Genomic DNA, 57,671 nt, shown 5'->3' with positions numbered 1-57,671 from the left:
TCTTTACGTACTCCATCAGCACATCATACTTCGTAAACAGGAAATCGTGTACATTATAAGCACGCACACCAGTGATCACCGCATCCAGCTGTTTCAGCATAGCAGCGTTGATGTTGTTTTCTTTCAGCACCACCACATCATAGCCCATTTGCTCCAGGGCAGCCGGCACCTTATCGCCTGCTCCTTCAATATAACCGATACGTTTACCTACTGTCTTCAGGTCGATGTTCAGCACCTTCACGGCATCCTGGTAGAAATAATGGATGGGGGGAATATGATCATACAGAATGTTGGTTACATTTAGCCAAGCAGGCTGTTCTACTTTCCCGTTCTTCAATTCTACAAATGCCTGCACGTTGTCTTGCTCCAGGCCTTTCAGCATACCATTATTGATGGTAAAATTGTAAGGTTTGTTGAGCCCCTTTATGAGGGAGAAGTTGGTATCGTTTGTGATGGAGTTATCATACTTCAGCCGCTTGGATACTTTGGCTGTATAGTGATCAAATGTTTTGTTGGCTGTTACCCGAAGCATGATATTTTCCGAAGCCTTTTCATTCTTGCGGAAGATCACAATGCCGGGTTCAGTGCTCACTGTAGCAGGTGGTACTACGACCAGTGGGCGATACAGCTCGCCTTTTACCGGATCGGTGAATTTGAATTGTACCGGCTTGGTGAAGTTGAATGACTGTCCTTCCACCTTCACTTCAAAAGTAGCCAGGTAAGAAGGAATGCTTTCCGCACGACCGATAAAGGATTGTTCTTTCACTGTAAAAGAACCTTCTGTCATTTTATGTTCCAGCCAGTAAGGTTGTGTCACCGGCTTGGTAGTGAACACATAAATAGATTTGGCGAAGGTGGTGTTATTATTAGCAGCCAATGTTTTGTTGAAAGTAGAATCGAACACATCGAGGGTAAAACGTGTGAGCTGGATGTTGGCGCCCAGACGGTTGTTCAGCGTTGCTACTACCCGCATGGTATCACCTTGCACTACAAACTCGGAAGTAGCGTTCACTTCCATAAACAAACCACTGCAACGTTCAATCAGCTGCTGCACTTCCTGCAGCTTTTGTGTGCGCCAGTAACCTTCGGACAGGCTGCTGATCTCTTTGTAGAGGTTTACGAGTGCCGGTACAGAGCGTTCGGGGTTCGACAGGGAGTAGCTGTTCAGCAGCTCGTCGATCTTCGCTTCGATAGCAGCTCCTTTTTCTATTTTAGACCAGGACACGTTTACATCGTCCATGATATCGGTCTTAGCAGCGTCACCTTCTACCGGGGAGAAATATTCAAAGGCTACACCTCTGGCGGCAGGTACACCAAAGCCCTGGCTTTTGTGCTGGCTTCTGCTCTCGGCAGCTATTTCGCCATAGCTTTTACCTATTACAGCGTTATAGCCACCTACATCTATTTTCAATTGATCGTTGGAGGTAGTATTGTTGCCGCCGAAGTTGAACGTATTCCATATAATGCGTTTCACCTTCCAGGGTTTCACGCCCAGTTTAAATTGTTCGGGAAAAGCATTGGGATCGGCAGCAGCGCGGAAGGCTTCATGGGCAATCACGGCAGAGCCGGAATGGTGGCCATGGCCCGCACGGGCATCTTCGGGGAAACGGGTAATGATGACATCGGGTTGGAAACTGCGGATCACCCATACTGCATCGGACAGTATTTTGTCTTTGCCCCAGGTGGAGAGGGCCTCATCGGTGCTTTTGCTGAAACCGAAATCGAAAGCGCGGGAAAAGAATTGTTCGGAGCCATCGATACGGCGGGCTGCCAGCAGTTCCTGCGTGCGGATCAATCCCAGGTCGATGCCTTGCTCATCACCGATCAGGTTTTGACCACCATCGCCACGGGTCAGGGAAAGGTAACCGGTACGGTACAGCCTGTCTTTGGCCAAATAGGCCAGCAGACGGGTATTTTCGTCATCGGGGTGCGCGGCCATATAGAGCACGGAACCCAGTACTTTCAGTTTTTTGATCTGCAGGTAAATATCGGCGGCGGAATAGGCAGGCGGCGTTTGAGCTTTCAACAGCAACGCATTCAATAACAACAGTAAACACAAACCGCCATTTTTCGGGTAAAAAAATCTCATCATGTAAACAGGTTGGTTTTTACATCGGTCTGCCAAAGTAAGCAAAAGCGGGGCAGTAACCTGCCCCGTTGGTATATTTTAACGAATTCGAAATGCTAATCCGGAACTATTGTCCCACTAAAAACACAGCGTTGCAGAACAACAGCTTACCGCTTTCCCAGAAGTTCCTGAACAAGGGGTTGTCGGCCAGGTACACCACACTGCCCCTGCCGTAGTCCTGCACCCCGAATAAGACGCCGTCTTTCAGCTTTTCTTTCAGCTTTGAGCCCACAAAACCAGCTACCTGGTTATCTTTTTTAATGATACCCACGTTCCAGCTACCATCTTTGAAGAATTCGTAGATATTATCATCCTGCTTGAGGGTGTAGTAGAAGTTGTCGTAACCAAAGGCCAGCGGGTGCGAATTGTCCAGTTCCACCTTGTAGATAGAGCCGGGTATGAAGCCGGGCAGGAAATCGCGCTCGCGGTTCTCATACCGCTTCAACACGCTGTAATCATCTTTCTTGTCGTCTTTTTTATCATCCTTTTTGTCTTCTTTGATCTTGATGCCCCACTCGCCACGCGCCAGTTGGGCCACGGCACCTTCAAGCGCAATCAGCTTACCGCCATTGCTCACCCACTCTTTCAGGTTATCATTCTGCCCCTTATCACTCAGGAAAGAATAACGGCCTTCGGGCAGGATCAATACATCCGTTTCTTTCAATACATTTCCGCGCAGCTCATCCGACCATACTACATTGATCGGATAGCCCAGTTCTTTATCAAAGAAGTGCCACACTTCACCCATACCGAGTGAAGACACGCCATCTCCTGCTACCAGGGTAATTCTGGGCGCATGCAGCATGTGTACCTTGTTGGAGCCGAAGTCGAATCCTTTGTCAACAAAACCAGACTCCACTGCACTGAAGCTGATATCAGCTACTTTGGCTGCATCTGAAACGATGCTGTATAATTTATCGCCCAGCCCGGCATTGCTCGTGCGCAGGATCAGCAAGGTGCCTTTCTCATAATTCTGCCCATTGGCTGTAAAAGGTTGTTCGGCAAAACGCACTTTCACTTTTTTCTTCAACAGCTCGCTCAGGAAGCGGGCGCTGTTTACGCCATTCCAGCGAGCAGCATAGGCCAGCTTTGCCGCAGTTTGTGATGGCGCGGGAACAACGATGTCTTTAGAAGTAGCCGTTACATATGCATTGAGACCATAAGTGGTAAGACCATACACGAAAGGCATTGACCAGGCCGTAATATCATAGGTGGCTGAGTCTGAGAGTTTCGATGTACGCTCAAACAACACATCTACCAGGTTGGCATTGGGTTGGTTGGCATTGATCACGATATCGCCTGTCACTGATTTATAGCTTTCAGACTTACCGGTGAAATAGTTGAGCCCGGTAAAAGTAGCAGCATTAGCATAGCTCCAATCGATACTATTCCTGTTGAGGAGTTGCTTCAGGCGTGTCAGCCTGTCGCCGGCATCGGCTTTCACCAGCCAGGCTTTGAATTCACCGGGAGGGCTTGTACGTGCCTTGTCGTAATATTTTTTAAACTCCTGTACCAACTTGCCGGCATTTTGTGCACTCACTTCAATGGTGGCCATGCCAGTGGTGAAGTGGTGGTACAAACGATCCCACAGTGTGAGTGTATCGCCATCCGTATTGATCACGGCAGCACCGCCACGGCTGTGACCGCCTTGCTCATATGTCATACCGATAGCGCCTTTGTAAATGGGATAGGTATCGCCATAGCTGGGATAGAACAGGTCAAATCTTTCTTTGGTGAAGAACAGCCAGCCGTTCTCATCGAAATACTTAGCGTTGTTCTTACCGATCAACACCTGGAATTCGCGCTGCCAGGGTGATACCACTTCATGGAAGGGCTCTGCGGCAGGGGCAAAATAATAGGGATCATTATAACCTTGCTCGTGGAAGTCTACATGTATTTGCGGGAGCCACTGATTGTATTTGGCCAGGCGTTGTTGAGACTCTACCTGTGTTTGCCAGGCCCAGTCGCGGTTGAGGTCGAAATAATAGTGGTTAGCACGACCACCAGGCCAGGGCTCACTGTGCTCGCGAGTAAAGGGTTGCGCGTTAGCCGTAACACCTACCACGCTGTTGAACCAGTTTACATAGCGGTCGCGACCATCGGGGTTGATACAGGGGTCGATCACCACTACTGTATTCTTCAACCACTCTTTGGTCTTGGCATTGGCTGGATTCACCAGTTCATATAAAGTAAGCATGGCTGCTTCGGAAGAAGAGGTTTCATTGCCATGCACATTGTAGCTTAACCATACCAGGGCTGGGCCTTTCTCATCAGGTGCAGCCTTATCATTGGTCATGCCTGCCAGACGCAGGTTGTTGAGCCTGATCTGCTCCAGGCGGGAAAGGTTTTCGGGCAAAGCGATGAACGCTGTCAGCAAGGGACGGCCTTCATTGGTGCGGCCATACTCTTCGAGCTTCACCATATTGGAAGCGGTGGCAGCAATCTCTCTAAAATAATTTACCACATTGTAGTGGGGTGTGTAGCGGGAACCAATCTTGTATCCCAGGAATTGTTCGGGCGATTTCACCTGGGTATAACCAATCGTTGCAGCAAAGACTAAGAGCCATAAGGCCAGGACTTTCTTCATGATATGTCAGTATATAAGCCATGAAAATAAGGAAATTCGCGGAAGGTTGACTGGTTAACAGGTTGAATGGTTGATAGGGCTTTTACTTCGCAAGCAGATTTCTTGCCACAAAAAAAAGGCATCCCCGTGTGCGGGATGCCCCTGAGATTCCTCATGTGACTGTAATGTAGCGTGTACTTAACTTATTTTTTAGGGAGTGCCTTTTTGATCGTTTTAGTGAGCTCAAACACGTCGAGGTTGAGCCGGGCAAACAAAAAGCGGCCATTGAAACCAAACTGATTGGCGGTAAACAGGAAGCGTCCTCTGTTGGAGGCATCGCGGGAAGCATTGTAGCCGCCGGTAGTTTTATTGGCGCCGGTTGTAACGGGCGTAGCGTAATAAGCAGATGGATCATTGCGTGGATCGATGAAGATCCTATCGGGATAGACATCAAACAAATTGTTGGCGCCTACAGAGATGGCAATGCCGGGCGTTACTTTGTACGTCACTACCACATCAGTGCTCCACTTGGCATCGAAGGTTTGGTCGGTACCCAGGGCTACATCATTGAAATAAGCACCACTCACCGGATTCTTAGAATTGGGATCTAAGTTGTGTATATACTCTACTTTGCCGAAGCGCACTGTGCGCGCCAGGAAATTCCACTTGGGCAGGTCGTAGCTGAACGTGATGTTGATCTTGCTCTTGGGTTGGGCTACTTCGATGCGGGAACGTTGCTGACGATCGAACAAACCTGTGCTGAGGTCATTGGCCGGGTTGGCAGCCGGATTGCCCCAGCTGGGGTTTACTTTGGGATCATCGACCACAGAGTTCGTGTTCAAACCACCAACGACTGTATTCTCATTGAAATTGGCAGCCACCGATAAGCTGGCATTCCCCTTCCCTATCTTGAATCGTTCTGTCACCACTACATCGATACCTTTTGTTTCTGTATTGATGGCATTGGTCCAGAATTGCAGGGCATTCACTGAAGCAGGTACGCTGTGTTCTCTCATGATCGAATCAACAATTGTATTGCTGCGGCTGAATTGGGTAGACAGCACAATGCGGTCATCGATCTTGATAAAATATGCATCTACTGTGAACGTAAGATGGTTGCCTACCGTGCCCACCACACCGGCAGAAAAGCTGGTAGATGTCTCAGGTTTCAGTTCTTTAACACCAAAGGCATTCCGAACTACCGGGTTATAGTTGTTGGCAGTAAGCGCCTGCGAAGGCAATCCACCTACAAACTGTGTAGAAGTATTCTGGAAATAACGCTGGTGGAGTGAAGGTGCGCGGAAGCCGGTGCTCACAGAACCGCGTACGGCGATATTCCGGTTGATCTCATAGCGACCCGTGATCTTACCGCTGATGTTATCGTAGCTCACGCCAAACTCTTTATAGGTTTCATAGCGGGCAGCACCGCCCAGTGTAAATTTATTGCCTTGCAATTCGGCATCGACATACAAGGCATAAATATCTCGGTGGGCGTTGGTAGAATCGGAAGGCCTGAAACCCGGGAATACCTGTGCACCCGGTACTGCAGGACCGCCTGGTGGCGTATATACTACAGACGAGCCGGGATAGGAAGGCACCGGATCGGGTTGAAACCTTCTGCCACTCGTAGAAGTATCCTGCCAGGAATTCAATTCACCTTGTTCGATACGATATTTCTCATAGCGGTACTCACCGCCTACAGCAAAGTTGATCGTCTTACCAGCACCAATATCAAACTGCCGGTTGAGGTCAACGTTTACCGTGTTTTGCAGAAAGGATAGTTTACCTGCAAAAAACTCAGTTTGTACATCATCTGAAGCAGGCAATGAAGCGTTGCCGGTATTCTTGATATCGTACCGGATGGCATTACGGCCAATGGTATTGCTGATATCGAGCGCCCAGGCGCCCAGATCAGCTTTAACACCGGCTATGAGTGAAATGTCATCGATGGTGGTATGTATCTGGGGCAGAAAGCCATCGTAATAATAACGTTGTCCGTTGGCCAGTACCGGTTGCTGGCTCCATGAGTTGGGGTTGCGGCTGAAACCGCTGGCAGCACCGGTTCTATGAGACCGTCCTGCAGTAAGGTAAGCTTCTACTTTATCGCTGATCGGTAAACCCGCGTTTACGAAAGCACCAATATTATCGGAAGAGGAATTACCTGCTACTATATTGTGACGGTCGTATTTGCGCTGAGCCACCATTGCCCGGTCCTGGTCCATCAGCCAGCGATAGTAATCCGTGGGATGAACGCCCGGCGGAATAGCGGCGGCAGGAGGAAACGCGCCTGCATTACCATGATAAAACAAAGGAATGTTATCGAGGCCGCTGCGGTTGCTGCCATCACGTTTCAGCCATTGGCCACTGGCTGTGATATAGGCTCCATTCTTCCAGCCCATGCCGGCACTTATATCGATCTGCCGGTTGAGGCCATCGGTAATATTCACTCCTTCGCCATAGGGCATCGTGGTGATGTTCTCACCAACCAACCCAGAGATAGTAACTCCTCTGAAGCTTTTCTTCAGCACTACATTGATCACCCCGGCAATGGCATCTGACCCATATTGCGCCGCAGCACCATCGCGCAACACTTCAATGCGTTCGATGGCGGCAGCAGGGATTGCATTGAGGTCCGTACCTACAGAGCCCCGCCCTACCGTACCATTAATATTAACGAGTGCAGTGGTATGCCTGCGTTTGCCATTCACCAGCACTAAGGTTTGATCGGGGCCTAAGCCACGCAGACCGGCCGGGTCGATATGATCGGTACCATCGGAGATCGTTTGACGGGCCGATTGAAAAGAAGGCGCCACATGGGTTAGCAGCTGGGTAATATCAGTCTGGGCAAACTGTTTTATTTCCCGGGCGTTGATCACATCCACGGGGACCGTGGTGGTGAGCTTGCTGCGCGGCTGGCGTGAACGTGAACCGATGACCACCACGCTGCCGCTGAGGTCGGTGATCTCGTCTTTCAGGTCCACGTTTTGTTCGGCCGTGCTGCCGGCAGCTACCGTAACCTGGAAGCGCTGGGTGCCCTGGCCTACAAAACTGATAACGAGTGTGTGGGTACCGGGTGCTACGCGTAATGAATAATTGCCAGCTGCATCCGTGACCGTGCCACCCCGTTGGCCTTCAATAGCAACGGAAGCGCCACTGAGCGGATTGCCCTTGGCATCTTTAACAATTCCCTTAATAGTACCGGTGGTAATTTGAGCTGAAGAACATAGGAAGGTGAGTAACAGGAATGCAAGAACACTCACCCCGTAGATCGGGTAAATGAATTTTCTCATAAACTTGTGTCCAGTTTGGTTTAATGTGCGGCCCCGCGGCCTTGGCATTTTGATTATACGTAAGTTAAAATATTTTATTGAATTAGCTTTGGTAATTTTACGCCCCCAACCGAAAAAACGTTATATGAGGAAAAATATCACTTATATATTACTGGTAGCACTGTTCTTGCAGGCCTGTTCTGGCAACAAATCGATTGTTGGCAAGCAGGTCAACCCTTACCAATACACTATAAAGAAGAAAGTAACCGGTACACAGGGTGCCGTTGTTTCAGCTCATCCCCTCGCCAGTGAAGTGGGCCTTGCCATACTGAAAAAGGGCGGTAATGCTGTTGACGCAGCCATCGCTACCCAGCTTGCACTGGCGGTAGTATACCCTGCTGCCGGCAATATCGGCGGCGGCGGCTTTATGGTGGCCCACCTGTCCAACGGCAATAATGTAACGCTCGACTACCGCGAGAAAGCACCGGGCAATGCACACCGTGACATGTACCTCGATAAGGACGGCAACGCCATTACTTCTCTCAGTATCAATGGCCACCTGGCGGCCGGCGTGCCAGGTACAGTAGCGGGATTATTTGCTGCCGCCAAATATGGCAAGCTGCCTTTTAAAACACTCGTTCAGCCAGCCATCGACCTCGCTGAAAAGGGATACGTGATTACTGCCGACGAAGCCAGCGACCTTAATCGCAGCCGGGCATCGTTTGTCAAATACAACACTGTAACGCCCGCCTTTGTAAAAGAGACGCCCTGGAAAGCCGGCGACACCCTCGTGCAGAAAGACCTGGCCAATACCCTGAAGCGCATGCGCGATAAAGGACAGGCGGGGTTCTATGAAGGGGAAACTGCCCGCCTCATCGTGGAAGAGATGCAGCGTGGTAAAGGCATCATCAGTTATGATGACCTGAAAAGCTACACTGCCAAAGAAAGGCAACCTTCTACATTCGATTATAAAGGATACAGCGTTGTTACCATGCCTTTGCCCAGCAGTGGCGGCGTGTTGTTGCCCATGATGATGAAGATGATAGAAGACAAAGGGATTAAAAGCTATGGCTTCCAAACTGTGCAATCCGTGCAGTTGATGACGGAAGTAGAGCGCAGAGCGTATGCCGACAGGGCCAAGTTTCTTGGTGATGTGGACTTCTTTAAAGTGCCGGTGAAAACGCTCACCAGTGATGTGTATGCAAAAAACCGCATGAAGGATTACGATCCGTCCAAAGCGAGCACCAGTGCCGCTATACAAGCAGGCATCATTCCTGAAAGTGAAGAAACTACTCACCTCAGTACTTACGACAAAGATGGCAATGCAGTAGCTGTAACCACTACGCTCAATGGCGGCTATGGCAGCAAGACTGTTGTAGGTGGTGCAGGTTTCCTGCTGAATAATGAGATGGACGACTTCAGTGTAAAGCCCGGTGTGCCCAATATGTATGGCGCTGTTGGCGGCGATGCCAATGCCATCGTGCCCGGCAAACGTATGTTGAGTTCCATGACGCCTACGATCGTATTGAAGAATGGTAAGCCCTATCTCGTGATAGGTACGCCCGGCGGCACCACTATCACTACTTCTGTGTTCCAGACATTGGTTAATGTATTGGAGTTTGATATGAACGCCGATGATGCTGTGAACAAACCCAAATTTCACCACCAGTGGCTGCCTGACGAAATCGCCGTAGAAAGAGATTTCCCCCAGGCAATACGTGACCAGCTGAAGCAAATGGGTTATAAGATCACTGAGCGTGGCGCTATCGGCCGCACAGAAGTGATCCGCATCTTACCTGATGGCAGTTTTGAAGCTGTTGGCGATAAGCGGGGTGATGACCATGCAGCGGGGTATTGAGGAGCTTCAAGCTTTTAGCCATTAGCTGTTAGCTTTTTAGGTGTTGTTGCTAACAGCTAAACCCTAAGGGCTAACACCTTCTTTCATACCTTTACGTGAAATGAGTAGTATGTCCAACTACCTGGGAAAAGAATACCTTGTCAGTGTTATCAAACGCCTGCGTTATTACAAGACATTGGGTGAAAAGACTTTTGAGCAATTGCAGCATGATGAGGATTTTCTGTATCAGCCTAATGCCGCTTCCAACAGTATCGCCATTATTATACAACACCTGCACGGCAATATGCTGAGCCGCTGGACCAACTTCCTAACCGAAGATGGTGAAAAGGAATGGCGCAAACGGGATGAAGAGTTTGGAGTCATTCAATATACACGAGCACAACTTATAGATATGTGGTCAGCAGGATGGGCCTGCTTTCTTGGAGCGCTTGAATCATTAACAGAAGAAGACCTCTTAAAGACTATTACCATCCGCCGGGAACCGCTCATCGTTATCGATGCCATCAACCGGCAACTGGCCCATTACCCTTATCATGTTGGACAAATTGTATACATCGGCCGCATGATCAAAGACCAGGACTGGAAAAGTCTTTCTATAGAACCCGGCAAATCAGCTGAATACAATGCCAGTGATGGCATAAAAGATCCAGCGAATATCAAATGACCCAATGCCGATTTACCATTAACGGAAATAAATTTACCTGCAAGGAAACTTTCATCATATTTAATAGGGCTGATCTGTAACTGTTTCCTTTTAGCATAATTATTTTTCCTGATTGGGGATTACACAGAATGACAAAAGTCATAGTATTGCACGGCATTAATTACATTACTATGACAAATCCGCTACCTGTACATGAGAACGCTTATCCAATATGCAACTCCTATGTCTTGTGAGTTTGACATATACCGGAAAGGCGATAACCTGCTAAAGCAAAATCGCCGGGCAGTGGACAGACCTGGCCATCGCGGTACTATTTTCGAACTGTCTTCCCCCGATGGGATCAACTTCGGATATTACAACGTTCAATCATCAGAACCTGGAAAGGTTGTTATCAAGAACAAGCATCCTTTCATCCAGCTCAGTTATACGCTCAGCGGTCTGAAGACCTATGAGATCAACAACAGCAAGCGTAATCATACTGCCTTCAAATTCAAGAAGCAGGAGTACAATTATGTATTTCTGCCCAAGGAGGAGATCCATCTTCAGTGGGAACCCAATGAAAGGCTGGAGATATTTGAGCTGGGCATCAGCCCGGAGCTGATGATGAAAGCGCTGCCCGAAGACCATCCCTTCTTCGATGTGCTGCAAAAGAACATAGCGGATAACAAGCCCGCGCTGATGAGTGGTTCCAACCTCTTTATCCAGGCAAAAAGCAGTGGTATCTTATATGATATGTTGCAATGCCCGCTGGAAGGGAGGTACAAACAACTCTACATCCGTAGCAAGGTGGGTGAGCTGCTGGCGCTGGAGTTGGAAGCATTTGAACAAAGAACCAACGTGCTGAACGCCGGCAGACATCCCAAATTAAAACCGGCGGACATAGAGCGGATGCACCAGGTAAGAGAGATCATCATCTCTAATATACAAAGCCCCTGTTCACTGATCGATCTTGCCCACCAGGTGGGCACCAATGATGCGTATCTCAAAAGGCATTTTAAAGAAGTGTTCGGGACCACGGTATTCGGCTACCTGAATGAAGTGAAAATGAAAGAGGCCGAGAGCCTGCTGCTGGCCGGAAAATCTGTTTCTGAAGTAGCCTTCCTTACGGGATATCAACATATCTCTCATTTCACAAGGGCCTTTAAAAAGCACTTCGGGGTAGCTCCCAAAACCCTGAAACGATAAAGCAGTACACCCTTCAGCTTGTCGAAGGGCTACCGCATGAGCTTACTTGCTTCCAACGAAATTATATGCTACGCCTGCCATAAAAACCCGTCCGGGTTGAGAGGGAACTTTGGGGTCAACGAAATTCAGCAGATTTTCCGCATTAAAGCGCAGAGAAAGACGGCGGTTAAAGCATTTCTTTTCTATACCGGCGTTCAACAGGTAATAACCTTTTACAAATATATCGAAGCGGTCCATATAGCCGTTGTTGTTCTTGTCGCTGAAAGGATACTTGCCCCGGAAGTTTACCCGCACGTTGCCACTAAGCCCCCAGGGCTTGTAGGTATAAAATACCCGTGCGTTGAACATATGCCTGGACCGGTTTTCTATACCCCAGTAATCTTTGGAGGAAGGATTGTAGTTCACATAACCTGTATTGGGATCAAAAAGGGGACTATAATATTTACCACCTTCCACGATCGCATCTTCTACCGTTTTGTCTTTAGCGATCAGGTACTGGTACCCGCCGCTGATAGCAAGATCATTGATGGGGCTATAATTCAATGATAACTCTACACCCTTGTAGTAAGCCTTTGCATTGTTGCGGTAGGAATAGATAACGCGGCTATTGATATCGGTACCGATCAGGACGCTGTTGATCTGGTTGGTGATATCATGATAGAACACACTTCCTTCGGCCTTGATCGTTTTATTGGGTGATTCCCAAACGAGGCTGACGTTGTAAGACTTGCTCAACTCGGCCAATAAATTCCTGCCTTTGATCTCGTTATAAACCGGCTCCAGTTCATACTTGCTGATCTGTCCGGCTGCCAGCATCTGGTTGATAATATCACGCAGAATAGCACTGCCGGCGATCATATAGTTATAAGCCGGGTTATAAAACACCTGATACAGCTTGCGGGTATCAGGTGCTTTAAATCCTGTTCCATAGCTGGCTTTCAAACTCAACGATGGAAGGACTTTGTATTGCACTGCCATACTGGGATCGAAGCGCCATCCATAATCTACAATATGATCATAGCGCAGACCCAGTGTTAGTTCCATCTTAGGCATCACTTTCCAGTTGGCCTGTGAAAAGCCGAAATAAGACCTGATATCTTTCGACGTGGGTAGAATAGTACGGTCCGTACTTTCATGGGTGCCCCCTACTCCACCAACAACATATAGCTGTTTATTCAGTGCATATGAAAACTGCTGCTCCAGGCGATGCAGTGTTTGTCCAAACTTGTTTTGACTGACGCTGTCTCCCTGCGTAAGTGCAACGCTCATATCGGCCACATAACGTGTAAAGTAATACCGCGTCATGGTACGCCACTGATCATTAAAGCGGTGATCGAAAGTGGCGGAAGCATTTATGTCCTGTTCGTCCAGCTCATCTTCGGTAATATAGCTGGCGCCATAATCTTTGGTCATGAAGCTTCGACGTAATCCAAAACGACCGCTTACCGATAGCAGGTTCCTGTCGTCGAACTTGTAACGGAATCTTCCCTGGGCCGCATAATTGTCGTAAGGTGGCGCTGTAGTACCCTTGATCGTTCCCTGACTGGTATTGAAACCACCCGTGTGGTAATAATTCGTATTGAGCGACAAGCTGCCTTTCTTATTGAGTACAGGTGTTTCTCCATCTGCGATCAGGTCAATTGTTTCATTGCTGCCATAGCTTGCAGAGATCATTCCCTGTGCCTGGTGCACCTCATGACGGGTAATTACATTGATGGTACCGCCCAATGCATCGCCGCCATAGATATTGGAAGCGGCTCCTTTGGTGATCTCGATACGCTCGATGTTGGAAACGCTGATACGCGAAAGATCGAAGTTGCCATTGTTGCGCCCCACCATTGGCTGGCCATCGATCAGCACCATGATGTACTCACCGCCAAAGCCCTGCATCTGTACGCCTACCGAGCGAGAACCTCCTCCGATGTCATTTACAATGGCCATACCTGTTTGCTCTTTCAACACTTCATCGAGGCGACGGCTGCCCATCAGCTCGATCGTGCGGCGCTCGATAATGGTAACCGGCATAATGCTGTTCTCGACCTTTACCAGGGTCTCGGCATTGGCATTTGCACGCCGTGCGCCGGTAACGCTCACGTTTTCCAAAGCATGATAACTGACCTCCAGGCGCACATCTTTTGTGTAGGTGGCGCCGGATACAGTAAATGTATCAGTATAGTCCTTATACCCGATCATGTGTACGTGAAGGATCACCCGGCCTGAAGCGATCGATGCAAAACGGTATTTACCATGTGCATCACTGGTGATTACCTTGCCTGAAGACTGGATGGTGATCACTGCACCGGCCAACGCTTTCTGATCGGTACTTGTTATTGTTCCCTGTAACGTAGTTTGTTGGGCCTGTAAGATAGATCCACTAATCATCAACAGTACAAGGGCTATATAGAATTTCATCTGTTTGTATTAATAGGTTGACTAAGGTGAGCCACCCCTGGAGGGCGACCCACCTTTTAGTCTTTTGTCTTTACATTACGGCTGCCGTCTTCCTGGATAAAATAGCGGAAGGTGAAATAAGGGGAAGGCCAGTTGAGATCGGTCACCACTTCCGGGGCGCCTTTGTACATGCTGATCAATTGCAGCTTGCCATACCGGTAACTGCTGGCGCCGGTTACCGGATCGATGCGTTGAAGGCGCAGGTAAAAAGCCCGGTAAGGAAAGGGCTGCGCAATATGTGTGGTACTACTGTATTCATACCAGGCATTCACTCCCTTGCCATATTCCGATGCGTATCCTATTTGCATATTTTCCGGCGGCACCGCATCGAATACCGCATCAGGAGGTGCTTCGTTCATAAACTCGTAGCCATACTCATACATTACCACGGAGGTCTTCGTCAAAGGGCCTCCATAACCGGGATTGTTTTTATAGCCGGCATTGTTAAGCCAGATGACGCTGTTGAAATTATCGGTGAAGGCAATATCCCAGGAGGCGTCTTTCAGGTAGCGGGCCGAGTCGGCCGCATCACGGATAAACTGCTGCCGGCCATCGCTGAAGCGGAACAGGAACATGCTGTATTGACCGGTTTCTTTACCGCTCTTGCTGTACTGCACCTGGATGAAATTGGTGTTATCGCGGTAGTTGGCATCATTCACCATCAGTACCCAGGCTTTTCCATTGTATTGATAAACACGCTGGTTGTCGTTATCGCGATAAGCCCAGTTTACTTCCGGATTGGGCGGGGCCGATTGAACAAATCCCCGCCAGTTGATAAATATGCTATCGTTGGCAGCAGTTCCTTTATCTCCGTCAATATCCATCTGGTACCACACACCACTGCGGAAAATGTATTGGTGATTATCTGCGGTATTGGAATAAGCTTCGTTCTCCCGGGCGCCGACAGGATGTGTACCTGCATTGTTCAGCCATACGACGTTACCTTCTGTATTAACGTCGACACCCCGCGCAGCATTGATCATCTCCTTGCCCCAGGGCACGAAACGAATGGAATCGGTCCATGAAGCACTGTAATAGCGCTGCCGCAGATACGTGTCGCCTGCTTCATAATTATCTTCCCATCCATCGGAGGCAAGGGTATCACCCGGCAGGTTGTATATCACCTTGCTATGGCTGTCTTCATAGTTCACCATATTATCTTCCAGCTTATAGCAGGAAGACAACCATAGGGCTGCTCCTGCTATAAGCCAGTAAACGGATCGATTGCTACGCATCATCATTTGCTTTCTCTATTGCCTAATTAGAAACTCCGCTGAATATGAGGTTATCAAAACGGTTCGAGCCAAAAGGATCGGAATCCATCGTATTGCCATCAACAGTTATCCTGATGTACACATTGGCAGCATTGTTGAGCGCCGTGACCGCACTGAAATCCAGTTGCTGCAACGACCAGTCAAGCACGTTCATGCCGGTGATCGTTTTGAAATCTGTAAAGCTGGCACCATTGGTACTGTATGATATCTTGTAGGTAGTGAAACTCGTAGGCTCTCCGCGCGTAGCAAAGTTTACTTTCAAATTTCTGATACCAGTGGTGGACACTTTGAATACCATTCCCTTCGTGTTGGCGGAGGGGCCAGCCATGACTATAGAGCCATTGGGAAACGCCACCGGGCTCGGTCTGTCATCGCCCAGAATGTTGCCGGAGTAGGAAACAACATTAGTACCGATGGTGAGGTTGTCGGAGCCATTGGTGCCATCGAAGTACAGTGTACCAGTGCCTACGTCTGCTGTTATTTGTTTAACGGTTGGCTGCACGCCACCTCCCAGTGCATCGAAATGCCAGGCAGCAATTTTAACGGGGGTTAGTGCACCTATGTACAACTTGTCGGTAGCGCTCGGGTTGAAAAATCCAGTACTTGTAGATGGTACACCATTAGCATTGTACTTTGGATAATACACAACGGTATTACCGATATAATAATCAGCGTAATTCTGTGCATTGTCGGGCATCTTGAATTTCAGGGTATTGCCTACCTGCTCGATATCGGTGATCTGTAATTGTGCCGTAGAATTCGTCGCAGGAGGTTTGATCAGATTCAAAACGATCCGGGACACTTTTCCTCTGTACCAGTTGTATACAGCGCCATTGAGACCATCATCGACTTTAATGGTCACCACATCACCGGGATAATATTTTGCAGGACGGTTTTCCAGTGAGAGATAAGTGCCCAGTATAAGCGGCGCGCCGATCCACCCGGAGCCTGCATTGATGGTTTGCTTGCCAACCACCAGCTTGAAATTGTGCCGGCCGGTATCCATCGCAGCAGTATAAACAGGTAATCCAGCTGACAGTGTCACTGAATTGATAAGATCACGCCGCAACGTCATATCAAATTCAAAACCATCTTTCACGCGCTGCGCATACAGCCTGATAGCAGATGTGTCTCCGCCCGTCAGGAAGTATTGCCCGGTGATCCGCATCAAAGTCGTGCCCGACCATTGCAGAAAATCTGCATTGGCGATACTGGTAACAATGGGAGGCGCTTGCCCCAATACAAATTTCAACTGGTATTTGCGTGTGGTACCATCTTCGGCAGTAACTGTATAAACAGGCGATGAGGCCGGAGAAACAGCCGTACCCGACGCGGGGGAAATGGTAGCTCTTTCGGACACGATGATGGAAGGCGTAATGCTTTCCGGCAACTTTGCTGAAGCATCCCAATAAACGAATACAGTGTCTTTGATAATAACACCTTTGATGGTGTCATTCGCATAGCCTTTCAGCGCAAAACGTTCGATATTGTTGTAAGGGTATTTAGTATACTCTTTGTCTTTTTTACAGGAGATGACAAACAGTGCTGCGCATACAGCGATTGTCATGAACAAAAAAGTATGGGTCCTGAGCTTTTGCATATAGTAATCTAAAAGGGTGAGTAATGTGATTTATTTCGGAAGGACGTAGAGCGTGGAAGCAAGTCCCAGCAGGTTGTTGTTGCCCCAGCCGGTCCAATCTTCAAAATCGAAATAGAACTCTGTACCAGCATAATAGATGATGTAGCCGGTGTCGATAGAAACGCCATTGCTTTGATTGCCCTGGTAAGTGCCGACAGGAATATTTTCCGGGAAGATCACCCACACTTCAGAACGCGTATTCTTAACTACCTTCAGCTCGATGGGCGTATCCATCATGCTTTCCGGTAATGTTGCCGGGCGGGCAAGCAGCTTTGACTTATTGAACTTCATGTACACGCGTTTAAGTCCTGCATTTACGCCATTGTAAGGATCATGCGTATTACCGGTCTTCACAGCAAACTTAACAGTGTCTCCCACATGCAAGGTTGATTGTATAGTAGACAGGCTGCCGAAATAAGGCTTCCGCAGGATAAGGCGTATAGCAGGAAGATCGGCCGTACGTCCTTGTTGTTCCATACGTATATCGTAATAGCCGGTATCAGCTTCAATGGAGGTTTGCACCAAAGCAGTATAATAACCGGCCGCATCGGTGGATACGCTGAGCGTCTTGAGCAGGTCATTCACTACCCTTCCCGATTTTCTGTGCGTAGCGGTGAATTTGATATTGGTACTGGTAGATTCGAAATTGCCCATGATATAGACTTGCCCGCCCAATACCTTATCGATGGAGGAAACATCATCTATCTTTTTGTTGGTGTAATCATACAGATAACCCGCCACCAGTTTGGGTGCATAGGGTTGCAGGCCGATGATAAGCTTGTATTTCCGAACAGATGCATCATCACCCAATACGCGGTAAGTATAATCCTTTGTGGTTACTGGTACTGGCTCCACGCCTCCATCCAGGTTGATCTTGTTACCGGCGGCATCGATCAGGCTGGCGCCTTCTTCCAGCGTTATTTCCGGAACGAGGTGGTCGATGCCGGAGTAATAAGGCAGATACACCGTAATGGTGCTATCGATATTGTCAACCGCACCTTGTAAAGTATTGGCGCCATTGGTGACTGAATACGTAAGTATCCTGTTTTTGGAGACTTTCTCCAGCGGTATGATCTCGGTCTTCTTACAGGCCGTAAATCCTACGGCCACAAAAGTCATCGATACCGTAAAAAATTGTAAGTATTTATTTATCTGCATGGTTGGGTAGATTTTACAATGAATTATTTGACGGGCATCTTGGGGAACGCATTGACACCAATGATCCTGGAGAGATAGACAGCATTGCCGTACCCATCCTTGAAGTACAGGACAAAGCTGTTGGGCGCACGGTCAACTGGATAATCCGGCAGCTTGAACTTGATCGTGCTATCAGTTTGGGTAAGCGCCGGTGCTTCAAAGGAATAATTCTCAATCACCAGTTTAGAGAACTTCTTTGCATACCACTTCACCACGTTGCCATTGTGCTCATCCGCTATGCGCATGGTAATGCTATCACCTGCTGCCACTGCAACGCCCGCATCCTTGAAGGATACTTTCAACAGATCGGTGTAGCTGATATCGGGAATGCGGATCGTAACTGCCTTCGTATCAGAAACGCGGTTGCCGATCTTCACCCATACTTTATGGGCTCCTGTGTCGAGCAAAGGGGTGTACGTGGGCAGGTTGGCCGTGATGTTGGTCATGGTGAGTTTTGTTGGATCGATCGGCAGGTCAAACTCAAAACCGTCTTTAAGCCGTTGGGCATACACACGTACGTCGGCAGCAGTACCTGCCAGGAAATATTCACCGCTGATCGTTACCGTAGTGCCAGATATAAAATGGAGGTTGGCCGGATTGATTGATGATATCTTAGGTACCGGATAATTGATCACCGGCTTCAGGCGATAGGTTTGGGTAGTACCATCTTCAGCAGTAACTGTATAAACCGTGTTGACATTGAAAGCTACTTCGGCGCCGGAAGCAGGAGAAATCGTAGCATCGGGCGACACCACGATCACCGGGCGGATGGTGGCAGGCAGTGTTGTTTCTGCTGCCCAATACACCACAATATTTCCCTCATTGATCACTGCGTTTATTGTATCGCCGGCATAACTTTTCAATGAAAAAGTTTCAATCTGCTTATATGGTTTCTTCTCCTGTTCATACTCCGTCTTTTTACAGGAAGGCAGCAGGGAAAACATACCCGTCATCAGCACTACTGCTGTTATCAGTAATCTCTTTATCGTATTCATTACTTATTGATTGTTTGAAGGGAAGGTTTATGGTTTGGGGTTGATTGTAAACAGGCGTCCGGTGGTGGCCAGCATATTGTTCTTGCCCCAACCTGTTTCATTGTTGAAGTCGAAATAGAAACCGATGCCCGGGAAGTCGAGTGAGAAGGCGTATATGTAGGAGCCAACAGCGCCGGCGGGCACATCCGGGAAGATAGCTTTCACTTCTGTACGGGAGCTGCTGACGACCCTCATCTCCAGTTCTTTTCCAAAGAGATCATTGGGGAAGGTAGCGGGATAAGCGCCGCCGAAATTGAAGCCTGACTTCACAAATTTCATATATATGCGCTCCAGCCCCAGGAGGACACCATTTTGGGTATTGTTGGTATTGAGCCCGATGACGGAGAATGTAACGGTATCGCCGGCAGCATAGGCAGCAGTGGACTTAATATTGGTGAACTTGGGTTTCTGGTATACCAGGTGCATGGGAGGCAACTGTGCCTTGCGGCCCTGGTGTTTTATTTCCACATCGTAATACCCACTATCAGCATAGGCCGAAATGTCGACCATCATTGTATAATAATTTGAACCGGGGGTTACCTCATAAGTCTTCAACACATCGGTATAGACCTTTTTGGAAACGCGGTGCGTAAGTGTAAATTTTGCCCCTGCGCTGGTAGAACCGAAGTTGCCATAGATGGGCATTCTGCCATATACAGACTTGTCGATGCCGGTAACATAATTGATGATAGAACCACCTGGTGTGGTAAACAGGTAACCTGCCTTCAACGTATCAGGATGTGGTGCAATCTCGATGACAAGTGTGTACCGGCGTTTTACACTGTCCCTTCCCATTACCTGGTACAAATAACCGGTAGTATCTAATGGAACAGGCAGAATACCTCCGTCGAGGTTGATCACATTATTAGCTGCATCGAGCAGTTTGGCATCTTTGTCTATTTTGATGGTGGGCACCAGCACATCTACTCCTACATAATATGGAACATAGAGCTTGATCGTATTGCTGATATTGTCGATAGCGCCCAGGAGCGTGTCGCCGGCATAGGTCATCTTATATTCAAGGATCGTATTGTTGGAGGCACGTTCATAAGGGACGAGTTCCGTTTTCGTACACGACAGTGCAGTCGCGAAAAAACATATTACCAGTAAGACCTGATAAAAACGGGAAAGGGTCGCAGGTTGCTTCATAGCGTTTATTATAGAATTATAGCTTTATAGTTAGTTTAGAACGGTTGACCATGAATCCGAAGCGGCGTTCATCTGCTTTCACCACTACATACCGGAAACTGTAGGCCGGCATTTTAATATTCTTACCTCTGCGCATCTCCATCGGGTCCAGGATGCCGCCGTACATGCTTTGTGTCTCCATCTTGGCATAATTGCCTTTGGCTGTTTTGATAATGATAGTGCGTGGCCGTAGGGGATGTACGTTCTTAAAAGTTTCTACAGTACGCTGGGAAAGACAATACATCATGTGTTGATAGGCGTTTACTTCCGCCTGTATAGCAGGATCAGGGTTATCGATATCTTTCATCTTATCGGGCCTCAAAAAGTTGCCAAAGAAAGTATATACCACATGCCCCAGCGGAAGACCAAAAGCGCCCTGGTCATCCAGCCCTGTTGAGCCTGGATATTGAAACTTACTGTCGTCGGGAATCTGTGTCACATCATCAAAAGCAGCATCCAGCACTACCAGGCCACCAATGGCCGATGTGCCGTAGCCAAATCCGGCGCGGCTTCCGTTGTTGCCGGAGATCGTGCTGCGGTACATGCCGCTGAATGAAATATCCCAGCGGTCGGTGCTGCGGTATCCAATACCGATAGAGCTGAATCGTTCAAGGCTGAAGAACATAGGATCATCAGCATCCAGTGGTTCATGACCTGCGGGGAGATGGGCGCCCAGATCCAATACCTGTATCTCGCGGTTGAAAACGGAATCGCTCGGTGGAACATCGGCTTCCCAATCCGATCCGTTAAGGTCATAGACCTTGCCGCATGAACTACCTAACAGTATGATCGTAATTGCCCAGATGATAATCCTGTATGTCATAATTGCAATCCTAAAATTGGATGTGCAAAGGTTGATGGAATGGTTGACCATACAGGGAGAACGTCTTACCCCATACGGAATAATTGTAGGAAATACATATATTAAAGTTTCGGCGAACGATTGTACAAAACAACGATGCCTGTATAGGCGTGTTCGTTCTATACAGGCATTGTGGTGGAGAATAATAATGTAATGTAAAAGCTGTGCTACTTTTTTACAGCAAAGAAGAAGAGCGCCAGCCAGAACAATCCTTTTACGAGGAAAAAGAGGAAGCCCCAAAAGCCGAGCCGCTTTATCCAGGCCATCATCCGTTTATTTCTTTCATTGCTGGTTTTCATATAATATCTTTTCAGACTATTTATTCGCTGATAACCTGGTAAGTCCTGAAGTCACTGCTCATGGGCGCCGCTTTTCCTTCTGCTTTCGCTTTGGCAAGGTCTTCAAAGCCACGTTTATGTCCCTGACGGAAAGCATCCGACTTTGTCCAGTCCTTAAAAGCGGTTTCGGTTTCCCAATAGCTCACGATCAGGTAATCGCCGCCATCCTGCAAGGGACGCAATACGTGCATATTGATAAAGCCGGGCATCTTGTCGATGGCATGGGCCCGGGAGGCAAAAAGTTCTTCGAAACGCGGGCGGTATTCTGCCGAACAGGAGATATAATTAACTGCTACAAAGTGTTTGTCCATGGGTGTAAATTTTATAGGGCGAAAATAGGATTGTCACAAAACTGTCACAGCGCCTTGACGGAGAAGTTTTTACCTCAAACGGAGTTTTCGGGGGGCGCCGGATGGTGCTGGTGGGTTATCCCCAATTCGGTGTTAATCCGCTCCTAAAGCTGATATTTATCAACCACTCGTCAATTCATTGGTACTGAATTTGCTCAACAAGGGGGATTACCTAATTTTACACCCGAATTACGCAGGCCCTGAGAAAGTTTTGGAAAATATCCCGGACCGTGCTGCTGGTACTGATCGCTCTGATCTTACTGGCCTGGCTGGCCGTCCAAACAACTCCCGTCCAAAACTGGCTGGTACACCAGGTTACCAAACGTCTCTCTAAGGATCTCAAGACTACCGTTCAGATCAAACATGTTGATTTTGCGTTATTCAACAAAATGGTGCTGGAAGGCACGCTTATCAAGGACCACCAGCAGGACACGCTCCTCTATGCTGGCGCCATCAAGGTAAATATCACTGACTGGTTCTTCTTCAAAGACAAAATAGAGCTTAAATACATTGGCCTCGAGGATGCCGTGATCCATTTGCAGCGGCAGGATTCCATCTGGAACTATCGTTTCCTGTCTGACTATTTCAGCGGTCCCAAGGACACTACGGCTAAAAAGGGCAGCATCAATCTCGATCTAAAGAAAGTAGAGTTTGATAATGTATCTGTGCTGCAGCGTGATGGCTGGCGCGGCGAGGACATGACCATGCAGTTCGCCAATCTCGACATCGATGCAGAAAAGCTGGACATGCAGCAGCGGCAGATCAGGATCAATACGCTCAATATCGACCAACCACTGTTTGCCTTGTACAACTACGAAGGCAAGCGCCCTGATTCGCTGCGCCCCAAATACAAGGAAGAAACTTTTGTGAATGATCCCAAGAACCTACGCTGGAATCCCGGCAACTGGGACATCCTCATCAATGAGGTAGTACTGAAAAAAGGAACCTTTAAAAGTGACAGGCAATCTGATGATGCGTTGGTAGCGCATTTCGATGCCAGCCATATCAACTTCAATGATATCAATGCCAACTTCAAACAGGTAACGTTCAAGCAGGACTCTATTACACTGAGCATGCACCTTACCACGAAGGAACGCAGCGGGCTGGTTGTAAAGCGGCTCGATGCCAGTGTATTGATGCATCCCGAGGCTATGGAGTTTCATGCACTGAATTTGCAAACCAACCGCAGCCGCCTGAACAACTACTTCGCCATGCACTACGATACGTTCGATGACATGGGCGATTTTGTTTCCAAGGTGCGTATGGAAGGAGACTTCGATGATGCAGAGCTCGACAGTGATGATATTGCTTTCTTTGCGCCTGCGCTTCAGGACTGGAAAAAGAAGATACGTATCAGCGGAAAGATCAAAGGGCCTGTAGATAACCTCACCGCGCGCAAACTGATCATCGAGGCCGGAAAGAATACCTACCTCAATGGAAACATCAGTATCAAAGGTCTGCCAGATATCGACAATACTTTCATCGACTTCGTGGCCAATGATTTCAGGACCACCTATCCTGATGCTATTACTATTGTTCCGCAATTAAAGACTGTTCAGCAACCAAGGATCGATAAACTGGAGTACCTGCAGTTCAGGGGCAACTTCACCGGCTTCATTAATGACTTCGTTACTTATGGTACCATCCACACCAATCTTGGAACTATCGTGAGTGACCTCAATATGAAGTTCCCGGAAAAAGGGGCGCCTACTTACTCCGGTAAATTAAGGACTGACAGTTTTCACCTGGGTCCTTTTGTGGATGTGGCGCAGATCGGCAAGATCAGTTTCAATGGCGGCATTTATGGTATTGGCATGAAGGCCAACAGCCTCAACGCAAAACTGGACGGGGTGATCAAGTCGCTGGAGGTAAGCGGTTATAACTATCAAAACATTACTGTAAAAGGAACTGTGGCCAAGCGGCTCTTCAATGGAGAGCTGACATCGGATGATCCCAATCTGCAGTTCCAAATGATCGGACTTGTAGACCTCAGCAAGGATATACCGCAGTTCAATTTCGACGCCAACATTACCAAAGCTGATCTGAAAATGATCCGGTTAATGAAAGACAGCGTGGAAGTAGCCGGCAAGTTCCGTTTCAACTTCAGTGGTGACAATATCGATAACTTCTTCGGTACAGCCCGGGTATATGAAGCGTCTGTATTCAAGAAAGGGAAACGTATCTCTTTCGATTCGCTGAACGTGGAATCCAAGACCATGGGCACCAACAAAGTGATCACCGTGCTCAGTAATGAGTTTGATGCGGCACTCGTAGGTCAGTTCTCTATCCGCGACCTGCCTATCGCCTTCCGTACCTTCCTGCATAAATACTATCCCAGTTACATTGGTGAAGGACGCAGGCCCATCCAGTCGGATGAGAACTTCAGCTTTGTGGTTACCACCAAGAAAGTAGATGAGTATCTCGACTTCTTCGATAAGAACCTGAATGGTTTCAACTATAGTACTGTTACGGGCCGTATCAACACCAAGGAGAACCTGCTCGACCTGAATGTGGAGGTACCGCAGTTCAGTTATAAGAACGTAGCTTTCTACAACGTGGTGTTGAAGGGAACGGGTAACCTCGACAGCCTGAAGCTGGAGAATTCCATTGCAGATGTATACATCAACGACAGTCTGCACTTCCCTGGTTCTACTATCAACATCAGCTCGGCCAACGACGTATCGGATATTACGCTTAAGACAAGCGCCAGCCAAACGCTCAACTCTGCCAATGTAGTGGCGCGTGTGCAAACCATGCCTAAAGGGGTTCGCATCGTATTTAATGAATCGCATTTCGATGTAAATGGGAAGAACTGGGTGATCGACAAAAACGGAGAGCTGGTATTGAGTGAAGAGCTCGTTACTGCCGATGGCGTTAAAATATACAGTGGTGACCAAGAGATCCTCGTGACCACGCAGCCTTCGGATATTGGCAATACCAATGATATCAAGGTAGACCTGAAAAAGATCAATATTGGCGACTTCGCACCTTATATCACCAAGGCTACGCGCCTGGAAGGATTGTTGAATGCCACTGTGGACATCATGAATCCTTTTGGCAAGATACAGGTAGATATGGCGGGAGAGGCTGAACAGTTCAGGTTTGAAAATGACTCGCTGGGTAAGATCCAGCTCAATGCCAACTACAACCAGCGCACCGGCGCAGTAAACTTTGCGGCATTGTCCGATAACAAGGATTATGTATTTGATGTGAAGGGGATATACAATCTGATCGATAGTACGAACAGCAAAGTACCGCTGGACGTTACGGGCAACTTCAAGGATACCAAGATCGACATCCTCGAAAAATACCTGTCGGGCGTATTCAAAGATATTACCGGTTTCGCTACGGGTCAGCTCAGGATCACCGGACCTACCGACAAATTACAATATCTCGGAAAAGTGCAGTTGCGCAACGGCACCTTGCGTGTCAACTACACCAACGTGCTGTACAAGATACCGTCTGCCTCCTTCGACTTTAAAGAGGACCATATCAATTTTGGTTCGTTTGCCATCAAAGATGAATATGGTAATACAGGCACCGTCAGCCGCGGTATATTGAAGCACCAAGGGTTCGATGACCTGGATTTTGATTTTGCCATGAACACCAACAAGCTGCTGGTGCTGGCAACCAATAACACTGGAAAGGACCCTTTCTTTGGAACTGTATTCGCCAAGGTAAACATGACCCTGAAGGACAGGCTGGAGGATATGAAGATGGATATCAGGGGTGAGCCGGCAGATAGTTCCAAGCTCTATATCCGTTCTGGTGGTTCACAACAAAGCGGGGAAACTGATTATATCCGATGGAAAGTGTATGGACGCGAAATGCAAAAGGTGAGCTCTTTCAATGAAAGCAACCTTTCTGTAACGCTCGATGTGACTGCCAATAACTACATCAACATGTATGTGATATTGGATGAGCTGACCGGTGACGTGATCCAGGCCGTAGGGCATGGCAACCTTAAGATGAAGGCCGCCAGCGATGGTGACTTCTCCATCACCGGCCGTTATGATATCGACAGGGGTAATTATAATTTCAACTTTCAGTCGCTGCTGCGCAAGCCGTTTACGCTGCGTCCCAATGCTGGCAACTACATTCAATGGCAAGGTGATCCGTATGGTGCTACGATAAAGATCGACGCAGAATATGAGGCGGATAACGTACGTTTCAGCGACCTCGGGCTTGATGCTTTTTCCCTGCAATCAGGCACCAGTTCCAACAGTAGCAGTATCAACAACAACGTACGTAAATACCGTGGCAGGGTGATTGTGGTAGCGACGCTGAAAGATCAGCTTATGAAGCCCAAGATCAGCTTCCAGATAGAACTGCCCCAGGGTAGTGCCCTGAAAAACGATGCTGATGCATTGGCCATCTTACAGCGTATCCAAAACGATGAGAACGAACTGAACAAGCAGGTAGCTTTCCTCATTGTATTCAACAGCTTTGGTCCACTGTCTACTTCCAGCAACCAGGGAGCATTGGCCAATATTGCATTTGAGGGTGTGGTGATCAACAGCATCTCCGGCGTATTGTCTAATGCGCTTAGCCGTCAGTTTTCCAATATCTTCCAGACCATCTTCAATGATAAAAGTATCAAGGTCAACTTCAATGCGCAGATATACAGCGGCTCTAATTTTATCGATAATGCGAACCAGAACAGGCTGAACATCGATCGTACCAACCTGAACTTCAACATCGGTAAGAGCTTCCTGAATGAGCGGCTTACGTTCACTTTCGGCAGCGCGCTCGACTTTGGGCTGAGTTCTCAGCAGGTACAGGCTACCCAGAATCTGCAGTTCCTGCCGGACATTACCGCCGAATGGAAAATGAGGGCGGATGGTAAAGTGGTATTGACTTTCTTCTACCGCGATTCTTATAATTATATGAGTGGTGTGGGCGCCCGCCAGAACCGCTCCGGCGCCAGTATCAGTTACCGCCACGACTTCGAGCGGCTGGGCGATATCTTCCGCAATGAACGCAGAAGAAGGGAAAAGGCTGAACAAAGGCAGAAAGAAAAAGACTCTACCAGCGTATCTGCATCCGATAGCACGAGGAATGATACTGTAGGGAATAAATAATAGCAGTTAGCTATTAGCTTTTAGCCATTAGCCAAAAGCTAATAGCGCATTCTTATCCTTTCAAAATCTCGTGACCTAATTTATCTCTCTTCGTAGTAAGGTACTTTTCATTGTGGGGGTTGGGACAGATCTCAATGGGTACTGCTTCCACGATCTCCAAACCATAGCCCAGCAGGCCAGCCCGTTTCTTAGGATTGTTGCTCATCAGGCGCAGTTTGGTAATATCCAGTGCCCGGAGTATCTGGGCGCCGATACCATAGTCGCGCTTATCCATGGGGAAGCCAAGGTGCAGGTTTGCTTCAACGGTATCGTATCCGTTCTCCTGCAGCTTGTAGGCTTTCAGTTTATTCACCAGCCCAATGCCTCTGCCTTCCTGGTTCATATATATAATAGCGCCTTTGCCTTCTTTCTCTACCATCTCCATTGCTGTGTGGAGCTGATCGCCACAATCGCAACGCATGGAACCGAGGATATCGCCGGTAAAGCAGGAAGAGTGTACTCTTACCAGTACCGGCTCATCGTGTCTCCACTCTCCTTTTACAAGGGCCAGGTGTTCTAAACCTGTCATCTTTTCGCGGAAGGCAATGAGCTTGAAATGTCCCCATTGTGTAGGCATGTCCACGCGCACGATCTCTTCGATCAGGCTATCCTGCTTCAGGCGGTATTCGATGAGGTCTTTTATGGAAATGATCTTAAGATCAAACTTCTTAGCGATCTCCTGCAGTTCGGGCAGGCGGGCCATAGAACCGTCTTCGTTCATAATCTCCACCAGCACGCCTGCGGGTTCGAAACCTGCCAGTTGGGCCAGGTCAACCGTTGCTTCTGTGTGTCCTGCACGACGCAATACGCCACCAGCCTTGGCACGTAAAGGGAAGATGTGGCCCGGGCGGCCCAGGTCTTCGGGTTTGGTATCCGGATTGATCAGGGCCTGAATGGTCTTGGCCCGGTCGTGGGCAGAAATACCGGTTGTGCAGCCATGTCCCAGCAAATCGATCGATACGGTGAAAGCTGTTTCATGAAGGGCGGTATTATTATTAACCATCAATCCCAATTGCAATTCTTCGCAACGGGTTTCCGGAATTGGAGCACAGATGAGGCCACGGCCATGTTTGCTCATAAAGTTGATCACCTCGGGGGTCACATTACGGGCTGCAGTCACAAAATCGCCTTCATTTTCACGGTCTTCATCATCGACCACAATGATCATTTTCCCGTTTTTGATATCCTCAATCGCACTTTCTATAGTATCGAGCATGGAGTAAATTTGAGCAAAGTTACTAAATAAGGGTACAAATTTCAAGTTACGTATGCCGGAAGCATTGCCTGTAAACAATTGATTAACAAATAGTTTAAGAGATTATTCAGCCAATAAGTGAAATCGTGTAATCTCAGCCATCGCCGGCAGGCATAACTGTTTGTAACTGATTAGTATAACGCCATTCAGGAGGAAAAGGTTGCCGGGCGGCGGTATCGTGTATTATACCTGTATGAACGTGCAGCACTTTTCCTACAGGCTTTGCCTGTATAATGGCTTTGCCCCCTTGCTACTTTCCTGTGAATAACCTGTGCACCCAATTTTAACTTTTCCTTTTATTTTCTGTTACATTTGTCGCATCGCCCTAAAAACCTGAATCCTCCCTTGAAACTCTCCACCAGACCGACCAACAGGCTTTTATCAGACAGCAACCCTTAGCATTTCAGACCCTATCTGTATCGATGAACAACGAAACTGTTAACCCAAGGGGTTAAGGCTTTTTCGCATGCCAGCAGTTCGTTGTATCCAACATTGGAAATCAAACATGCATATATGAGTAAATCTATGATTGCCTTGCTGTTGTTACTGGCCATAGGAATCAGTACGAACGTGGTAGCGCAGGTTACCACCAGTAGTATGACGGGCGTTATTAAAACAGATAAGGGAGAACCTCTGGTTGGCGCTACCATCACCTTAAAGCATGAACCCACGGGTTCCGTATTCACCGTTTTGACCCGGACAGGCGGCCGTTTCGATGTCGCCAATATTCCTCCCGGCGGTCCTTATTCCGTCAAAGTTTCTTATGTAGGCTATTCCGAGTTCACAAGAGGAGATATCAATATTCCTTTGGGTGAAAAATTCGACTTGCAGGCCACTCTTGCAGGCGCCGGCGCCGAACTGACAGCCGTAACGATCAGCGCGGGCCGCAGAAGCACCACGGTGAAAACAGGTGCCTCTACCAACATCAGCAACAGGCTGGTACAGAACCTGCCCAATATTTCCCGCAGCTTAACTAACCTCACCCGTCTTACACCACAAAGTAATGGGAACAGCTTTGCCGGCATGAACAACCGGTATAATAATATAACCATCGATGGCTCCCTGTTCAATAACAACTTCGGCCGCAGCGGCGATGGCATGGTGCCCGGTGGCGCCACCTCCGCCATCTCTATCGATGCGTTGGATCAGATACAGGTGAACATTGCCCCTTATGATGTGCGCCAATCGGGATTCGTAGGCGGCGGCATCAATGCCGTAACGCGCAGGGGTACCAATAATTGGTATGGCACCGTATATGGTTATTACCGGGATCAAAGCTTCAATGGAAAAAAAGTAAAAGGTCAAACTGTTGCCAACGACGACAGGTCGACCAAGATCTTTGGCGCGAGCATCGGCGGCCCGATCATTAAAGACAAGCTGTTCTTCTTTCTGAACTATGAACAGGAAAAGAGAACGCAGCCCGGCCAAACATTCGTAGCCAAAAACAGCGCTGCTGATGCAGGCCCCAACGTAACGGGCGTATTGAAAAGTGACCTCGACAATTTAAGGCAATATCTTATTACCACTTATAAATATGATCCGGGTGAATACCAAGGTTATGGATTCGAAACAGAGAATAAGAAATTCCTGGGCCGTGTAGACTGGAACATTACTTCCAAGCACCGTTTAACGCTGCGTTATACGCAGTCGGAAACAGATGATGACGATCAGATCAATGCTTCCAGTACCGCCTCCCCTATTCCCCGTATCGGTGGTAATAGCCGCAGGGGCGGCCGTGCTACCGGCGGTATGGCTTACACCGGTTCCAACTTCAAGAATAATGTAGTGGTAAAATCAGGTGTGGTAGAACTGAACTCCAACTTCAGCACCAAGGTCACCAATCAGTTGATCGGTTCTTACACCGACAACCAGTTGAAACGTGATCCAAACAGTACCGCCTCTTTTGTAGATATCATGCGCGATGCTGATAATGTGTACATATCATTTGGTACCGATCTGTTCTCGTACCTAAATAACATCAGTGATAAAGCACTGAATATCGCCGATAACGTTACGCTCAATCTCGGGCAACATACTGTAACGCTTGGCGCCAGCTACGATAACATGCAATTTGCCAACTCTTTCACCAGTGGCGCAGGCCCGAGTTACTACCGTTATTCATCGCTGGCATCTTTCCTCGCCAACCAGGCCCCTACTTTCTTTTCGGTGGCTTATGATCCTACTAACCGACTGGGCATCAAAGTTCCGGAAGCAAAGTTTGCACAGCTGGGCATCTATGCGCAGGATGTGTGGGCACCTTCTGAAAAGTTCAAGCTTACTTATGGCTTGCGTGTTGACCTGCCTTTCTATCCTTATAAGCCTGACAGAAACCCGGCATTGGAAGCCATTACCTTTAAAGATGAGAATGGCAACAATGAGAACTTCGACGTAAGCAAGTGGCCTAAACAACGACCCCTGTTCTCTCCCCGTGTAGGATTCACTTATGATCCGGAAGGCGACAAGTCGATCATCATACGTGGTGGAACCGGCTTATTCACCGGCCGTATTCCTTTCATCTGGCTCGTAAACCAGGTGGGTGATAATGGTGTGATCCGCGGTCAGTTCAACGCAAGCGCCGCACAGTTGGCCAACATCCGTTATAATATAGACCGCACTGCTTATATTCCTGCGCAAGCCGATATTCCACCGGTAGGCACCAGCATTCCTTCTGGCCGTCCTTCTTACAGTGCAGTTGATAAGGATTTCAAATTGCCACAGGTGTGGAGGAGCAATCTGGCAATGGATAAACGCTTTGCCGGTAATTATGTGTTCACGCTCGAAGCGATCTACACCAAACAGGTCAACAATGCTTATTTCCGTAATGCCAACCTCGGTGCGCAGAACGGAACACTCGGAGGCGCTGCTGATAAAAGGCCTTATTATAATCTACGCCTGAACGACAACATCGGTCAGATGATCGTACTGGACAACACCAGCAAAGGTTACAGTTTCGCGTTTACAGCACAGTTACAGAAGTCCTTCTCACAAAACTGGGAAGCTGGTATCGCGTATACTTACACGCTCGCAGAAGAAGTAGCCATCGGCAGCAGTGACCAAAGTGCCAGCGGTTTCAATACCAATAACATCATCTTCAATCCTAACAAACCTGATCAGGGACCATCCAACTATGCGGTGCCGCATCGCGTAGTGGCTAACCTGTCTAAACGTTTCAATTACTGGGGTGGCAGAACTGCTACTACCATTGGTATGTTCTACAGCGGACAACCGCAGGAAAGATATACTTACCGGTATGGCTCTGACATTAACGGAGATGGTCAGTCTAATGATGTGCTCTACATACCCAAAGATCCTTCCGAGATACAATTCGTAGAGGGCTTTAAGGTGGGCACCAATACCTATACTGCCAAACAACAAAGTGATGCCTTCTTTGCTTATATCGAAAACGACCGGTACCTGCGCAAGCATAAAGGCCAGTACATGGAAAAGTATGGCGCCTTGCTTCCCTGGTCGCATAGCCTCGACGTTAGGGTGATGCAGGACTTCACTTTGCGTACCGGCGAAAGAAAGCATACGCTGCAGGTGAGCCTGGATATCATCAATGCGCTCAACCTGATCAATTCCGAGTGGGGATATCGCTACCAGTACACTTTCGGGACTTTCCAGGATATGGGCGTATTGGGGCTACCTACATCGGGTGCGAGCTCCAACAATACCGGCAACGAGGCTTTCAACAGGGCCAATCCCAAGTTCACTTTCAACCCTGCCAATTCAAAAGGTTTCCAACCCAACTACTCTACCGCCAGCACGTGGGGACTACAATTGGGTCTTCGTTATATCTTTAATTGATTGTAAATAATAGCAATACACCACACAGGTGGGTTGCCCTTGATGGGCGGCTCACCTTTTTTATGCAATAATTATTTTTTGATTTACGTGCAGCAATTAAGATTCATCCATTGCCTGTGGAAAGCGTGACGCCATGCGGACTGCATGGCATCACCACATGGAGCAATTCAGGGTAACTGGGTAGTGTTCGATTCTTAATAGACTGTGTAAAAAACTAATAGCACAGGGTTCGAACAGTCTGTTTTTTTAGGCTACTTTTGCCGCACGCTGATGCATACTATAGCCCCTTGAGAACTCTCCAAAACGGTTCTTGCTACGATGAAATATTCGGGCTTCTTTGCCATGAAACATGATGTGTATTATTACAGCAAATTAATTATTTGATAATACATTGTTGCCTTTACAGCAACAGGGATCATTGTTTCTTTGACACCAGAAATTAAACATGCATATATGAGAAGATCACTCACTCTATTTTTTCTTGTCCTTATCGGACCCCTTGCCTTATGGGCTCAATCAAATTCCCCTGTAACCGGCCGCCTGGTAGATGCTGATACCAAAGAAGCTATTGCCGGCGCTTCTCTCTCAGTTACAGCGGGTTCTAAAAAGCTTAATCTTATTTCGGCTATTGATGGCCGCTTCACTTTCGTAATCACTGAAAAAGCTACGCTTGTTATCAGTTCTGTTGGCTACCTCGCTAAAACTGTAGAGGTAGAACCAGGCGCCAGCCTTGGCGAGATCAGCATGCCTTCCAGCCAGGTAGCGATGAAAGAAGTAATCGTAACCGGTAACATTGCGATCGACCGGAAAACGCCTGTAGCTGTTTCTACTATCCGCGCTGCAGCCATCGAAGAAAGGATCGGCAACAAAGAGTTTCCTGAGATATTAAGAACAATGCCAGGCACTTACATCACCAAATCTGGTGGTGGTTTCGGTGACTCCCGTATCAACGTGCGCGGATTTGCTCAAACCAACGTAGCTGTAATGATCAACGGCGTACCCGTAAACGACATGGAGAACGGCGCTGTTTACTGGAGCAACTGGGCTGGTCTTTCCGATATCGCCAGCAGTGTTCAGGTTCAACGTGGTTTGGGTGCTTCCAAACTCTCTATCGGTGCAGTAGGTGGTAACATCAACATCGTTACCAAGGCTACAGAAATGGAGAAAGGTGGACAGGCCGGCGTTACTATTGGTAACGATGGCTACCAGAAATATACTTTTGGTTACAACACCGGCAAAAACGAAAAGACCGGACTGGCGCTGTCAGTGCTCGCTTCTTATACCGCAGGTCATGGTTATGTAGCAGGTACTGCCTTCCAGGGCTGGAACTACTTCGCCACCTTAGGTTGGGAGATCAACGACAAACACACCATTACGCTGACTGCGACTGGTGCTCCTCAATGGCATAACCAAAGAAGTGCCGGTATCTCTTACGCTACCTTCTATGGTAACCCCAACGATGCAACTACCGTTGTTCGCGGCGCCAAATACAACGATTCCTGGGGCTATTACCACAGAGAAGAGTTTAGCTGGAGCAAAAACTTCTACCACAAGCCTGTAGCCAATCTGAACTACTACTGGAAAATAGATAACCGTACTGATCTTAGTGCAGTATTGTATGCTTCACTTGGCCGTGGTGGTGGCACCGGCAATATTGGTTCTATTCCCAACGGTTCTGGTTCATATACTGGTTTCACAGTACCTAAAGATGCTAATGGTCTGATCCGTTTCGATGATATCGAAAGATGGAATACAGGTGTTGCTCAGTATCCTCAGATCGGTACAACACCTTTCAACCCCAAATGGCCTACTGCAGGTCAGTATCAAGGTCAATACGTAGCTGACTTGTCTGGCAATGGTATCATCCGCCGTTCATCCATGAACGAGCACAACTGGTATGGCGCTATTGTCAATGTTACACGCGACATCAACTCTGCTATCTCATTTAATGCCGGCCTGGATCTGCGTTATTACAAAGGCCTTCACTACAGGAGAATTGAAGACCCGCTGGGAACAGCTGCTTATTTTGAGAACAAAGACCTGAACAATCCTAATAAATATGTATCGCCTTATGACGCCGATGGCACCATCGATTATAACAATGACGGTCTTGTAAAACAAGTTGGTGGTTATGTATCTGCGGAGTACAACAAAGACAAATGGAGTGTATTCGCAGCTGGTTCATTGTCAAACACTAACTACCAACGTATCGATCACTTCCTGTACGACAAAAAGACGAACCCGATCTGGGAGTCTGACAAGAAGAACTTTACTGGTTTCATCGCAAAGGGTGGTGCTAACTACCGTATCACGGATCAGCACAACGTTTTTGCCAACGTTGGTTACTTTGAAAGGGCGCCTTTCTTCAATACCGTTTGGCCCAACAACAACAACGTAGATATTACCAAGAATATCACGAACGAAAAGATCTTCAGCACAGAGCTGGGATATGGCTTCAGGTCTAAAATATTCAGCGCCAACGTGAACCTGTACAGAACAGAATGGAAGGATAAGAACTTTATCCGCAACTTCCCTGATCCAGTATCAGGTCAAACTTTCCGCGCCAACATCGCCGGTATGGTAGCCTTGCACCAGGGTATCGAGATAGAAACTACCGTTCGTCCTGTGAGCAAACTGGAAATCCAGGGTATGCTGTCTCTGGGTGACTGGAAATGGAAAAAGGATGTAACTACCGATGTATACAATGACAACAACGACAAGATCGGTACTGTTACCTTGTATACCAAAGACCTGAAAGTAGGTGACGCGGCTCAAACTACTGCTAACCTGAGCGCTACTTATGAGATCTTTAAAGGTCTGAGGATAAGGGCTTCTTATTTCTATGCTGATAATCTTTACGCCAACTTTACTCCTGAGAGCAGGTCAGATGCCACTCAGTCTGGCATACAGCCCTGGAAGCTGCCTTCTTATGGTTTGCTGGATGGTATGCTTTCTTATACTGTAAAGGTTAATGGTAAGAAGGTTACTTTCCGTCTGAACGTAGACAACATTTTCGATAAAGAATATATCGCAGAATCAACAGGTGATGTAAAATATATTCCTCAAGGCCAAACTGGCTATAATGCAAAAGACTTCGTTATTGGTGACAAAGGCTCTGGTTTGAACAACCGTGTTTATCCCGGTTTCGGTACAACCTGGACACTGGGCGCCAAAGTGAACTTCTAAAGATTGATGATTGTATCTAATGCAAAGAGGCTGTCTCGCAAGAGGCGGCCTCTTTCCGTTTTATCAGGTGGGGGTACCCGCTATTATTTCTGCCCAAAATGTATTATTATAGCGGCAGTAATTTAAAACCCAACCATGAAACCACCCTTTAAACCCGGTATTGCAGTATTTCTATTGATCGCGTTATTTACCAATATTCATTGTGAGAATGGCAACAAAGACGTTGTAGAGAACAGCATCATAAAGATCATTACGCCTGACCATCTGCTAACTGAAAAAGCCATTATAGAGCCACGCACCTACAAGTACGAGACTTATGCAGCACCTTTTAAAGCAGCTGCCCTCAAAAATATATCTGAAATGAGGTTCCTTTCCCGGAAAGGGGATATTAAAGGCCTGGGCTTCAGCATAACGATTTACAATTATGCCAATAACCGCTCCGCAGCAGATAAGTTCAAGGAATTGGCTACCGTCAAAACCACCGGTGATGAGGGTGGAATTTTCAGCAAAGACTATGATTATGTTGTAAAGCACGAGAACTTATTGATCAGGCTCGATGCCGGATGCCGATACTCCGAAGCATCGTGGGCTGCGTTGAAAGCACAATTTTTAACGACTATCAAGACGCCTCAGGGTGAAACAATAGAATGTTTTTGTGGAGGTAATTGTAAGTAATAAATATTAGGGTACAAGTACGCCCCTTCCGAAGCCAGGCTTGCGCCAGCTGAGTTATTGACTATGAATTAATTAGACTCCTACAGTATTAGAAAGCAGTAATTGAAACACAGTTCCCGTTTTAGTGAAGTGCGCCTTTAATATGGCGTTGACATAAAGCATCCATTCATCATCCCTTCAGGAAACCGGGAGTAGCCTTTCCGGGGCACAAGTACGCCTCGCTCGGATCCTGGCTGTATACTTACGCCAGTTAATAGAGTAGCCCGGCATGACCAGGATCGGAAAGCCTTTGAGGCGTTTTCGGGCAATCCGGACAATTCGGACAATTTGGCCTAAAATGGCCTATACCTGTTGCCCGGGTTGATGAATATAATTAAATTCAGGTATATAATCTAGTTCCCATGGCAAAACAAATAGCCGGACTCTGTTTCCTTGAAGGCACCTTCGATGATATTACCTTCTATAAAATGGACGGGCAATACTATGCCCGCGTTAAAAGTTCCCTTTCCTCCGAAAGAGTAAAAAAGAGTGCCGAGTTTAGAAAGACGATGGCTCATGCAGAATTGTTGGTTCGCGCTTCCAAAATCGGCTCACAAATATATAAGTCGCTGCCACCCGGCTGGCGACAATTTTGGATGTACCGCAGCTTTACTGGCGAAGCTTTTACTTTATTAGAGAAGAATGCCTACAACGACGAAGAAGTAAAACAGCTTTTGTGGACATGTTATGTTGAATACTGGGAGCAAAGCAAGGTTGTTGATCCTGATAATCTTATCTGGCAGCCCAAGCTTAAGAAGATAAGAAAGCGAAGAAAGTACAGCGATGAATCTATACAGCGTCTGTTGAAACGCAAAGGCAAAGATGGCAAACCTAAATGGAGAGACCCGGAGGAGGAAGAGCGGAAACGGCAGCACAAAGCGATGAATGATGCGTGTTATAAAAGGACGATGGAGAAGCAACGGCTGGAAGAAGAAAAGCTGCGAGTTGCGCAGAGCAATATTGAACATTGGGCTAAAGCCCAAGAAGGTGATGTTTCTTACCCCGGCCCTAAAGGGCCGGGCAATTCGAATGCGGCACGTTTACTTCGGAGGGCCAAAGGCCCTGGAATAGAGCTGCGAGGCTACAAGCCTCGCAGAGCTACGCTTCGCAGAGCGTTGTATTCGCCCTGTGCCGCTCCTATTGTAAAGATGTACCTTGATAAATCATTTCCTACTCTTCGCCGCGGCCGCGCCAGCCCCATTTCAGGAATACGGGCAGGGCCTTGGCCCAAGTGGGAACATCGTGCTTGCCTTTGGGCAATTGGAGGTAGTACATATCTTTTCCGTCCTTGTACCCCTTTTGCAACAGCTCGCGCATAAGGTCGATGGTATCGTCGATGGAGTCGATGACGCCATTCTTGTTGCGGTCTTCTGTTTCATCGAGCATACCGCACTGGAAAAAGAACTTTTGTCCGGGGTGATGGCTTCCTTCGCGCACCTGGCGGTGCATCATACGGTGTTTGTCGCCGTTGTAGTCTTTAGCGTCCTTGTCTTTGGAACGCCACCACAACGAGCCTGAGAAGATGCCTACTTTGGAGAACACGCCGGGATGATTCCATACTGCATCGATGGCACTCAACCCGCCGAGTGAAAAGCCGGCAAAAGCAGTTTCCTTAAAGGAAGAAACTTTATAGTGGCTATAAATAAATGGCAGTAATTCTTCGAGAATGAATCGCTGATAAGCGGGGCCTTTGGTGCCACGACCCTTGAAGTCGGGGCCTATCAGCATACCATATTCATTAAGACGGTCTTCACCGCAATGAATACCTGCTATTAAAAGCGGGGTTACCTGGTTAGTTTCCGACAGGTAGCTGATCATTTTATCAAATCCCATCGCTTCAAGATCCTGCCCATCGTTTACCAGCAACAGACTAATCTCTTCTGGTCGGGCGGTTGGGGTCGGCAGATAAAAATTTACAGTTACGGTTCGGTCCAGGAATTCAGATGGCAATGCTACGGTCTCTACCATGGTGCCGGTACTAATCTCAATGTGCATATTCCGGCAAAAGTAGGGAAAATCGGGAATTTGGTATTTCCCTTTCATTCAGATATATTTGGTTACCACTCTCCAGTCTACATTTATCATAAAACTATTATACAGATGAAAAAGATAGGTATTCTCTTCGGGAAGGAAAGATCGTTCCCGATGGCCTTTGTGGAAAGGATCAACAGTAAGGGGGTGAATGGTGTGGTAGCCGAGCCGGTGCGGATCGACAAAGTGGTGCAAGGTGCTGCAGATGAATACGCTGTCATCGTGGACCGTATCTCCCAGGACGTGCCTTTTTACCGAGCTTACCTGAAGGATGCAGCCATCAGTGGAACGGCTGTGATCAATAATCCGTTCTGGTGGAGCGCCGATGAAAAGTTCTTTAATAACTGTCTGGCTGTGAAGATAGGTGTGCCCGTTCCCAAAACGGTAATTCTGCCTTCTTACGAATTGCCCACTGATACTACCGATCAATCGTTCAGCAACCTCGCCTACCCGCTCGACTGGGAAGGCATTTTCAACTATGTAGGTTTCCCTGCTTATATGAAACCTTTTGCCGGTGGCGGCTGGAAGAACGTTTACAAGCTGCATGACCTGGATGACTTCTTCAGCAAACACAAGGAAACGGAGCAACTGGTGATGTTGCTGCAGGAAGAGATCATTTTCGAAGAATATTATCGCTGTTATTGTATTGGTGGCAAGCATGTTCGCATCATGCCGTATGAGCCGCGCAATCCACATCATCTGCGCTATACCAGTGATTTCCGTCCTTCGCCTGAGAGGCTGCAACAGATGGAAGAGATCGTGTTGCGCATCAACCAGTATCTTGGCTATGATTTCAATACTGTAGAGCTGGCCATACGTGATGGTATTCCTTATGCCATCGACTTCTGCAACCCGGCGCCTGATGCCGACCTGCAAAGTGTGGGTGAAGACAATTTCAACTGGGTGATTGAAACGGCTGCCAACTATGCCATCGAGCGTGCACTGGCGCAGGAACCCAACCGCGACAACCTTACATGGGGTGAATATGTTAGACATAGCATTGATCGCCGTCCACTGGTGGAAGCAGTAGTGGAAGCGAGGTTTTAGAGCCGGCAATCGGCAGTCGACAATCGGCAATAATGCGTCGGGCGTTTAGCGTCATGAGTTTTTTTGTACACCATATCCATTTAAAAATTTCAAATTTTCTATCGATTGATGTCAAATACGAATTACAAGCAATTTACACTGGGTATTGAAGAGGAGTACATGGTACTGGACCCTAATTCCCGCGAGTTGAAGAGTCACGAGCAACGCATTGTTACGGAAGGGCAAAAAGTGATCAAAGACAAGGTAAAGGCCGAGATGCATCAGGCTGTAGTGGAAGTGGGCACGGATATATGCCAGAATGTAGATGAAGCTTTTAACGATGTAGCCACTTTACGTAAAACCATTTCCAGCATTGCTCAAAGCCTGGGTTATGCCATGGGGGCTGCAGGTACGCATCCTTTCAGCCATTGGGAAAGTCAGCTCATTACTGATCACGTTCGTTATAATGAGATCGTGAATGAGTTGCAGGAAGCGGCGCGCAGCAACCTCATCTTTGGTTTGCACGTGCATGTTGGCATGGAGAGTCGTGAAATGGCTAATCATATTGCCAATAGCACGCGCTACTTTTTGCCGCACATTTATGCGCTCAGCACCAATTCTCCTTTCTGGGAGGGTCGTCAAACGGGTTACAAATCATTCCGCACTAAAGTTTTCGATAAATTCCCACGTACCGGCATTCCCGAAACCTTCGATTCTATCGAGGCGTATGACAATTATATCAAGCTGCTGGTAAAAACGAATTGTATCGATAATGCTAAAAAAATATGGTGGGACCTGCGGGTGCATCCTTTCTTCAATACGGTAGAGTTCCGTATCTGCGATGTGCCTATGACCGTGCCGGAAACCATTGCTATTGCTGCGCTCTTTCAGGGGGTATGTGCCAAGATATATAAGCTGCGCAACCAGAATCTTAACTTCATTCAGTATTCACGTGCGCTGATCAATGAAAATAAGTGGCGCGCCAGCCGTTATGGTATCGATGGCCGTCTTATCGATTTTGGTAAAGAGGAAGAAGTAAATGCGCGGGTGCTCATTTATGAGTTGCTTGACTTCATCGATGATGTGGTTGATCCGTTGGGCAGCCGTCATGCAGTGAATTATGTGGCCCGCATGATGGAAGAGGGTACCGGCGCCGACAGGCAATTAAAGGTTTACGAGCAAACGCAAAGTCTCAGCAACGTGGTTGATTATATTCAAAGTCAGTTTCTTCACGGCGTATAATACTTAATCGGGGTGCCACCTTCTTTTGCTTCGATAGCGAAAAGATGTCACCCCGATTCATATTCGGTTGCCAGTAATTATTTTTTTCCGTCTACTTCTTTAATAAACTTAATTACTCCTTCCATAAACACTTTTTGATCGTCCCACATGGAGAGGTGGCTTCCATTGGGACAATAGAGGTATGCCCCTTTTTGCACTTGTGTGCTCATCCACTTCATGTGTTCGGGGTCCATCGTATCGTGTTTTGCTCCTACTGTAAGCGTGGGTACTTTAATGGAGGGCAGGTCTGCTTTTCGGTCCCAGTTGGCAAGACGGCCACCAATACCAAATTCAGATGGCCCCTGCATCAGTGTATAGATGGTTCCGTTGGCATGTTTGAAGCTGCGGTTCACCGGCTCCGGCCATTCGGGCAGACGGCAGATATGCTGGCTATAGAAATGCTTCATGAGCAACTCCATGTATTTGGGGTCCTGGAATGCCTGGCGGGCTTCCAATTGCCGGATGGTGTCCAGCACTTTGGGGTCCATCGTTTTAGCCAATACATCTGCGGCATATTTTCCGTAGTCCGGACAACTGGCCATCATGTTGCAAATGATGAGGCCTTTCAGGTTGTCCTGGTATTTTAATGCATACTCCATGGCCAGGATGCCTCCCCAGGAATTGCCCAGCAGGAAGAAATTATTTTTATCTAACCCCAGGGCTTTGCGTACCTGTTCTACTTCTTCTACAAAACGAGCGGTGGTCCACAGGCTGCTGTCGGTGGGTTGATCGGAATAATATGACCCCAATTGGTCGTATTCATAGAACTCTATGCCTGCTTCGGGGAAGAAGCTTTCAAAGCTCTCCATGTACTCATGCGTCATGGCCGGGCCGCCATGTAGCAGCAACACCTTGATTGATGGATTGTTACCAAATCGCTTGGTCCACACTTTAAAGGTGCCAATGGGTGTATTGACAGGTATCATTTTAATACCGGCTACACGCACACCGGTGTCACTTACATAGAGGTAATCATTTACGGGTGACTGGGTAGATTGGTGGCCTGAGCAGGCACCAACGATCATAACCCATACCAATATCCCGTACAGATAGCAGTTACGCATGTTGAAAGCATTTAATTGATTATACGATTGTGCTAAAGTACAGACTGGAGCAGGATTTTAGCTATTAAAAAAATGATCGCTGCTATAACTGTGTTAAAAAAATAGTAAATTGAGTGTAGTAACACATGAGAGTCTTCTATTACTGAACCAAAACTTTATGCCTTGAGAAATTCTACTCTAAGTGCTGTGTTAGCAGCCTTATGCCTATGCATGACCCTGGTGGCTACCGCCCAAAAGCAACACCGCCCGCCTGCTCCCGAGCAAATTCACCGATGCGGCACCATGGAAATGCTCAACAAGATCGTCCGTGAAGACCCTTCTATTGTAGAGCGGTGGCGGGAAGAGGGTCAAAAGCAATACCAGGCTTATCTCCAACGCAAGGAAGAACAGAGCGGCTTACGCATACTGCCCGGCGACATTGTAATTCCTGTTGTATTTCACCTTGTGGGTGCTGCCAGCGCAGTGAATGTGATTCCCGACCGGGATATGTATGAGCACCTGGAAATATTGAACCGTGACTTTGCTGGTGAAAAAGCGGAATTTTATAAGGCTCATGGTGTATTTGCTCCTGAGTTTATATCAGCCATCGCCAATATACCTGTTCGTTTTGTGCTTGCACGTCGCACGCCCACCGGGACTGCTACAAATGGCATCGAGCGCCGCATCACCACCAAGACGTTCACGCAAAACAATATCAATGAATTAAAGAGTACTTCACTTGGGGGCCTCGACCCGTGGGACGTGACCAAGTACCTGAATATCTGGTGTGCCACTTTCACCGATAACCTGCTGGGTATCGCTACTTTTCCTTTTACCAATTCAGCTGCCATCGGCCCACAAGGAGTAGCTATCCACTTGATAACACTCGGCGCTAATCCCTGCCGCAACTTTTCGCCGCTGTACAATGAAGGTGCTACGCTGTCGCATGAGGTGGGGCATTATTTTTACCTGTGGCATACGTTTGGCGATAATGCTGCCTGCAACAACCTCGATTTCAGGATACAAAGTGGCTGGCCATTGACGGACGCCGCCTCCAATGATGATACGCCTCCTGAGAAAGCGATTGAAGAGACTATGTTTGGGAACGTGAGTGGCCTGTATTCCGATGGCTGTGCTCCTTCGCCACCGGGCATGATGTACATGAACTTCATGAATTATTTCGATGACCGCTCCATGTTTTTCTTTACCAAGGGACAAAAGGAACGGGTGACCGCAACTATCGATATGTACCGGGCAAGCTTAAAAACGTCTGATGCCTTTACGCCGCCTGCTCCTGTTACAGATGCCTTCCTTGTGAGCATGACGCCGATGGGCAAGTGCGATACCAGAAGCCCTATAGTGGATAATACGCCCATCAAGGTAACAGTACGCAACTATGGTTCTACTGTCCTTACTTCCGTTGCCGTGTCTGTACAGATTGACATAGGCGCTCCTGTAACTACAACTTTCCCTATCAGCCTTGATCCGCTGCGCGATACCACGCTCAGCGTGGGTTCCATTACAGGGGCAAGGGGTAGCCATACCGTGACAGTGTATACTTCAGCGCCTAATGCGGCTACTGATAATTACCTGCATAATGATACCATCATCTCGCGTGTGAGTATTCGCACCAATGTGCTGACTGCTCCTTTCGCTGAGAACTTCGATGGCCCGTTCTTTCCACCACGTTTAACAGCTGCCAGTGACCTGTGGTATGTAAATAACCCTACCGGCACCAATACCTGGACGCTCAGTGACCTAAACTTTTTCACCACTGGCGCCGTAGCTGCTGCCAACTATTCGTATAATGAACCCGGGCAACTCGACGAACTTATTACTCCTCCTATCGACTTCGGCACTTCTGATAGTTCCATACTTAGTTTCCGTGTGGCGCATGCACGTTATGATGATGCCGCTTATACCTGGGATGGCCTGGAGGTTCATGCTTCGAATGATGGTGGTCAAAACTGGTTCATCATCTATAAGAAAACGGGTAAAAATCTGCAAACGCAAACTGATACAGAGACCGGCGACTTCGACCCTGAGGATATTGAAGACCTGTGGCGTACGGAAAAAGTCAACCTCACTCCTCTTATCGTGGCCGGGCAAAAGATGATCTTTAAATTCAGGAATGTGAATGCTTATGGCAACAACATCTTCATCGATGATATTGGTGTTACAGCTGCAGCGTTGTCGGCAAGGGATGCAACTTTGATCGCGATCAAAGGGGTGCCACCGTTCCAGTGTAATGACTTCAGCATCAGACCTACCATTACGCTTGGCAATAAAGCCAAAGCCAATCTGACTACAGTGAAGGTTAACTACCGCATCGACAATGGCCCGGTAACTACGCTTACCTGGACAGGCTCTCTTCCCAAAGGAGCTGTCACTGATTATGCATTGGGCACTATATCGAATATAACCGCAGGCGCCCATATTCTTACTGTGTATACTTCCGATCCTAATAATGGCGCAGATGAGGATGTATCGAATGATACGCTCCGTTTAAGGTTCACCATCTTTACGCCTACCGATGCGCCTATTACGCAGGGCTTTGAAACCGGCACCTTCCCTCCTGCCGGCTGGGGCCTCGTTACATCGGGCACGAATAATACATGGGAAAGAAACACGCTTAGTTCTACTGAGCTTAGTGCTTCGGCGTGGATACGCAATTACCAAAGTGGTGGCGGACAAACAGACCAACTCTTCTCTCCAGTGATCAGGATACAAACGGCCGACTCTGTGTATGCCCGTTTCGACGTAGCGCATGCTACCAAGGTATTCCCAGGCAGCACCGGTCTTCCAATGGATACGCTCGAAGTATTGGTCACTTCCGATTGCGGCCTCACCTTCACTTCTGTGTACAAGAAATGGGGTGCTGAATTGCAAACGCTTGGCGATCCCAACACGGCACCGGTATATGATCATACTACCGATCCGATCGGCTTTGTGCCCAACAATCATTTCTGGAGAAAGGAACATATCGACATTTCCAGGGCTGTTGCCGGTAAGAGCAGCTTCCAGGTAGTGTTCAAGAATACCAGCAATGGTGGCAACAATACTTTCCTGGATAATATCAACATATTCACGGTAACGCTGCCAGCGAAGCTGAAGTCAGAAGGATATATTATTTATCCTAATCCTTTCAGCGATGCCTTTGAAGTACGGCACCTGATACCGCCCGCCAATCTGAAAGGTATGGTCGTGATCAGCTCATCGGGCCAGGTGGTGTATCAGCGTTCTTACAACGGTAATGCAGGCACCAATATCAAGGTTGATCTCAGCCGTTTCAGCAATGGTGTGTATACGCTCCGGATGTTCTACGACGACAAGGTGGTTACGCAACGTATTATTAAAAGACCTCACTAAATCAGGCATATACTGAAAAGGGTGGGTTGTCCTTCGGGATAGCTCACCCTTTGTATTAACAGGAATTAACGCATTTGGAGCCAGCAACCCAAAACTTGAAATTATCCAATATCTTTAGGGATTAGCATCTCCTTCACCAAAAAACGCAGCTGCATCATGAAGTATCTTGCTTTGGCTCTTTTGCTTTTTTCTTTTCATTTCTTATATGCTCAACAGAAACCAGATACTGCCGCGATCTCACAGGCGGCCAGGCTGATTGACCTGTCGCTGACAGCAGCAGAAAAGGATTCTATGGTGGATGGGCTGAACGAGAACTTGCAGCATTACCGCAAGATGCACCAGGTTCCTATTGCCAATGACCTGCCCTATCCCTTTGCTTTTGATCCTGCTCCGCATGGTATGGTAGTGCCGGTGAAGCAAACAGCCATCAACTGGAATATTCCTGCCAATATATCGCTACCGGCCAATAGGAATGAACTCGCGTTCTATTCCGTTATGCAGCTGGCTTCGCTGATAAAGAACAAAAAAATCACCTCAGTGGAGTTGACGACTTTCTTTTTAGACCGTCTTAAGAAATGGGGAGACACGTTGCAATGTGTGATCACGCTTACGCCCGAACTCGCCATGGAGCAAGCCAGGGAAGCGGATGCCGCCTTGAAGAAAGGTATTTATAAGGGGCCGTTGCATGGCATTCCGTATGGTCTTAAAGACCTCTTTGCTGTAAAGGGTTATAAGACTACGTGGGGATCGGTCCCCTACAAAGATCAGGTGATCGATGAGGATGCTTTTGTATATACTCAATTGAAAAAAGCCGGAGCTGTATTGTGTGCCAAGCTCACCCTGGGTGAGCTGGCTTATGCCGACCTGTGGTTTGGCGGCCGCACGCGCAATCCCTGGAACCTGCAGTTGGGCTCCAGTGGTTCTTCTGCCGGTTCAGCTTCTGCTACCGTGGCCGGGCTGCTGCCTTTTGCTATCGGTACTGAAACCTGGGGTTCCATTGTTTCTCCTTCCCACACCTGTGGCGCTACCGGACTGCGGCCCACGTTTGGATCGGTAAGCCGCAGTGGCGCGATGGTATTGTGCTGGAGCCTTGACAAGGCTGGTCCTATCTGCCGCAGCGCAGAGGATGCAGCTGTTGTGTTTTATTATTTAAAAGGAACGGATGGTAAAGATGCCAGTGCTATTGCACGGGCATTCAATTATACCGGCAAAGCCGATCTTCCCAAATTGCGCATTGCCTACGCAGGGAACTATTTTAAGAACCTGCCGGCCAACGCGCCTCAATGGGCCGTATTGGAAACGTTGCGCAAAGCAGGAGCCAATATCAAAGAGGTCAACTTTCCTGATTCGGCTATTTATCCATTCAACATCATGGACGTGGTGATCAGCTCAGAATCGGCTGCGGCTTTTGATGAGCTTACGCGCACCTCACAGGATGATCTCATCCGCCGTCAGGATAAAGGCTTTTGGCCTAATGGTTTCCGCGTGTCGCGCCTGATACCTGCTGTTGAATACATCAATGCCAACCGTCACCGGTACAATCTCATCGAAAAGCTGAATGCTTTTACCAAACAGTATGATGTGATCATAGTGCCTACTTTCAGTGGTAGTCAGCTGGCGATGACGAATCTCACCGGTCACCCTGTAGTGGTGTTTCCCGTGGGCTTCAATCAGAATGGCATGCCCAATAGTATTACTTTGGTTGGCAACTTGTATGATGAGGCTACTATCCTTGCTGTGGCGAAGGCTTACCAGGACGCAACAGATTTTCATACTAAACATCCTGAAAGGTTTAAAAATTAATCTATGCGCCACCTGGTATCGCTGACCTGTATCACCAGCTTATTGACACTATTGTTGGGTTCATGCGCGCATCATGAACCTGTTAAAGACACGGGCCTGAATTCTTTCGACAGTGTGATCAACCGGTATGTGGAAAGGATAGATACCGTTCGTACGCCACCGGATGAATTGAATTATCTCATCTTTAAGAAATTCCTGCAAAGGGACACGGCCTGGTTCATCAACCTTAATAAGGAACTTAGCAGACGTAATAGTATTTATGCATTATATAACAATGACATAGATTGTTCTAAAGAACCTCTTTTAACAAAGCTTGATGCGGAGGAATCCTACCGTTTTTCTTTTAATGTAGCGCTCGATTTTTATAAATACATTATAACTATTTACAAAACCGGCAAAGTAATCCGGCTCAGGTTTGTGCAATATGGCAACTTCATTGTGGATCCTGTAAAACGGATTGTAAACCGGATTGATACCTGTAAGGTGTGGCAATCTTTCGAAAAGGAGATTACTCAGCATCAATGGGATTCTCTTACCACCAAGATCGAATATGCTGATTACTGGGGCCTGAAACAGTTTAAGGATGGTCCTAAGATCACTGATGGTTCACATTGGCGTATAGAAAGCATCACTAAAAAGTGGGGGCAAACAATACAGCACGACGTATACAGGCACGAGCCACCCAACACGGCTTTTAAAGCCATCGGGATATACATGGCGCACCTGTCAGGGCAAAAAATATCAACTGAATATTAATATCAACAACATGAGGCATTTCTACTGGATATTCTTAATCGTACTCATCTCCTGTAAAAGCAAACAACCCGCTGACCTGATCGTATTCAATGCTACTGTGTATACGGTGGATTCAGCATTCAGCACCGCAGAAGCAATAGCAGTAAAAGACGGGAAGATACTTGCCGTTGGTAAAACAGCCGACCTACTGGCGGAATATGATGCCAAAGAGAAGAGGGATGCACAGGGTAAGTTCATTTATCCCGGACTCATAGATGCACATGCGCACTTTTTTCGCTATGGTATGGGGCTCAGGACTGCCAACCTTGTAGGTACTGCCAGCTGGGATGATATTCTCAAAAAGCTACAGGCTTATGCTGCCGACAATCCCGAAGGATGGATCATTGGGCGTGGCTGGGACCAGAATGACTGGCCTGTAAAGGAGTTTCCTACGAATGATCAACTTAATACACTATTCCCCGACAGGCCCGTGCTGCTTGGCCGTATAGATGGTCATGCTGCTATTGCCAACCAGAAAGCACTCGAGCTCGCCGGCCTTCGTCCGGGCGTGACCCTTACCGGTGGCACCGTGGAAGTGAAGCAAGGCAAGCTCACCGGTATACTGATCGATAACGCCATCGATCTTGTTCGTGAGAAAGTGCCTGCGCCTACTCCTGAACAAATTGCCAAGGGTGTGTTGCAGGGTCAACAGTATTGCTTTGAAGTAGGGTTGACTACTGTTGATGATTGTGGTCTGGATCATGAGGAGGTTACTTTCATCGACAGTCTGCAGCGTGCCGGCAGCCTGAAGATGCGTGTGTATGCCATGCTCAGTGATGCTAAAAAGAATTATGATTTCATCTTTGCTAAAGGCAAGATAAAGACTGACCGCCTGAACGTGCGTTCTTTTAAAGTGTATGCCGATGGTGCGCTGGGTTCACGCGGCGCCTGTCTGCTTGCCCCTTATAATGACCGGCCGGATTGGAAAGGTTTCTTACTCAGCAATCCTGCACATTTTGATTCGGTAGCCAACCTGCTTTTCCAGAAAGAGTACCAGATGTGTACACACGCTATTGGCGATTCCGGCAACCGTACCATCCTGAATATTTATGGCAAGTATCTCACCGGCAAGAATGATCTTCGCTGGCGCATCGAGCATGCCCAGGTAATCAATAAAAACGATTTCAACCTCTTTGGCCAGTACAGCATCATTCCTTCCGTGCAACCTACACATGCCACCAGTGATATGTACTGGGCTGGAGACCGGTTGGGAGCTGAGCGGGTGAAAGGCGCTTATGCTTTCAATGATCTGCTGAAACAAAATGGCTGGATACCATTGGGCACTGACTTCCCGGTGGAAGATATTTCTCCTTTCAAAACTTTTTATGCGGCTGTAGTGCGTAAAGATGCCAAAGGTTGGCCTGAGAATGGTTATCAAATGGAGAATGCGCTCACGCGTGAGAACACTTTACGCGGCATGACCATCTGGGCCGCGAAATCCAACTTCGAAGAAAAAGAAAAGGGCAGCCTGGAACCCGGCAAGCTGGCTGACTTCATCATCATCGATAAGGACCTGCTGAAAGCACCTGAAGCTGATCTGTTGCATATACAGGTACTTTCTACTTTTATACAAGGGGAAAAAGTGTTTGAGAAGTAGATGAAACATCTCACGACTTTAGACGCTTACTGCCGTAATATCAACATTCCGCCGCCGCGGTATGCTTTCTTTGACATTCGCGACTTTAGTGAGAATATGAAGACGGTCAAGAAAAAGGTGGGGCCTTTTCGTCATGAGTTCTATGCTATTGCTCTGCGTATGGAAGGTGAAGGTGTCACTCAAACCGGCCGCTTCACCAAGCATCACGGACAGGAGTGTACCATCTTTTTCAACTCTCCTTATCAGGCCATCTCCTGGGATATTGAACTGAACTGGCAGGGTTACTATATCATGTTCACGGAAGACTTCATCCGCAAGAATCCGCTGGGCATCAACCTGCTGGCCGACTTTCCTTTCCTGCGCCTCGACCATTCCATCCCTTTTCCTGTAGAAGCAGAAGAGCAGGTGCTGCTGGACATGGTGTTTAAAAAGATCTACAAGGAATATCATTCTGATAATGAAGATAAGTTTCAATTCATTCATGCTTATACTTATATGCTGCTGCTGTACGTAAAGCGCAGCTTCGACCGGCATACGCCGGGCATGAGTGAACAGGCACAGGAGAACCGAACGGCAGATATCAGGTTGCTGTCGCGCTTTCAAACGTTGATCGAAACCTCTTTTTATGAAAGCAGTGAGGAGTTTGCACCGCATGAAGTGGCTTCTTATGCGCGTCAACTGACCGTGCATCCCAACTACCTCAATACTGTGGTGAAGCGCATTACCAGTAAAACAGCCAAGCAACTGATCCATGAATACATGCTCAACATGGCTTTGTCATTGTTGAGCACTACCGATCTCTCTATTAAAGAAATTGCTTATCGGCTCTTTTTTGATGAGCCTACTCATTTTACTGCTTTCTTCAAAAAGCAACGGCAGCAAACGCCGAATGAATACCGGAAGGGGTTGAATAGATAGGCTATTTGCGTTTATCCGAAAACTATAGTATTTTGGCAACGAACCATCATGCTTAACCCCTGGCTAATGACACGCCGTAACAAACGCTTTATCATATTAGGCATTTTAGTCCTGATCACCATTCTTCGTGAGACAGGCTACCTTGAACTCAATTGGCACAAGAACTCAATAACCAGCAGTTCAACCAGTAATTTCATGAACACAAGTACTTCTCTTAATTCTTCTCTGGAAGTCAGCATTGCCTGGACTAAAACAATGAATGACTCCTGTAATTTTGAAGGCCAGGTCAGGAACATACCAATCAAGGTTTTGCTGGACAATGAAGCGGTTATAGGCAGCGATATAGCGTGTAATTCTTTTGAAGTTACAATAGACTCGTTTTATCCGGGTGCTATCTGGACCCCGTTGATCAAATCAGGTAATTTCAAGATAGCTGCAACTTGTTCAGGCCTGTTTGCTCTCTCTCGAGAGAAAAATGGAAAAGTGGTTCAAACTCAATATAACATTACGGGCGATATTCATATTTCAGGCAAAATACAGGTGTATGGCATTTGTTCCTATCGCTCTGCCAGAAAAATGGTGGAAGACCATGTGGTAAAAGAGGTTTACCAGCAGGCTAAAGCCCGCATACAAAACCTGTAAATCAAACTGCAACGCGTTCTGTGCAGCTTGCTGCGTTCAAAAATCAGTCTGGCCGCTTTGAGCGGCCTGACTATACCTCGTCAACTTATCATTTGATTTTCGTCATTGGTAATGTGAAATGCGTTATCCGGCTGTTGATAGTGCGAATACTTTTGTTGTACCAAACAGCATCGTATGCGCTATCTGTTTCTCATCATGATAATCATTACCGGTATGGTGGCTTGTAAGCAGCAACCTGCTGGTGAATCAACTACACCATCAACAGCCATGACAAAAGAGCAAACCCGTGAACGGAACATTGGGGCCGTTAAACAATTCCTTTCTCTATTGGAGCAGGAGAATATCCCTGCTTATCTCGACATGTATGACCCGGAAGGCATACAGGTAAATCCTTATGCTTCCGGTCTTTTCCCAGACACCGTGAAAGGTCGTGCAGCGCTTGAAGCTTTCTGGACGCCTGTGCCTGACAGGTTTGAACGTATGCAATTCCCCATCGATGAAATCTTTCCGATGGAAGACCCGGCGCTTATATTAGTGAAGTTTAAGGGCATCATACAATTGAAAGGCAATGCAGGGTTTTATAATAATGATTACCTCTGCCTATTCAAGTTCAATGCTGCCGGTAAAATACTTGAATACCATGAATATTTCAATCCCGTTACCGTCATCCGTGCCTTTGGGTTGAAGGATAAAATATGATCTGAAGTTAAAACTCTTCTTTAGTCCAGGGTGAGCCGCCCTTTGAGGGCGACCCACCCTCGGCTCGGCTCAATTATTATAATTATGAAATCATCTTTATTAACCTTCCTGATCGGTCTTGTATTGGCATCGTCCATACAGGCTCAAACAACATCACGTAACATGAATCACACATCTGCTATTACCGAAACGGTGACCAATATTTTTGTAGGCGCTGATGAGCGAGATTGGTCACTCATTGCTACCGCTTTCGACAGCAAGGTATTGCTGGACTATTCTTCGCTTAGTGGTAATCCTGCTGCTACGCTTCCTGCCGGAGATATCATTGCTTCGTGGAAAGGAATCTTCCCGGGCTTCAAGAGCACGCATCACCAGATCGGTAATTTCAAGATCACCTATGATGATAAGGAAGCAAATGTATTTTGTTACGGTACTGCCACGCATTACTTACCTAACGACACGAAGCAAGACCTGTGGACTGTGGTAGGTACGTACAACTTTCACCTCGTTTACAAAAACGGGCAATGGAAGGCTGACCGCATGCGGTTCAACTTCAAATACCAGGATGGCAATACCAACCTGCCACAGCTCGCCATTGAAAAGGCCAAACAATTATCTACCTCATCCAACAACTCATCTTCTATGTCAACAAACATCTCACAAAAGAGCGTTTCCTTCAGTAGTGAAGGGCTTACATTATCCGGCGACCTCTATCTGCCGGCCGGCTTTGATGATCATCAACTATATCCCGTGGTGATCGTTACCGGCTCCTGGACTACTGTGAAAGAACAAATGCCTGGCTTGTATGCGCGTAAGCTGGCCGCCAAAGGGTTCGTGGCGCTTGCTTTTGACTTCCGCTTCAATGGCGCCAGTGAAGGGCAGCCGCGTAATTATGAATCGCCCGAGAACAAGATCACCGATTTTAAGCATGTTGTGAGCTATGTTCATTCGCTTCCTTTTGCTGATAAAGAACAGGTGTATGGTTTGGGCATTTGTGCCAGCGCCGGTTACCTGGCCAGGGCCTCTGCGGCCGACAACCGCATCAAGCGTATCAGTCTGATAGCTCCCTGGCTACACAATGCATCCATCGTGCGTGAAGTGTATGGCGGCGAGGCCGGTGTTCAGTCGCGCATCGAGGCAGGCCGCAAAGCCAAAGTGAAATATGCCGGTAGTGGCGTGATGGAATATGTTCCGGCTGTCAGTGAAACGGATGCATCGGCGGCCATGTACGGACCTTTTACTTACTACCTCGATAAGACACGGGGCGCTATTCCTGCCTGGCCCAATCAACTGGCTGTTGCTTCGTGGCCGGAGTGGCTGGAGTTTGACGGTATCCGCATTGCGGGTTCTTTGACCACTCCTACCCTGCTGGTGCATAGCGAAGAAGGGGCGATACCGCATGGGGCCAAGCTGTTTTACCAGCAGTTGAAGAGCCCGCAGAAGGATCTTGTTTGGACTACCGGCAACCAGTTTGACTTTTATGACAACGAAACGACTGTCAATTTTTCTGTAGACAAAGCTGTGGACTGGTTTAAGAAAAACCATTAGTTTTGGTACTCAACCCGTTGACATATGAAAAAAGTTTTCGTTATCCTTTCTATTATTGGTGCTTTAATGGCTTTTACACTTCCGCAGCAAAAACAACGTATCGTATTTTTTGGTGACTCCATCACCCAGGCTGGTGCAAAGCCCGGTGGTTACATTATGGTGTTGGGTGATATGCTGAAGCAAAAGAATGTGCAGGATGAATTGATCGGCGCTGGCATCGGCGGTAATAAGGTGTATGATCTGTACCTGCGCATGGATGATGATGTGCTGGCTAAAAATCCTACTACTGTGGTGGTATGGGTTGGTGTGAACGATGTGTGGCACAAGAAAACATCTGGCACCGGTACTGATGCCGATAAATTTGAGAAGTTTTATAATGCGCTCATCAAGAAGCTGCAGGCCAAAAATATCAAGGTGTATATCTGCACGCCTGCTGCTATTGGCGAAAAGACCGACTTTACCAATGAGCTGGATGGCGATCTGAACAAGTATGCCGGTATCATCCGCAATATTGCTCAAAAGAATAATGTGGGCCTGATCGATCTGCGCAAGGCTTTTCTGGATTACAACCTGGCTAATAATCCTGAGAACAAAGACAGGAACATCCTCACTACTGATGGAGTGCACCTTAATGAGAAGGGCAACCAGTTTGTAGCTGAGCAGATGCAGAAAGCACTTTATAAATAAGTAAAAGGAACACAATAAACTTCCTGATCGCTCGTATGTTATTATAATAATCCTGCACATAAGAAAATATAAAAAACATTATGTTTGCAGGCATGTATATGAGCGATAAGAGACAGATACACATTGCAATTCTTGATCTCTATGAAGGCCAACCCAACCAGGGGATGCGCTGTATCCGGGAATTGTTAACTCAATTCGGACACGCTAACGAACTCCAGATCACCTGGGACGAGTTTGACGTAAGGCTGAAGCATGAACTTCCTGACCTCTCTTACGATATTTATATTTCCAGTGGTGGTCCCGGCTCGCCTTTAGACAGTGAAGGCAGCGAGTGGGAAAACCTGTATTTCAACTGGTTACAATCTGTTGAAGACTATAACAGTGCCGCTCATAACCCGGTTAAGAAGAACGTTTTATTCATTTGTCATTCTTTCCAGCTGGCTTGCCGGTATTTTAAAATAGCCGAGGTTGGTAAAAGGAAGTCTACCGCATTTGGTGTTTTCCCCGTGCACATGCTGGAAGCTGGCAAGGATGAGCCTGTATTTGCCGGCCTGCATGATCCTTTTTATTGTGTTGACAGCCGGGATTACCAGGTGATCAAACCCGACTCTCAACGTTTGCGTCAGCTGGGCGCTACCCTGCTGGCTATTGAAAAGGAACGTCCGCATGTGCCGCTTGAAAGGGCTATCATGGCCATTCGCTTCAACAAGCACATGATCGGTACGCAGTTTCACCCCGAAGCTGATGCCTCCGGTATGAGTATCTACCTGCAGCGGGAAGACAAAAAGCAAACGGTTATAGAAAACCATGGTTTCGAGAAATGGGAATCTATGATCGAACAGCTGAACGACCCCGATAAGATCCTGTATACTTACTCTCACGTAATACCTAATTTCCTCAAGCAGTCGATCGATAATCTGATTGCAGTAGAGGCTTAATGTTATCGTTTGTAGCTGTCCGGCATGTAGCTGGTAACAAGCAGGCTTCTGTACAAAGCCTCACCATTAGTGGTCATTTGCCACTAACCATTTCTTCGTATCTTCCATAAAACAATATTGCATGGTTCCCAGTCTCCGCAAAGTGTATAACGAAACGTTTACGGTTGATCAGTATGAGGCTTTCCTGAAAGATCTTCACAGCAGGTATCCTGGCGCCATCGAGTTTCGCCTGGCCGAGACGCCTGTGTTCATCGACAAGGCTTTTGGCCAGAAAGTATTCGACGCCTGTGAAAGTATCATCGATGTGATCACGGACGAAAAGTTCAAGGAGCTGACTGAAAGGGCTATTCCGGCTGCAGAACGTGTTCCTAATGAGAATGGCCATGCTCATATGATCGCCTTCGACTTTGGCATCTGCACGGGTGAGGATGGTTCGCTGGAACCGCAGTTGATCGAGATGCAGGGGTTCCCTACGTTGTTTGGTTTCCAGGTGTTTTATCCTGACCTGATGCGTAAGTACTTTCCGGTCCCAGATAATTATACGCAATACCTCAATGGTTTGAATCATGATAGCTACCTCGCACAACTGAAAGAGGTGATCGTTGGTGACCTGAATCCAGAGAATGTGATCCTCCTGGAAATAAAACCGCATGAGCAGAAGACCAAGATCGATTTTTACTGCACGCGTGATTATCTCGGCATCGAGCCCGTGTGTATCACTGAACTTATACAGGAAGGGAAAAAGCTCTTCTACCTGAAGGATGGAAAAAAGACGGAAGTGAAGCGTATTTATAACCGCATGATCTTTGATGACCTGAATGCGCAGAAGGCTTCGCTCGGCAGTTTTGTAGATATCACGCAAAATCTCGACGTGGAATGGGTGCCGCATCCCAACTGGTTTTATCGCATCAGCAAGTTTACGCTTCCGTTTATTCGTCATCCTTATGTGCCTACGACCTGGTTTCTCAACGAGCTGAAGCAAGTGCCTGTCGATCTGGAGAATTATGTATTGAAGCCGCTGTTCTCTTTTGCAGGGCAAGGTGTGGTAATAGATGTAAAGCCGGAAGATATCGAGCACACCAAAGACCCTGAGAACTGGATCCTTCAGAAAAAGGTGAAGTATGCCGATGTGATCCCCACGCCTGATGTGCCTGCCAAGGTAGAGATCCGCATTATGTATCTGTGGAAGGATGGCTGGGACCGGCCCCGCCCGGCGATCAACCTGGCGCGATTGAGCAAAGGCAAGATGATCGGCGTACGTTATAACAAGGATAAAGAGTGGGTTGGCGGCAGTGTATGTTATTTTGAATCTTAAACTATTAACAACTATTCATAAATATTTCATGCAACACCTGGATAATATTAAAGGTAAAGAGATCGTGCCCGGTTACTTTGGGCGTTTTGTTCATGGTGATCATATCACCTTATCGATTGTAGACATTAAGAAAGGAAGTCCGCTCCCGGAGCATAAGCACCCGCATGAGCAGGTGACTTTCGTTGTGGAAGGTGAACTGGAGATGGTGATTGGTGGTGAGAAGATGGTGCTTACAGCCGGCTCGGTACATGTGATTCCCGGCAATGTTCCTCATAGTGCCGTGGCGCTGACTGATTGCCGTGTGCTGGATGCGTTTAATCCTGTGCGGGAAGACTATAGGGTTGATTGATTAAAACGAAAAAGCCGCCTTTTAGAGGCGGCTTTTTTAAAAAATTACTTTCCGGTCATCATCCAGTCGGGTCGCATGTCGCTGTCTTTTTTCTTGCTCACCATGTTTACGTTGACCACCCATTCATCCATCTTGAACAGGAGTTCCAACTCGATGTGGAATTCGCGGAATCGCTCATCAGCTGTTTCGATCTTGAGGGCGCTGGTGATAAAGTCATTGTCTTCTGTGGCTTCTTCATAATCGCCATCGAGGTAGTACACGCTGCCATCTACCATTTTGAGCCTGCACTGTTTCAATTGATTGTACAGTCGCTTGTAGGCAGTAGCTGCCTGCCGGAAGCCTTCGCTCCGGAACATCAGTGCCTGCCAACTGGCCGTGGTGTCCAACTCGGAATGATAGACTCCTATCATACAGTTTTCGGCTCCTGGCAGGGTAACCTTGGATGCATACTGGTGCCAGTCGCCGGTAGCCTCTACCAGCTCGCCTGTAATGTGCCTGTAGTTGTAAGGGAAATCTCCGAGAATGGCCTCCACCGCATTGATAAAGCCTGGTGATGGATCGTTGTCTTTTTTGAATTGTGCCTGCACAGATAGGGACATGACCATAGCGGCCAACAGCAGATTGGTTAATTTCTTCATTGGGTTAGATTTTAAGAGGGGCAATGATACTGGAATTTTGGTTTTTCACAAATTATCAACAGGGTTATTAACGTTCCACACTGCTAATATTGTGAATCCCAGTTACATATTTTTTCTTGTAATCCCTGTTTTCCACATAGCAGAGCCATTAGCTGTTAACTATTAGCCTTTAGCATTTGCCAGATACTTCAATAGACAGCTTAGAACTGCTTTACAGCTTTAGGAAAGTACCTTTTGCCAGTAGAGGAGCCAATCGAGCATGCGGCTGGTGTAGCCGTATTCGTTGTCGAACCAGGTGATGATCTTAACATGATTACCTACTGCGGAAGTAAGGGTACCGTCGACGATGCAGGAATGGGTGTTGCCCTTGATGTCCAATGATACCAGTTGTTCTTCGGTATAATCGATAATGCCTTTGTATTCTCCTGCTGCAGCTTTGCGGAAAAGCTCGTTGATCTCCTGCGCTGGTGTGGCGTGTTTCAACTGGATGGTAAAGTCGGCCAGGGCGCCATTGGCTACCGGTACACGGGTGGACACTGTAGCAATCCTTTGTTGCAATACCGGGAACAGGCCTTCCAGTGAATGGGCCAGGTCTATTTCTACGGGGATGATCGATTCAGCAGCAGCACGTCCACGGCGGAATTGTTTGTGTGGTGCATCCACGATTCCCTGGCGGGAGGTGTAGGAATGCAACACGTTGATGTGTGCCGACTCGATGCCGATGGAATTGAGCAGGTACAGTATATGTGTGGAGCAGTTGGTCATGCAACCGCCCGGAGAAATAATATCTGTTTCGGGTGTCAGCAAATGTTGATTGAACCCATAGATCATGAGGGGTATTTCGGAAGAGCCGGTAGTAGACAGCAGTACTTTTTTGGCGCCCGTAGCGAGGTGTGCAGAGGCGCCT

The 57,671-nt window shown here is 47.6% G+C and carries 38 protein-coding genes (2 of these 38 cut by a window edge); 21 read left to right on the top strand and 17 right to left on the bottom strand.

The features are described 5' to 3' along the window. From AC5JBY_RS13305 to AC5JBY_RS13295, 3 genes are all read right to left on the bottom strand, one after another. Positions 1-2,092 carry the 5' portion of a PIG-L family deacetylase gene (locus AC5JBY_RS13305; RefSeq protein ID WP_495905087.1) on the bottom strand. The gene continues 431 nt to the left of window position 1, outside the view, so only the first 2,092 of its 2,523 coding nucleotides appear in the window; the start codon lies at positions 2,090-2,092; the stop codon falls past the left edge of the window. Positions 2,093-2,195: 103 nt separating this feature from the next. Beyond that, positions 2,196-4,715 (bottom strand): M14 family metallopeptidase, encoded by a 2,520-nt coding sequence (locus tag AC5JBY_RS13300; RefSeq protein ID WP_495905086.1) that lies wholly within the window; start codon positions 4,713-4,715, stop codon positions 2,196-2,198. Positions 4,716-4,897: 182 nt separating this feature from the next. Continuing rightward, a complete protein-coding gene (locus tag AC5JBY_RS13295) occupies positions 4,898-7,984 on the bottom strand; it encodes a TonB-dependent receptor (protein ID WP_495905085.1) in 3,087 nt (1,028 codons plus the stop codon). 124 nt (positions 7,985-8,108) lie between these two features. Here AC5JBY_RS13295 and ggt point away from each other — a divergent pair, with 124 nt between their 5' ends. From ggt to AC5JBY_RS13280, 3 genes are all read left to right on the top strand, one after another. Next, positions 8,109-9,821, top strand: a complete 1,713-nt coding sequence (gene ggt / locus AC5JBY_RS13290; protein WP_495905084.1) for a gamma-glutamyltransferase — start codon at positions 8,109-8,111, stop codon at positions 9,819-9,821. A 109-nt stretch (positions 9,822-9,930) separates the two neighbouring features. Next, positions 9,931-10,485: a DUF1572 family protein gene (locus AC5JBY_RS13285; RefSeq protein WP_495905083.1), complete on the top strand. Its 555-nt coding sequence runs from the start codon at positions 9,931-9,933 to the stop codon at positions 10,483-10,485. Between the two features lie 192 nt (positions 10,486-10,677). Continuing rightward, the gene (locus tag AC5JBY_RS13280) at positions 10,678-11,670 is read left to right on the top strand and encodes a helix-turn-helix transcriptional regulator (RefSeq protein ID WP_495905082.1); all 993 of its coding nucleotides are present in this window, start codon (positions 10,678-10,680) and stop codon (positions 11,668-11,670) included. Positions 11,671-11,712: 42 nt separating this feature from the next. On the opposite strand, the gene AC5JBY_RS13275 is transcribed toward AC5JBY_RS13280, so the two are convergent. The 9 genes from AC5JBY_RS13275 to AC5JBY_RS13235 all read right to left on the bottom strand — a co-directional run bounded on the left by AC5JBY_RS13275 (position 11,713) and on the right by AC5JBY_RS13235 (position 21,964). Continuing rightward, entirely contained in the window at positions 11,713-14,082 is a 2,370-nt protein-coding gene (locus AC5JBY_RS13275; RefSeq protein WP_495905081.1) for a TonB-dependent receptor, read from the bottom strand. A 56-nt stretch (positions 14,083-14,138) separates the two neighbouring features. After that, entirely contained in the window at positions 14,139-15,356 is a 1,218-nt protein-coding gene (locus tag AC5JBY_RS13270; RefSeq protein WP_495905080.1) for a hypothetical protein, read from the bottom strand. Positions 15,357-15,378: 22 nt separating this feature from the next. Further along, positions 15,379-16,962: an SGBP N-terminal domain-containing protein gene (locus tag AC5JBY_RS13265; protein ID WP_495905079.1), complete on the bottom strand. Its 1,584-nt coding sequence runs from the start codon at positions 16,960-16,962 to the stop codon at positions 15,379-15,381. Between the two features lie 63 nt (positions 16,963-17,025). Then, a complete protein-coding gene (locus AC5JBY_RS13260; protein ID WP_495905078.1) occupies positions 17,026-18,192 on the bottom strand; it encodes an SGBP N-terminal domain-containing protein in 1,167 nt (388 codons plus the stop codon). A 23-nt stretch (positions 18,193-18,215) separates the two neighbouring features. Further along, positions 18,216-19,226, bottom strand: a complete 1,011-nt coding sequence (locus tag AC5JBY_RS13255) for an IPT/TIG domain-containing protein (protein ID WP_495905077.1) — start codon at positions 19,224-19,226, stop codon at positions 18,216-18,218. Positions 19,227-19,253: 27 nt separating this feature from the next. Further along, entirely contained in the window at positions 19,254-20,414 is a 1,161-nt protein-coding gene (locus AC5JBY_RS13250) for a hypothetical protein (RefSeq protein ID WP_495905076.1), read from the bottom strand. 16 nt (positions 20,415-20,430) lie between these two features. Beyond that, the gene (locus AC5JBY_RS13245) at positions 20,431-21,276 is read right to left on the bottom strand and encodes a hypothetical protein (protein ID WP_495905075.1); all 846 of its coding nucleotides are present in this window, start codon (positions 21,274-21,276) and stop codon (positions 20,431-20,433) included. A 206-nt stretch (positions 21,277-21,482) separates the two neighbouring features. Beyond that, complete coding sequence (locus tag AC5JBY_RS13240; protein ID WP_495905074.1) at positions 21,483-21,614, bottom strand: hypothetical protein; 132 nt, start codon at positions 21,612-21,614, stop codon at positions 21,483-21,485. Positions 21,615-21,634: 20 nt separating this feature from the next. Then, the gene (locus tag AC5JBY_RS13235) at positions 21,635-21,964 is read right to left on the bottom strand and encodes an antibiotic biosynthesis monooxygenase family protein (RefSeq protein WP_495905073.1); all 330 of its coding nucleotides are present in this window, start codon (positions 21,962-21,964) and stop codon (positions 21,635-21,637) included. Positions 21,965-22,233: 269 nt separating this feature from the next. On the opposite strand from AC5JBY_RS13235, the gene AC5JBY_RS13230 reads away from it, so the two are divergent. Next, on the top strand, positions 22,234-27,084 hold the full coding sequence (locus AC5JBY_RS13230) for a translocation/assembly module TamB domain-containing protein (protein ID WP_495905072.1): 4,851 nt from the start codon (positions 22,234-22,236) through the stop codon (positions 27,082-27,084). A 52-nt stretch (positions 27,085-27,136) separates the two neighbouring features. On the opposite strand, the gene AC5JBY_RS13225 is transcribed toward AC5JBY_RS13230, so the two are convergent. Next, a complete protein-coding gene (locus tag AC5JBY_RS13225; protein WP_495905071.1) occupies positions 27,137-28,339 on the bottom strand; it encodes a bifunctional 3,4-dihydroxy-2-butanone-4-phosphate synthase/GTP cyclohydrolase II in 1,203 nt (400 codons plus the stop codon). A gap of 552 nt (positions 28,340-28,891) precedes the next feature. Between AC5JBY_RS13225 and AC5JBY_RS13220 the strand changes: the two genes are divergently transcribed. From AC5JBY_RS13220 to AC5JBY_RS13210, 3 genes are all read left to right on the top strand, one after another. Beyond that, positions 28,892-32,185, top strand: coding sequence for a TonB-dependent receptor (locus AC5JBY_RS13220; RefSeq protein WP_495905070.1), 3,294 nt, complete (start codon positions 28,892-28,894; stop codon positions 32,183-32,185). A 453-nt stretch (positions 32,186-32,638) separates the two neighbouring features. Continuing rightward, a complete protein-coding gene (locus AC5JBY_RS13215; protein ID WP_495905069.1) occupies positions 32,639-35,371 on the top strand; it encodes a TonB-dependent receptor in 2,733 nt (910 codons plus the stop codon). 135 nt (positions 35,372-35,506) lie between these two features. After that, positions 35,507-36,046, top strand: coding sequence for a hypothetical protein (locus tag AC5JBY_RS13210; protein WP_495905068.1), 540 nt, complete (start codon positions 35,507-35,509; stop codon positions 36,044-36,046). A gap of 1,209 nt (positions 36,047-37,255) precedes the next feature. On the opposite strand, the gene AC5JBY_RS13205 is transcribed toward AC5JBY_RS13210, so the two are convergent. Next, positions 37,256-38,080 carry an alpha/beta hydrolase gene (locus AC5JBY_RS13205; RefSeq protein WP_495905067.1) on the bottom strand — a complete coding sequence of 275 codons (825 nt, stop codon included), beginning with the start codon at positions 38,078-38,080 and terminating at the stop codon, positions 37,256-37,258. A 105-nt stretch (positions 38,081-38,185) separates the two neighbouring features. Here AC5JBY_RS13205 and AC5JBY_RS13200 point away from each other — a divergent pair, with 105 nt between their 5' ends. Together AC5JBY_RS13200 and AC5JBY_RS13195 are read left to right on the top strand one after the other, a co-directional pair. Next, a complete protein-coding gene (locus AC5JBY_RS13200; protein ID WP_495905066.1) occupies positions 38,186-39,163 on the top strand; it encodes an ATP-grasp domain-containing protein in 978 nt (325 codons plus the stop codon). 108 nt (positions 39,164-39,271) lie between these two features. After that, positions 39,272-40,384 carry a carboxylate-amine ligase gene (locus AC5JBY_RS13195; protein ID WP_495905065.1) on the top strand — a complete coding sequence of 371 codons (1,113 nt, stop codon included), beginning with the start codon at positions 39,272-39,274 and terminating at the stop codon, positions 40,382-40,384. Between the two features lie 77 nt (positions 40,385-40,461). Here the strand turns inward: AC5JBY_RS13195 and AC5JBY_RS13190 are convergent, their stop codons facing one another. After that, the gene (locus tag AC5JBY_RS13190; protein ID WP_495905064.1) at positions 40,462-41,487 is read right to left on the bottom strand and encodes a proline iminopeptidase-family hydrolase; all 1,026 of its coding nucleotides are present in this window, start codon (positions 41,485-41,487) and stop codon (positions 40,462-40,464) included. Positions 41,488-41,649: 162 nt separating this feature from the next. Between AC5JBY_RS13190 and AC5JBY_RS13185 the strand changes: the two genes are divergently transcribed. The 12 genes from AC5JBY_RS13185 to AC5JBY_RS13130 all read left to right on the top strand — a co-directional run bounded on the left by AC5JBY_RS13185 (position 41,650) and on the right by AC5JBY_RS13130 (position 56,126). Further along, the gene (locus AC5JBY_RS13185; protein WP_495905063.1) at positions 41,650-44,835 is read left to right on the top strand and encodes a choice-of-anchor J domain-containing protein; all 3,186 of its coding nucleotides are present in this window, start codon (positions 41,650-41,652) and stop codon (positions 44,833-44,835) included. A gap of 156 nt (positions 44,836-44,991) precedes the next feature. Next, positions 44,992-46,638, top strand: a complete 1,647-nt coding sequence (locus tag AC5JBY_RS13180) for an amidase (RefSeq protein ID WP_495905062.1) — start codon at positions 44,992-44,994, stop codon at positions 46,636-46,638. A gap of 3 nt (positions 46,639-46,641) precedes the next feature. After that, positions 46,642-47,394: a hypothetical protein gene (locus tag AC5JBY_RS13175; RefSeq protein WP_495905061.1), complete on the top strand. Its 753-nt coding sequence runs from the start codon at positions 46,642-46,644 to the stop codon at positions 47,392-47,394. A 10-nt stretch (positions 47,395-47,404) separates the two neighbouring features. Next, positions 47,405-49,030: an amidohydrolase gene (locus tag AC5JBY_RS13170; RefSeq protein WP_495905060.1), complete on the top strand. Its 1,626-nt coding sequence runs from the start codon at positions 47,405-47,407 to the stop codon at positions 49,028-49,030. Then, positions 49,031-49,948 (top strand): helix-turn-helix transcriptional regulator, encoded by a 918-nt coding sequence (locus AC5JBY_RS13165; protein WP_495905059.1) that lies wholly within the window; start codon positions 49,031-49,033, stop codon positions 49,946-49,948. It abuts the gene before it with no gap. A 66-nt stretch (positions 49,949-50,014) separates the two neighbouring features. Then, positions 50,015-50,590, top strand: a complete 576-nt coding sequence (locus AC5JBY_RS13160; protein ID WP_495905058.1) for a hypothetical protein — start codon at positions 50,015-50,017, stop codon at positions 50,588-50,590. A 174-nt stretch (positions 50,591-50,764) separates the two neighbouring features. Further along, the gene (locus AC5JBY_RS13155; RefSeq protein ID WP_495905057.1) at positions 50,765-51,289 is read left to right on the top strand and encodes a nuclear transport factor 2 family protein; all 525 of its coding nucleotides are present in this window, start codon (positions 50,765-50,767) and stop codon (positions 51,287-51,289) included. Between the two features lie 84 nt (positions 51,290-51,373). After that, positions 51,374-52,837: a nuclear transport factor 2 family protein gene (locus AC5JBY_RS13150; protein ID WP_495905056.1), complete on the top strand. Its 1,464-nt coding sequence runs from the start codon at positions 51,374-51,376 to the stop codon at positions 52,835-52,837. 24 nt (positions 52,838-52,861) lie between these two features. Continuing rightward, entirely contained in the window at positions 52,862-53,524 is a 663-nt protein-coding gene (locus tag AC5JBY_RS13145; RefSeq protein ID WP_495905055.1) for an SGNH/GDSL hydrolase family protein, read from the top strand. A gap of 80 nt (positions 53,525-53,604) precedes the next feature. Beyond that, a complete protein-coding gene (locus tag AC5JBY_RS13140) occupies positions 53,605-54,462 on the top strand; it encodes a type 1 glutamine amidotransferase (RefSeq protein WP_495905054.1) in 858 nt (285 codons plus the stop codon). Between the two features lie 121 nt (positions 54,463-54,583). Continuing rightward, positions 54,584-55,777, top strand: a complete 1,194-nt coding sequence (locus tag AC5JBY_RS13135) for a hypothetical protein (RefSeq protein ID WP_495905053.1) — start codon at positions 54,584-54,586, stop codon at positions 55,775-55,777. A 28-nt stretch (positions 55,778-55,805) separates the two neighbouring features. Next, the gene (locus AC5JBY_RS13130) at positions 55,806-56,126 is read left to right on the top strand and encodes a cupin domain-containing protein (protein WP_495905052.1); all 321 of its coding nucleotides are present in this window, start codon (positions 55,806-55,808) and stop codon (positions 56,124-56,126) included. A 44-nt stretch (positions 56,127-56,170) separates the two neighbouring features. Here the strand turns inward: AC5JBY_RS13130 and AC5JBY_RS13125 are convergent, their stop codons facing one another. Both AC5JBY_RS13125 and AC5JBY_RS13120 read right to left on the bottom strand, forming a co-directional pair. Next, on the bottom strand, positions 56,171-56,764 hold the full coding sequence (locus tag AC5JBY_RS13125) for a hypothetical protein (RefSeq protein WP_495905051.1): 594 nt from the start codon (positions 56,762-56,764) through the stop codon (positions 56,171-56,173). A gap of 219 nt (positions 56,765-56,983) precedes the next feature. Then, a protein-coding gene (locus AC5JBY_RS13120; protein WP_495905050.1) for a type I glyceraldehyde-3-phosphate dehydrogenase crosses the window boundary here: on the bottom strand, positions 56,984-57,671 show its 3' portion. The gene runs 308 nt beyond the window's last position; 688 of the gene's 996 nt are visible here — the last part of the coding sequence; its start codon lies beyond the right edge, outside the window — the gene reads right to left on this strand; the stop codon is at positions 56,984-56,986.

This window comes from Paraflavitalea sp. (genome assembly GCF_059502485.1).
The sequence above is the reverse complement of the archived record's forward strand: the minus strand, read 5'-3'. Positions and strand labels throughout refer to the sequence as shown.

Coding starts and splice junctions, on each gene's coding strand:
- AC5JBY_RS13160 (WP_495905058.1), top strand. CDS start 50,015: ATGACACGCCGTAACAAACGCTTTATCATATTAGGCATTTTAGTCCTG.
- AC5JBY_RS13155 (WP_495905057.1), top strand. CDS start 50,765: ATGCGCTATCTGTTTCTCATCATGATAATCATTACCGGTATGGTGGCT.
- AC5JBY_RS13260 (WP_495905078.1), bottom strand. CDS start 18,192: ATGCAGATAAATAAATACTTACAATTTTTTACGGTATCGATGACTTTT.
- AC5JBY_RS13235 (WP_495905073.1), bottom strand. CDS start 21,964: ATGGACAAACACTTTGTAGCAGTTAATTATATCTCCTGTTCGGCAGAA.
- ggt (WP_495905084.1), top strand. CDS start 8,109: ATGAGGAAAAATATCACTTATATATTACTGGTAGCACTGTTCTTGCAG.
- AC5JBY_RS13145 (WP_495905055.1), top strand. CDS start 52,862: ATGAAAAAAGTTTTCGTTATCCTTTCTATTATTGGTGCTTTAATGGCT.
- AC5JBY_RS13180 (WP_495905062.1), top strand. CDS start 44,992: ATGAAGTATCTTGCTTTGGCTCTTTTGCTTTTTTCTTTTCATTTCTTA.
- AC5JBY_RS13140 (WP_495905054.1), top strand. CDS start 53,605: ATGTTTGCAGGCATGTATATGAGCGATAAGAGACAGATACACATTGCA.
- AC5JBY_RS13225 (WP_495905071.1), bottom strand. CDS start 28,339: ATGCTCGATACTATAGAAAGTGCGATTGAGGATATCAAAAACGGGAAA.
- AC5JBY_RS13125 (WP_495905051.1), bottom strand. CDS start 56,764: ATGAAGAAATTAACCAATCTGCTGTTGGCCGCTATGGTCATGTCCCTA.
- AC5JBY_RS13280 (WP_495905082.1), top strand. CDS start 10,678: ATGAGAACGCTTATCCAATATGCAACTCCTATGTCTTGTGAGTTTGAC.
- AC5JBY_RS13240 (WP_495905074.1), bottom strand. CDS start 21,614: ATGAAAACCAGCAATGAAAGAAATAAACGGATGATGGCCTGGATAAAG.
- AC5JBY_RS13285 (WP_495905083.1), top strand. CDS start 9,931: ATGTCCAACTACCTGGGAAAAGAATACCTTGTCAGTGTTATCAAACGC.
- AC5JBY_RS13190 (WP_495905064.1), bottom strand. CDS start 41,487: ATGCGTAACTGCTATCTGTACGGGATATTGGTATGGGTTATGATCGTT.
- AC5JBY_RS13135 (WP_495905053.1), top strand. CDS start 54,584: ATGGTTCCCAGTCTCCGCAAAGTGTATAACGAAACGTTTACGGTTGAT.
- AC5JBY_RS13170 (WP_495905060.1), top strand. CDS start 47,405: ATGAGGCATTTCTACTGGATATTCTTAATCGTACTCATCTCCTGTAAA.
- AC5JBY_RS13265 (WP_495905079.1), bottom strand. CDS start 16,962: ATGACAATCGCTGTATGCGCAGCACTGTTTGTCATCTCCTGTAAAAAA.
- AC5JBY_RS13275 (WP_495905081.1), bottom strand. CDS start 14,082: ATGAAATTCTATATAGCCCTTGTACTGTTGATGATTAGTGGATCTATC.
- AC5JBY_RS13215 (WP_495905069.1), top strand. CDS start 32,639: ATGAGAAGATCACTCACTCTATTTTTTCTTGTCCTTATCGGACCCCTT.
- AC5JBY_RS13210 (WP_495905068.1), top strand. CDS start 35,507: ATGAAACCACCCTTTAAACCCGGTATTGCAGTATTTCTATTGATCGCG.
- AC5JBY_RS13130 (WP_495905052.1), top strand. CDS start 55,806: ATGCAACACCTGGATAATATTAAAGGTAAAGAGATCGTGCCCGGTTAC.
- AC5JBY_RS13250 (WP_495905076.1), bottom strand. CDS start 20,414: ATGAAGCAACCTGCGACCCTTTCCCGTTTTTATCAGGTCTTACTGGTA.
- AC5JBY_RS13150 (WP_495905056.1), top strand. CDS start 51,374: ATGAAATCATCTTTATTAACCTTCCTGATCGGTCTTGTATTGGCATCG.
- AC5JBY_RS13245 (WP_495905075.1), bottom strand. CDS start 21,276: ATGACATACAGGATTATCATCTGGGCAATTACGATCATACTGTTAGGT.
- AC5JBY_RS13220 (WP_495905070.1), top strand. CDS start 28,892: ATGAGTAAATCTATGATTGCCTTGCTGTTGTTACTGGCCATAGGAATC.
- AC5JBY_RS13295 (WP_495905085.1), bottom strand. CDS start 7,984: ATGAGAAAATTCATTTACCCGATCTACGGGGTGAGTGTTCTTGCATTC.
- AC5JBY_RS13270 (WP_495905080.1), bottom strand. CDS start 15,356: ATGCGTAGCAATCGATCCGTTTACTGGCTTATAGCAGGAGCAGCCCTA.
- AC5JBY_RS13255 (WP_495905077.1), bottom strand. CDS start 19,226: ATGAATACGATAAAGAGATTACTGATAACAGCAGTAGTGCTGATGACG.
- AC5JBY_RS13165 (WP_495905059.1), top strand. CDS start 49,031: ATGAAACATCTCACGACTTTAGACGCTTACTGCCGTAATATCAACATT.
- AC5JBY_RS13200 (WP_495905066.1), top strand. CDS start 38,186: ATGAAAAAGATAGGTATTCTCTTCGGGAAGGAAAGATCGTTCCCGATG.
- AC5JBY_RS13195 (WP_495905065.1), top strand. CDS start 39,272: ATGTCAAATACGAATTACAAGCAATTTACACTGGGTATTGAAGAGGAG.
- AC5JBY_RS13175 (WP_495905061.1), top strand. CDS start 46,642: ATGCGCCACCTGGTATCGCTGACCTGTATCACCAGCTTATTGACACTA.
- AC5JBY_RS13205 (WP_495905067.1), bottom strand. CDS start 38,080: ATGCACATTGAGATTAGTACCGGCACCATGGTAGAGACCGTAGCATTG.
- AC5JBY_RS13300 (WP_495905086.1), bottom strand. CDS start 4,715: ATGAAGAAAGTCCTGGCCTTATGGCTCTTAGTCTTTGCTGCAACGATT.